Genomic DNA, 56,645 nt, shown 5'->3' on the forward strand with positions numbered 1-56,645 from the left:
TAACGGATCTGATGGACGATGCAGCGCTGGACTTCGGCCTTGGGATATACGGCGCTTATCGCATCTGCAAAGCCTGTCAGGCGTCGACGGAGATAATGAAAATATCTTCGGTGCCGCGATTACGGATCTCGTTAAGGACACCGACCCAGTACTTGGCGCTCTCATTTCCGCCGACCCACAGGCCAAGGACTTCACGATGCCCGTCCAGTCTTGTCCCAATAGCAACATAAACGGCTTTCTTGACGGTTCGGCCGTCCTGCCTCACATTGAAATGCACGGCGTCCATAAAGACGACTGCATACTTTTTGGCCAGCGGCCGGTTCTGCCATTCTTTGGCAATCGGCAGAATTCGATCCGTCATTCGCGAAATCATTTCAGCAGAGGCATCCACACCGTAGATAGACTGCAGGTGAGCCGAGATATCCCGGGTCGTCATGCCTTTTGCATACATGGACAGGACCTGATCCTCTATATTTGAGATATCGGTCTGGTTCTTTTTGACTGACTGCGGTTCGAAGTCACCCTTGCGGTCTCTGGGGACGTCGATCGGGATATCTCCGGCCGAAGAGGTGACTGTTTTAGGGCTGTAGCCGTTGCGGCTGTCATCTGTATGCTTGTTCTTGTAGTCATATTTGCTGTAACCGAGATGGTCATCCATCTCGGCTTCCAGCATCTGCTGGATCGTATCTCCGAGAAGATCCCTCAGCATAGCCTGTACGTCCTGGGCGTCTTCCGGTTTGTAGTGGGAAAGGAGACTCTGAATAAGCGCTTTTCTTTCCGGTGTCAGTTTTCTCTGTCTTGCCATAAAAATATCCTCCTGGATTGAATTTATCTTAACACCAATCCAGGAGGCTTGCTTTCTTCTCTATGGAGTTTACACAGAATTTGTTATACTCTCTCGCGTGCAGCTCCGCGCCACGGCTTGACGTTATACCCCGTACTTATTGCCGATCTTATCGAGAGACAGCCTCCAAGGCTTATAGGCGTCGGCCGCCTTCATCTCGCCCCAGGCGAGCTCGTTCATACCGCTAGGGGTGGCGTTGGCCGACATGAAGGCGTCTATATCATCCGTGCAGTCCATGCGCATGAGCTTGGAAAGGGCCTCGTTCATGAAACAGGTGTAATCCATGGCCGATCTGAAATCCATCCCCCTGCTCATACACCAGCGGACGATTTCTCCAACCAAGCCGTAATAGGGGACCATTACGCCGGTGACGGCCGCCAGCACCTCAAGATCTTTCTCCCTTTCCACCTTGACGATCGCGCCTACGAGGGAGAGCAGGCTCTCGCTCAATCCGTCGTCGCCGAAGAGGACGACGGGGCCGATCCTGCGGGCCGCAAACGAAAGAGGCACGGCCCTGACCATAGCCTGCGCCGGAGAGAACCATGGCGCCGCCTGGGCGAGCTTTACGGCGGCGGCCAAATGAATGATATGATGCCGTCGCTCGAACTTCAGTCTGGGTGCGACCTTTTCAAGCGCCGTCGGCACTATCGCTGGAACTATTACCTGCGCATTGTCTACGACCTCTTGGTCCGAAGAGACGACAACTATACGATCCGGGTAGTCCGCCTTCACCGCCTCGGTCTTCTCGGTGTGGTGGTCGTAGACATAGACCATGCCCTTGAAGCCGTCGGACGAACAAAGCCCACGCGTCAGCGCTGAAGCTATGCCGCCGCAGCCGATGAATCCCACATCTGCTTTTACACTGTCGTTCATAATTGCACCTCCGTTTTTCACGCTGTCAAGCGCTACAGCTGCTTGACGAAATTATAGTCTTTGTAGACGAACATATCGGTGGTGAGTATATCCTTCTCATACTTCTCAAGCATCCCCCTTATCCGATCCGAATGCTTCCTGTACATGGCGACCATAAGGGAATGTATAAGCGCCATCGCAGAGGCGCTGGCATCGGCGAGGATTATGTACTTCTGCGGCGTCAGCAGCGTATACTTTGCGAAGGGTACGATAGGAGACAATTTGCTGTCGGTCATCCCTATAACGGGGACTTTTTTCTCCGAGAGCATCTCCGTTATCGTCTGTACCTCCTGCGAATAGCGCGGATAGCTGAAGACTAGCGCGCATGATTTTTGCCCGGCGTTCCTCAGCAGAGAGAGAAATTCCATGTCCCTCTGGCTGACGACGCGAACGTTGTCGCGGAAACCGCACATGAAGTTGCCCGCGTAGAAGGCCAGAAAATTATGTATCGGGCCGCCCACGAGCATCACCTGATCTGCCTCAAAAAGCATCTCCGCGGATTTTTCAAAAATTTCCTGCTCCATGTTTTCCAAGGCCTCCCGCATGAGCTCCATCTCCAGATCAAAAACCTTTTGGTAGACGGAGTTATTTGAATCGAGATAAGGCTCCTGGCGGAATTTCATTTCTTGATTCCTCAGCGTTTCCTTGCGCAGCTCGGTGTGAAAATCGGCGAAGCTCTCAAACCCCAGCGTATGGACGAAGCGCGTGAGAGTGGCTTTGCTCACCCCGGCGCGGCCGGCTATCTGCGGCGCGTTCATCATCGCCGCCTCGAAGATATTGTCTACGATGAATTTACCCAACAAGTTTTGCTTCTTGCTGAGAGTTTCAGAGATGGAGAGGATTCTTTCGCTGATGCTCATCTTTTCCTGGCTCCTTTGGCTTTAAGTTGTCGCATTGCTGAACTTAAATTTTAAAGGCCGGAAACATCAAAGTCAACGAACTGCGCTGCCTCTTAATACGCGATCTTCAGCTGCACCCCGTTCAGCTTTTCGAGGGGGTATATTTTGTTTTCCATATCGCTGCGCGACGGCGGCGTCAATTCGGGAAAGGGGACCGGACGCCCTAAATTTTTGTAGGTTTCGATCCCCAGCCTGTGATACGGCAGGACCTCAACGACGGAAAGGTTTTTCAGCCCCGAGCAGAATTCCGCCATCGCTTCGTAATTCTCAACATTGTCGTTTACCGTTGGGACGAAAGGGACTCTCAACGTGATATTGGTCGTGCCGGCCGCGTCTATTTTCCTTATATTTTCGAGAATGATTTTATTCTCAGCGCCTGTATAGCGAAGATGCTTCTGCGCGTCCATCATCTTTAAGTCTATAAAGATATTCGGAAGATAATCAAGCAGCGGCCTTATCGTCCTCCACTCAGCGAAGGCGCAGGTTTCGATCGTCCTGTCTATTCCCAGGTCGGCCGAGCCCTTCAGCACGGCAAGCGCAAATTCCGGCTGCATCAGCACCTCGCCACCGCTCAGCGTGACTCCTCCGCCGTGGTGGAAAAAGATGTCGTCTCTGGCTATCTCTTCTACCAGTTCGTCGGAGGAGAAGTCCCTGCCGTAGAGCCGCACCGCGTCGTGCTGGCAGATCTGCACGCATCTGCGGCAGCCGCTGCACCCGCCGCCAGAGGAGATCGTTCCGCGCTCCGCGTCGCAGAGTATCTGCCCCTCGGGGCAGACACTCTCGCATTGTCGGCAGAATCTGCACAGAGAACGGACGAACCCCACCTCGAAATAGACGCTCTGTGACTCAGGCGTCGAACACCATTCGCAGGAGAGGGGGCAACCCTTGAAAAAGACGACAGTTCTCAAGCCATGGCCGTCTTTATTCGACGAGCGTTCAATGCGCAGTATCCTGCCCTTGACTGCCATATTTTTGTCCTTACTCCATTTCCGTGATCATCGTTCTTGAAATAATGTCGTCCTGGACATTCTTGTCAAGTTCCACGAAGAATGCTGTGTATCCGGCAACCCTTACAAGCAGCCCCTTGTAATTTTCAGGGTGCTCCTGCGCGTCAAGCAGCTTCTTTTGATCGACGACGTTGAACTGCACGTGGAAGACGCCCAGCGAGCAGAGCCCTTTGAGCAGGCTCATCATAGCCGCCATTCCTTCGCTGCTCTTGAGGAAATCCGGCATAATCTTCATATTGAGCAATGTGCCCTGCATGAACCTGTCGTGCGGAATGTTTGATATCGACTTTAAGATCGCCGTCGGTCCCTCCATATCAGTGCCGCACATCGGGCTCAGGCCGTCGCTGAGCGGCTTCCACGCCACGCGTCCCGACGGCAGCGCGCCGACTTCGAGGCCGAAAGGCGTATTGCCCGAGACTGGAAGTATGCCGGGGCTCATCGTCCCCATATGGCTTCTGTAGCTTTCGATCTCGTCCGCGATAAAGGTGAAGAGCTCGGCCCCCATTTTGTCGACCCATTTGATATCGTTGCCGTATTTTGGCGCATCAAGGCATAGCTTGCGGATTTCCGGCTCATTTTCAAAGTTGTCGGCGAGCGCGGTCAGCAGCTTCTCCATTGTTATCTTCTTCTGTTCGAAGACAAGAGTCTTCACTGCGGCCAGGCTGTTGATCAGGTCTGCGACTCCAATCATGTCGATCCCGTTGCCGACGTGATATTTTGCTCCGCCGTCCGTATAGTCGACCGCGTTTTCAACGCACTCGCGGTGCGTCAACGAAAGCGTTGGCACGGGGCGCTTCTTGCTGATAAAATCGCAGATATGGCTAGCTTTGACAAGACACTTGATGCCGTAGCAGATCTGCTTCTTGACCGCTGCTTCGAATTCCTCATACGAAGAGAAATCCGTGGGATCCCCCGTTTCAATCGAGATGAGCCTGCCGTATTTGCGGGAGACGCCGTTCAGCAACGTGAGCTCCACCATCTCGCCGAGGTTCAGGTCGGCGAAGGCCGTGAAGCCGCACATCTTACCCTCGAGGTTCGTCTCTACGCAGCCGCAGGGGTTCCAGTTATAGGCCTCGCGAAGCGGCACTCCCTTGTTCATCATCATCTGGGTGCCGACCTCGTCGCAGTGGAACGCTGGGAAGCCCGTACCGAGGCTTATGAGTTCTACGATCTTCTTTAAGAAACTGTTGGGATTCTTGGACATGCTGTAACGGACGGAGAGCGACGGTTGGTAGAGCTGGACGTCCATCGTTGCCTGCAGCAACATATAGGAGACTCCATTCACTGCGTCGCTTCCGGTATGATCTATGCCGCCCGCGCAGATATTCTGAAACATCGGGTATCCGGCTGAGAACTGAGCCGAGACGTAATCCTGGAAAAGGCAGGGCTCCGAGAGCTTGACCCAGAGGCAGTCAAGTAGCTCCTGCGCCTCGTCCTGGGTTATGCGTCCGGCCTCGAGATCCGCCTTATAGAAAGGATAGAGATACTGGTCCATCCTACCCATGTTATAGCTGGCCGCGTTTTGCTCCATGATTATCACGATGTGGTAAAGGTAGGCTGACTGCACGCCTTCATGGAAGGTCTCAGCTGGATGCTCGGGAACCTTGGCGCAGATCTTTGATATCTTCAGCAGCTCTTCCTTACGGCGCGGATCCTCTTCTATTACAGCAAGGCGAAGCGCTTCTTCCGAATAGCGCCTTGCAAGCGCCACCACGCCATTGGCCGAAGCCAGCAGCGCCTTGTAATAGATGATCTTCTCGTAATCTCCAGGTACCGCGATGTCGAGCTTCTCCATCTTTTTTAAGATACGTTCGCGCACTGCGGCTATCCCTTCGTTGATGACGTCGGTGTATCCTGCCGTCACCTCGCCCCAGCCTCTGACGAACTTTCTGTCGGTGAACACCGCCCCGCACTCCTTGAGCTTCTTCACATCCTCTGGGACCTGAGCCACCCAGTTTTCATAGATGGATTTGCCCTTCCAGAAAGGTTTTATCACTTCTCTGAACAGTTTCTTTTCCTCTTCCGAAATATAAAAGGGATCGTAGCGTCTGGTGCTGATCGTCTCCAATTCGTTATCTAAGACTGACCAGCAGCTGTCGGCGGAGACGATGCCGCCGCGTATCTTGCTGCCCGAACAGCCGACTATCAGCTCCTGCGGCCAGATGGTGACGCTCTTGTGCTCGCACTGATACTGGACGCCCTTTGCCTTTTGGAGGACAAGAGGCAGCCCCTCCGTCTCTTTGAAGCTCTCCGTAAGCAGCTTTGCGCACTCAAGGTCTACCTCCGGGCGGGTGTTCAACACTCTTTCCTTAAGGAAATCGATTCTTTTCATGTAATCTTTTTGCATATGGATTACCTCCCTGTGTTGTCAGATGTCTATCTGTTTACCAAATAAATGACATTTAATGAACCAATTATCCCAATATCAGCTTCGGAAGCCACAGTGCAAGGTCGGGGAAATATGTGACGGCTATCAGAGTAGGCAGCCAGCAGGTGACGAGCAGGATTATGTCGGTCTTGAGCATCCCCGAAAGCGGAGTCTTAGTCACTTGGATGCCGAAGTAAAGGGCCGGGGCCGTCGGCGGTGTCAGGAGCCCGATAGCTACGTTTACACCCATGATTGCAGCAAAGTGTATGGGGTCCACACCGAAACTCTGGACGACGGGAAGAAGGATCGGAGTGCCTAGGAGCAGGCAGCTCGTGTCGTCCATTATCATTCCCATTATCAGCACCACTATATTTACACCTAACAGAATTACATTCTTGTTGTTTGAGAAGCTTCTTAAGAAGTCCGCGATCAGACCGGGCATATCTTCCATGATGTAGATACGGCTGAGCATCATTACGCAGAAAATCATCACCATAATCACACCTGTGGTGGAGGCGGTCTCGACAAAGGTCTCGTACAGCTTTCTGAGCGTTAATTTTTTGTAGACGAAGAATCCTATGGGGATGGAGTAGATTATCGCGACAGCGGCTGCTTCGGTAGGCGTAAATGTGCCGCTGTAGATTCCTCCGAGGACGATGACGGGCATAAGGATCGCGGGAAGTGCCGAGAACGTGTCGTCTCTTGCCGCAGCCAGGAATTCTCTGGGCGGCATCTTCGCGCGTACCTTGATATTAGGGTCTTTTCTCAATACTATCAGGCTCACGACCGAGAGCAGGAGCACAAGCAGCAGCCCCGGACCGACTGTGGCGAGGAAACACGCAAGAAGCGGCTGTCTGCCGGCCCATGAATAAAGGATCATGTGGGCGCTCGGCGGTATGAGCAGCCCGAGAGGACAGGCGCATGTGATCAAGGTCGCGACGTAGTCCCTCGGATATCCGGCCTCCTCAAACCTCGGCATCATAATGCTGCTGATACACGAAAGCGTCGCCAGGCTGCTGCCGGCGATGGAGCCGAAGGCTGCGCAGGCCACGACCGCGACGACCGCAAGGCCGCCCTTTATACGGCCGACAAATATCCCGACAAAATTGACGAGTGACTTGCCAATGCCGCTCTTTTCCATAACAAGGCCGACGGCGATAAAAAGCGGGACGCAAAGCAGTACTAATGAGTTGCAGACGCTGTATCCGTACTTCATAAGAAAACTGCTTTCGTAGCCGCCGGCATGAATCATGAAAAGGGCGGAGAGGACAAAAACGTACGGCAGGTATATCCCGCTCAGAAGACCTAAAATAATTATTCCAACCGCGACTATAAGCATCAGCGTTCTCCTCCCACCATACCCAGGCCATCGTCGCCATTGTTTTCATAGATGTCCTCTAACAGCTGAACGACAACGTAAAAAGCCATAAGCACAAATCCAACGGTCACGGCGCACATGGACGTAATGAGAGGGATTCCCCAAGCGGATGTGGTAGGCCATATATTTATACCGTTGATGATATATGCAATCGAAAGCCTCATGGTCTCCAAAGCGACAAGCACTTGGACGACGTCGGCAAATATCCTCAGAATTCTTTGTCCGCGAAGCGGCAGCATCCTCTCAAGAAGGTCCACTTTGACGTGCTCGCGCTTTTCCATGGCATAAGAACTGCCGATAAAATACATCCAGAACGCGGATATCATTACGATTTCATCAAACCCGAAGAGGTCGACTCTGAGGATGTATCTGCAGACGACTACGAGTCCGAGAATAGTCACCATCGCGCATGTAGTTATAAAAAGTATATATTCCTGTATACGGAGCAGTAACTGCCAGGGGCTTGATCTCTTTAACTGCATCAGACGGTAAACAATCTCTTCGCTACTCATGATATTTCCTCCATAACCTTTTAATCCGCCTGGCCCATACTTCTGAAATGGCATAGGCCAGGCAAAAATCATCTCGCTTATTTTTTCCCCGATAGTACCTTCTTCTGGTTTGCAACTACGGCGTCTTCAAGAACCTTCAGTGTATCCTTGCCATAAGTGTCCGCGTATTTTGGCCAGACATTGGCGCGTATCTCGGCGCTACGTTTGATGGCTTCTTCGCTTGAGTACCTGATAACCTTTACGCCATGCTTCTCAAGTTCATCCTCGTACTTCTTTTCAGTTCCTCTAGCGACGGGCAGCCATTTTTTTATCTGGAAGGCGATGCAGTCCTGCACGATCTTCTGATTTTTGGGGCCGAACGATTCCCACAGCTTTTTGTTTATTATGAGCCAGCCGGGGGTTGACCCCATGTTGTTCGCATCAAAACATTTGATCATATCGCGGGCCTGCAGGTAGGCGTCCTCTGCAGGTATATTCGAAGCGCCGTCTATCTGTCCTGTCTGCAGCGCGCTGAAAACTTCAGAGTAATCCATCGTCACGGTGTTGTACCCCATTGCGGTCGCCATATCGCGGACAGAGGGCATTGCGGGGACTCTTAGAGAGATATTTTTTTTCAGATTGTCCTTGGGATTTTTGGGGACTTTGGAAAGGATGAATCCTATGCGAGGGTCAAGCCATCCGCCGAGGCTTACAAATCCAGCCTCATTTGAATATGTTTCGATGATTTTGCAGAAAGGCGACTTAGGGTCGAGAAACATAAGTTCGTACTCTGGAAAACCCGTGGTGCACAACCCCGGGAGGTTTCCGATATCGAGCTTCGGGTGATATCTTTTAGTGAGCCACGTGAAAGACGCGTCTATCGTTCCCGCACGGACTTCTTCAATTGAATCTTCATAAATGCAGAGCTGCCCCGAAGGGAATACTTTGAAATCGATTTCCCCATCCGTTTTTTCCTTTATCATCTTTACCAGGTCGACGAGCGCTTTGCTTGTATAGCTATCTGAGGGATATGGCGCGTAAAATTTCAGCTTCCTGGCGGCGTGGGCCGCGTTTTCACTTATGATTATCGCTAAAGCGGCTATCATCACTATGCTGCAGACACAAATAACCTTTTTGATATTATTGATGTTCATCGTACATAAAACCTCCGTCTTTATTTTTTAACCTGACAAAAACATGTAACCACAGCTACGGCGCTGGATAGCGACGACAGGACAACTCCCTCCTCTTCAATAATATATTTTTAGCCGTATTTCCTTGCACTCTTAGATTAACATAAAGAAACAATAATTTCAAGAGCATTTTGGTAATTTGATATTATTATTGATATTCATCATACATACGGACCTCCGTCCTTACTTTTTTAACCCCAGATAAATGAGCGTAACACAGCTGTAGTGCTGAATTCTTAAGGCAGGATACCTCTCCTCTTCGATATATTTTTAGTCATATTTCCTTCCCTTTTAGGGTAACATAAAGAAACAATAATTTCAAGTATATTTTGGAAAAAATATTTGGAGTCCCGCGGGGGGTTGAGCGGGGAAAAAATGCGCTCCGCGCGCCGTTCACGCAGAGTGTGTGTAATTACTGAAAATACCGGGGCGAGGCTGCGAAAGAAGCCGTATTGAAGACGGAACTTCATAGCTTTGCGGCGTGCGCAGGTTTTGCGAAAGATTTTGAACTCGGCTAGGGCGAACTGATAGCGACGATATGTCCGCTTTTCTAAAAATATTTTATCTGAGGATTTCGTACTCGGCTAACCCTCCGGCGCGACGGCAGACTCGGTAAGCGGCGCGGCAAATCAGAGCAGCGCCGAGCCTAACGGAGCGGAGAAGAATGTCAGCGCGTTTTTCTCCTGGCCTCGAAAAATTTCCGCAGCAGTTCCGCGCATTCAGCGGCGAGCACGCCGCCAGTCACTTCGCATCTGTGGCTCATGCGCGGGTCGTGCGGGATCTCGTAGAGCGACGCGCAGCCTCCGGCCTTCGGATCCTCCGCGCCGAAGACGATCCTTCCGACGCGGCACTGCACGAGGGCGCCTGAACACATCACGCACGGCTCGAGCGTGACGTAGATGTGGCAGTCGTCGAAGCGCCAAGAATTTATTTTTTTTGCCGCGTCGGAAAGCGCGTTGAGTTCGGCGTGCCCGAGCGGAGAATTGCCCAGCGAGCGAGTGTTGTGCCCGCGCCCGATTATCCTGTCGCCGCACGCGACGACCGCGCCGACGGGAATCTCGCCACAGCTAAGCGCGAGACGAGCCTCCGCAAGCGCTTCTCTCATATAGAAAGCGTCGTCCATCTGTGGCGCCCTCCTTTATCTTGTGCTATACTTTACCACGATTCAAGCGTGCCTGTAGCTCAGCTGGACAGAGTGCCGCCCTCCGGAGGCGAAGGTCAAGAGTTCGAATCTCTTCAGGCACGCCAGTTATACTAAAAGAATGTGGGGCCATTTAGTAAGCTTCTCGTTTTCGTTTCGCACAGATCGTGTGTGGCGGCAACCACGCAATGTCGGTATTTCGATGCTTCTTTGCTGTGTACTGCCATGTTTGCTTCATTTTCTTTTATTTTTAGCATGAAACAGACCGGTGCCTACGCAGAGCGACGACAGCGCGAGACCTGCGAAGAGCGGGTCGGAGGGAAGTCGCAGCGCAGCCCACAGCAACATCGCGGCCAGCCCGCCGGCGCTCGACGCGAGCGCCCACGACGGCGGAAGCGCGCCTGGCCTCAGTATCGCGACTATCAGAGGAAGGAATGTGCCAGAGCCGCGCAGTCCCATGCTCACAAAGCTCCATTCAAGAATCATGCTGCCGGCTCCGCCGATCGCACAGAACGCGGCTATAGATATCATCGCCGTGACGAGCAGCTGTTCGACGCGGCCGCCGCCTTCATATTTCCGCTTTACCGTTGCTGGAATGAAATTTTTCGAAATATTCGTCGCAACTCCGAGTATCAGCCCGGCAGCGCAGCCTATGACGGTGATGAGTATGCCACCCCATATCAGGCCGCCTACGAGCGGCGGGAAGTTGTTCGCGATGAACCATGAGAGCGCCTTATCGGGAGATACGTCGACGCCGGACGCGCGCATCGTTAGCCCTATCCAGCAGCCGAGAAGCCCCATCTGCGGCATCAGCAGCGCCGAAGTGAAGGCTCCTGCGCGCGCGCTGCGTATGTCTTTTGCCGCCGCTATTGATTGAAGGTATATCTGCGTTGTGAAGACGCCGACGATCATCGACGCCAGGCATCCGACCTCGGGGAAGAAACCGCGCCCGAATACGTTGAACCACGGCTGAAATGACAAATCGACGAACGGGGCCGCGCCGTTGCGGAAGGCGGCGGCAGCGGCGCATGTTACGAGCACGACGCAGAGTATGATTATTTTTGCCTCGCCTAGAGCTGCAAAGCTTTTTATGCCGCCGGACGCGATGAAGCCCCATATCGAAAGGGCCGCGACGAGTGCCGCGAGCCACGCGGGGATCGGAACGACGCCGCGTATCAGGGCGATGCACGATAAAAATTGTGCGCATACGGATATGAAGGTCCCGAGCGACGACGATACGGTGGCGGCGAGCGCTATCGCTTTGCCGCGATCGCCGTAGCTTTTTTCAAGGTAGTCGGCGACGGTCGTTATCTCCGACGCGCGCAGCTGCGACGCGAAGCGCAGTCCGAGCATAAGGCAGCCTATCCCGCCGCCGAGAGTGAACCACCACGCGGTCATCCCATAGCCGTAAGCCATCTGCACCGTTCCGACCGTCGACGCCCCTCCTACGAGCGCGCCGAGCAGTATGCCGGTCACGCCGGCCGCTCCGGCTTTTCTGCCGCCGAGGCTGTAGTCTTTTTTCCCGCCGCGCCCGCCGACGACGACGCCCGCTGCTATGAAGAGTGCGAGCAGCGCGAACGCGGAAAAATAAAATAAAAGCATCGAAGTCACTCCTCGTTGAATTTCCTGAATATATTACAACATTTTGCAGAAAATGGTGACTGTTTTGCGCACTTGTTTTTCTTACCGCTCTTTGTTATTCTTTACACAATATATTTGCGCAATGATACGCGGCAAAAAGTTTTCTGGGGGGCATGGAAAATGAATTTGCAGGAAATGGCGTCACTGCTTGACGCAAAGAATATTTCGACGGAATTTGACCTCGGCGGCATAGAGGTGAATCACGCTTACGCTTGCGACCTTATGAGCGACGTTCTCGCCTTCTGTACGCCGGGGACTCTTCTTCTGACAGGGCTGACTAATGTCCAGATCGTGCGCACGGCGCAGATGCTCGACATTCCCGCGGTGATTTTCGTGCGCGGCAAAGTCCCTCTTGAAGAGACGCTTCAGCTCGCAAAAGACAACGACATTCCCATTCTGGTCACTAAGCACACGATGTTCGAGGCGTGCGGCATTCTCTATGAAAATGGCATGAAGCCTATAGTGCGGGATCCGGAGATTTAACAGATGGGCGCCCCTGTCTGTCTCGAATACAGAATTGAGGGGAACGATTTTATGGTTGCGGGCGCGGCCTCCAATAATATTAAAAATACCCTCAAGATGTTGGGAATACCTTCCGATGTGTGCAGGCGCGTTGCCGTCATTACCTACGAGGCGGAGATCAACCTTGTCATTCACGGCGGAGGGGGAATTTTAAAAGCTGAGATCACCGAGGACCGCGTCGAAATTTTGGTCGAGGACGAGGGGCCCGGCATCGCGGATATCGAAAAGGCGATGACCGAGGGCTACAGCACGGCGACCGAACAGGCGCGGGAAATGGGTTTTGGAGCCGGAATGGGGCTTCCAAATATAAAAAGGAACAGCGACATCTTCAAAATAGAATCGGAAGTGGGAAGAGGAACGACGCTTAACTGCACGGTCTTTTTCAACAAAAAATAACATAAGCAGAAGGGAGTGAGCCCGATGCTCCACAGCGTAAGAATTTCAAGAGAGGCGTGCCAGGGGTGCGTAAACTGCATCAAGGTATGCCCGGTTGAAGCCATCAGAGTCGTCGACGGAGAAATAAGTATAATCAGCGAGCTTTGCATCGACTGCGGCGAGTGTCTGCGCTCGTGCCACAGGCAGGCTCTCGGCATAGAGGAGGACGACTGGAACAAAATAAAGGAATCTCCTCGCATTACCCTTATTCCCGACCCTGTCTTTTTTTCGCAGTTCAGCCACTATATGAATCCCTCCGCGCTTGAGGACGTGATGTCTTCCTTCGGCTACGACATGCTAATCGACGAAATGGAAGAAGCGTTTGACTTAAGCGCCTATGCCTGCGCGCAGATGATCTCGCACGCGTCGAAATCGTCGCTGCCGTTCATCTCGTGCTACTGTCCGTCCGTGCTGCGGTTGATTCAGTCGCGCTTTCCGGAGCTGCTCTCGCGCGTCGTGCACGTATGCTCGCCGCTTGAGCTCGGCGCCGACCTGTGGCGCATGAGGACCGACAGCAGCATTCCAGTGACGCTCCTTTCTCCCTGTCCCTCAAAGATCACGATGATAAAAGAGCCGCAGGGACGCGAGCGTTCGCCGATAGACAACGCGGTCACCGTGCGCCGCGTCGCGCGCAGCATAATGGCAAGCAACGCGGCTCCGTCGCCGGACGCGCAGCTTAAGGAACGCTCGAACCGCTGGCTGCAGTGGGCGAGGCGCGGCGGAGAGGTGCGGCACCTCCAGGCCTTCTCCGACAGGAAGCTGACTGTGCTCGCCGTCTCGGGGTTGCGTAATACGCTCGACGTCCTGCAGGAGCTTGAGCTCGGGCGCCTGCGCTCAGTCGATTTTATAGAATGCAGAATCTGCGACACGGGCTGTGTCGGAGGCATCGGCACGGCGGATTCGCGCTTCCTCGCGAATCTGAGGATCGGCAATATCAAAACCGACTGGAATGTCACAGAAAGCGACATACGCCGCGTCGAGGGTCTCTACGCGATGGACTTCTGGGCGACTACCAAGGAGTACCTGCCGCGTCCGCAGCTGCCGCTCTCTGACAACATAGCGGACGCGATGGTCAAGCTGCAGCAGATGAAAGAAGTTTATTCCTGCCTGCCGCACATCGACTGCGGCTCCTGCGGTCGCCCCTCGTGCCAGGCGATGGCCGAGGAGATCGTGCGAGGGCACGGCTCGGTCACCGATTGTATTTTCAAACTGCGCGAAGGCATAGCGACTCTTGCGAACAAGATAGTCGTGCTCTCTGAATCGCAGCCGCAGACTCTGAAGAGAAGGAGCGGATCGAATTGACGATAAAGGAAATTTGCACCCTCCTCGGCGGCGAAGTTCTGTGCGCCGGAGAGGGAAACCGAGAGATCGCCGGAGCTATAGCCGGAGACCTTCTGAGCTTCATAATGGGGACCGCGAAAGAGGGCTATTTGTGGATAACGATACAGGCGCATCTGAACGTCGCGGCAGTCGCAGTACTTAAAGATCTGCCTCTCATCATCTTGGCGTCGGGACGCAGGGCGCCTGACGATTTGATCGAGCGCTGCAACGCGGAAAAGATAACGCTGCTTAGCGTGCCTCAGAGCGTCTACGAAGTTTGCGCCGAGCTCGCGCTGCATGGGCTGAAGGGGCAATAATTTTGCTGAGGCCTTTCTGGGTCGACCTCCACGTCCACACGCTGCTGTCGCCGTGCGGCGAGCTGGAAATGGGGGCGCCCGAAATAGCCGAAAAGGCACGCGAGGCCGGGCTCGATATAATAGGCATAGCCGACCACAACAGCTGCGAGAATTTTCCCGGCGTCAGCGAGGCCGCGAAAGGAAACCCCGTCGTGCTGCCGTGCATCGAGACGCAGAGCGCGGAGGATATCCACATACTCTGCGTCTTTCCGAATTACGACACGGCGCTTGCCTATAAAGAATGGCTGTGGAAGAGGATCAGGCCGATCCCAAACGACGTCGATACCTTCGGCTACCAGATCGTAGTAGACGCTTGCAACAACATCGTTAAGGAAGAGGAGACTCTTTTGATACAGGGCGCGGGCTACGAAGTCGACCAGATCGTCGCGAAGGTGCACGAAGTCGGCGCGCTGGCTATACTTGCGCACGTGGACCGTCCGGCCTTTTCATATCCGGCCGCGCTTGGGCCCATGCCGGCGGATTATCCCGCCGACGCTTTCGAGCTTTCGCGCCGCCTAAACTACGAAGAGGCCCAGAAGTGGCGCGAGCGCTACCCGGCCCCGCGCGCCTTCATACGCTCGTCGGATTCTCATTCGCTCGACACGCTTTCACGCGCCAACTGCACGAAGATGACGCTCGCAGAACCTACCTTCGAGGAAATAAGAAAAGCGCTGCGCGGCGAGGAGGGCAGGCGTATATCATGGCCGTGGGGTTAGCGTGATGGCTAAAAAAGAAATCACCACATACAAATGCTCCGAATGCGGATATAGAAGTATGTCGCCGATCGGGCGCTGCCCCAAGTGCGGCGCGTGGGGCTCTATGGAAGAGGACGTTTCCGTACGGATCGCGAAGGAGGGCATCGTCGCTTCCGTAAAGACGGCCGTGCCGATCTCAGGGCTCGAGGCCGAGGAGCAGGAGAGAATCCCCTCCGGCATCGAAGAACTCGACCGCGTGCTCGGCGGCGGCTGGGTGCAGGGCGGCGTGACATTATTGGGCGGCGAGCCGGGCGTTGGAAAATCGACGCTGCTGCTTCAAGTCTGCGCCGAGATGGCGAAGCGCGGCAGCCGTGTGCTCTACATCTCCGGCGAAGAATCTTCTGGTCAGCTCGCGCTGCGCGGCCGGCGTCTCGGCCTGATGACGCAGGGGCTCGACCTTCTGTGCGAGAGCGACCTGCCGTCGTCGCTCGCCGCGGCGGAGAAGCATGGATACAAATTCGTCGTGATCGACAGCGTTCAGGCTTTCCGCGCCGACAGCGAGGGCGGCTGGGCCGGCTCGCCGAACCAGGTGAAGGGAGTGGCGTCGATGGCCGTCGAAACGGCGAAACGCTGCGGCATCCCCACCGTGCTCGTCGGGCATATCACGAAGCAGGGGCAGATAGCGGGCCCGAAGCTGCTCGAACATATGGTGGACGTCGTGCTGCTCTTCTCAGGAGAACAGAATTCGCCGAACCGCCTGCTGCGCGCGGAGAAGAATCGCTACGGCAGCACGGAGGAGCTGGGAATATTTGAAATGTCGGAGCGCGGCCTCACAGCCGTGAGCGACCCGAGCCGCCTCTACTGGAACGGCACGGACCTTGGCAGCTCGGGCGTCGCGATCGCCGCGGCGCTCGAAGGGTCGCGCGCTCTTGCGGCCGAGATACAGGCTCTAGCCTGCCCGACTCCCTTTCCATATCCCAGGCGCACGGCGCGCGGCATAGACATAAGCCGCCTGCAGTTGTTGCTTGCTGTGCTGGAACGCCGCTGCGGGATCTCGTCGCGTACGAGCGATATATATTTGAACGTCGCGGGAGGGCTGACTCTGAAAGATCCGGCGGCCGACCTCGGCATCTGCGCGTCGCTCGCGTCGGCGGCGACGGACTTAGAGCTGCCCTCCGACGTCTGCTTCATCGGCGAGGTCGGACTGGCGGGAGAGGTGCGTCCCGCCGGGCGCACGAATATGAGGATAAAGGAGGCGGAGCGCCTCGGCTTCAAGAGGGCCGTGATAAGCCGCCGCACGCCTAAGGAAGCATACCCGATAGAAACGCTGAAGATTTCCGCGCTGAAGGAGATAGTCGATCTTTTCCTCAAACGCTGAGTTTTGCGATGAGAGCGTAGTGGAGGCGCCGGCATAAAAGGGCGCGCGGATGCTGGCGCGCCTCTTGTGTGAAGGGTTTTATTTTTTCAAGCTCTCCATGAATTCCCTCATCCTCGTCATGCCGGCCTTGATGTTTTCCATCGAACAGGCGTAGGAGAGGCGAAGGAAGCCCGGCGCGAAGAACGCGCTTCCCGGGACGGCCGCGACATATTTTTTGTCGAGGAGCTCGGCGCAGAATTTCATATCGTCGGGAATCGGGCAGCCGCGTATGTCCGCGAAAACGTAGAAAGCTCCTTCCGGCTCCTTTACCTTCACGTAAGGCATGTCGCGCAGCATGTCGACTATCACGCGGCGGCGCTTTTCGAACTCGGCGCGCATCTTCTCGGCGTCGCCGTTTGCGTTCTTCAGCGCGCCGAGCGCGGCCCACTGCGCTATCGAGCACGCGTTCGACGTCAGGTGGGTCTGCAGCGCGTTCGTCTTTGAGATTATTTCCTTAGGGCCGATCGCGTAGCCTATCCTCCAGCCCGTCATCGCGTAGGTCTTGCTCGCGCTGTTTATCAGAATTACGCGCTCCTTAGCCTCGGGTGCGGCGTTCAGTATGTTCACGTGCTTTGCCGGCGCGTAGGCGAGGCGTTCGTATACTTCGTCGAAGATAATCCAGAGGTCCTTTTCGCGCGCTACGTCTGCGATCATCTTCAAAATTTCCGCGGGATAGATCGCGCCTGTCGGGTTCGACGGCGAGTTGACCACTATGCCGACCGTCTTTTCCCCGATTGCGGCGAGCAGGTTTCCCTTAGTCGGCAGGAAATTCGTCGATATCGTGTCGACGACCTTTTCTCTTCCTCCGGCCATATGTATCTGTTCGACGTAGCTGACCCACGCCGGGGCAAAGAGTATGACTTCGTCGCCGTCGTCGACGAGCGCCTGCATCGCCTCGTAGAGCACGGGTTTAGCTCCCGGCGCGACTATCACCTGATTCGGAGCGTAGTCGAGGTCGAAACGCTTCTTATAATAGCTGCAGACCTCGGCGCGCAGCTCGGCTATGCCGGCGGTCGGCGTGTAATGGGATTCTCCGCGCTTGATCGCTTCGATCGCAGCCTCGTTTGCCGCGTCAGGCGAGCCGAAGTCAGGCTCTCCGGCGCCGAAGGAGAGGACCGGTTTGCCCTCGGCCTTCATTGCCTTTGCCATATCCGAGATGCTCATAGTCGCGGACGGTTTGATGTTAAGTATTTTTTTTGAAAACTTCATCTCTATGCCTCCGTTCACATCGCTGCGGTTTTTCGCATAAATATAAAAATGTTGGGACATTATAATACAACGCCTTAAGTTTGTAAAATCCGAATTTAAGCGCCGTGGAGAATGAAAAATGGGTTTGGCTCCGGCGTGGCGATTTTGGCCGGCCCGCTTAGAAAGTTTCAGCTTTAAACGAACGTCGTTGACATTTAGATGAATAAGTGGAATATTGTCCTTACCACGCCGAAAACGGCCGCTGTGACTGGCAGGAGTTTCAGAGCGCGAAGGACGGAGCTCATGCGTGATTGAGTAAAGCAGCGTTCGTTGACTTTGAGCCGGCTCAAACTGTTAAAATGTTTTAAAGCTAGCGGCAGCGCGGTATATACAGTAGGTGCTGCGATGAAAATTTTATCGGGCGCAGTGCTTTTTTCAGCGGCTCTGCTATACGGCGCCGCTTTTGCGGCCCCGGCGAAGCGTACGAAGGAAGCGGGCGGACGCCGACGGACGCGGAGCTTTTTATAGGACCGCGAAACGACCTTTGGAGAGCGTTTCGGCTCTCGGCATTGGAGGGATATTTGAGGAATGACGATGCGAAAAATTTTCGCGGCGGCGTTGTTTCTTCTGGCGCTTGCCGCACAGGCGTACGCGGCCGGAGGGCTCGTACTGGTCAAGGAGGGCGCCTTCCGGATGGGCAGCCCTTCGTCGGAGGCGTGGCGCGAAAAGGATGAAGGCGCGCACGAGGTAATGGTGAGCGACTTTTACATCGGCAGGTACGAGGTGACGCAGCGCGAGTACTGCGAGCTGATGGGAGAAAAAGACTTCTCCTTCCGCGGCGACAACCTACCGGCCGAGAACGTCAGCTGGTACGACGCGGTGAATTACTGCAACGCGCTGAGCAGGAAGGATGGGCTGACGCCGGCCTACGCCGTGAACGGCAGAAGCGTCAGCTGGAATAAGGAAGCCGACGGCTACAGGCTGCCCACCGAGGCCGAGTGGGAATATGCGTGCCGCGCGGGGACGAATACGCCCTTTTGGACCGGCGCGAACATCACGCCTGAGGAAGCCGACTATTACGGAACGTACCCCTACGTTGACGGGCAGGGCGGCGAATACCGCGGCGAAACAGTCCCGGTAGACAGCTTCGCGCCGAATCGCTTCGGCCTTTACAACGTCCACGGCAACGTCGGCGAATGGTGCTGGGATATATACGGCGCGTACGATGGAGAGCGTAAAGATCCCTCGGGCGCGGAAAAGGGGCGCTGGCGCGTCGCGCGCGGCGGAGGCTGGAACGATTTCGGCAAACATCTGCGCTCGGCGTACAGAAGCGCGATGCCTCCCGATATGCGCGTTTACAATATCGGCTTCCGCGTCGCGCGTAACGTGAAGTAAGGAGTTGACTGCAATGAAAAAAATTGTCTCGGCCGTGCTCGCGGCGTTTCTCCTCTCCGCCGCGGCGGCGCACGCGGCGCCGGCGGGTCGGGGGGAAAACATACTCGTCGCCTACTTCTCCTATTCGGGCAACACCGCGAACATAGCGAAGGAGATTCATCGTAGGACCGGCGGCGACCTTTTTGAGATAACCATCGTCGATTCGTACCCGAGCGACTATCACGCCTGTCTCGCGCGCGCTAAGGACGAGCAGCAGAAGGACGCGCGTCCGAAGCTCCTCTCGAAGCTTGCGGACGTTAAGAAGTACGACACCGTGTATCTTGGCTATCCGAACTGGTGGGCCTCTATACCGATGCCGATAGCCTCCTTCCTTGAGGAGTACGATCTCTCGGGCAAGAAGATAATCCCCTTCTGCAGCCACGGAGGCGGACGCCTCGGGCGGAGCGTCTCCGCCATAGCGAAGCTGTGCCCCGACTCGGAGATATGCGAGGCGCTCTCCGTGCATTACGGCGGAGGCGGCACGCTCTCCCGCGACATCGATGCGTGGCTCGCCAGGCTCGCCGCAGAGAAATAGGCGCTTGGCTTGCAAAAAATTATTTAACGCGCGGGTGCCGGGAACGAAGAGCTTCCGGTACCCGCATTTTTTGCGCTCATCGATGAAGGTCGGCGCGGGCTCGGTCGGCACGCGGAAATATAAACCTCCACCGCGCGGCGGGCAGTTTCGTTCCTTTGAAGCTGCGGAGATGCGCGCTAAATCTGATTTCTTACGATATTTGTATATTTGAGCTAATTTGAATAACATGGTAGAATAACTTCAGTAAGTTAATATCGCACCAAGAATGGAGGAGTTGCTATGGAGGTACGTTTTCTTACGCGCAATGTCGAACTCCCCGGTGACATTAAGGAGTATATGGAGAAGAAGCTCTTCAAGATCGAAAAGTTTTTCGATCGAATTCTGGACACGCAGGTCGCGCTCAATTACAAGAGAGGCATGAACGTGGTAGAGATCACCTCGAACGTGAACGGCGTCGTGATGCGCGGAGAAGATTACGCTCCCGACCTTCGCAAGGCCTTCGACAAGGCTTTGAAGAATATCGAACGCCAGGTGAAGAGACATAAGAGCTATCTCACAGACAAAGTGCGCATGAAGGTGCAGGATATTTCCTTCGATATCGACCCGGAGCTTTTACCGCAGCAGGCCGAGAAAGAAGAACCGAAGCGCGAAATAGTAAAGATAAAAAAGTTTACGGTCGACGTCATGACGCCGCTTGAAGCGACGATGCAGATGGAGCTGCTGGGGCATTCGTTCTTTATCTTCAAGAACGACGAAAGCGGAGATATAAACGTCGTTTACCGCAGGGAAGAGGGCGGCTACGGGCTGCTCGAACCCAAATAGAGCGCACGCTTTTCAACGGCAGGTTTACAGCGCAGAATATCCCCTCCCCGTGAGGGGATTTTTTATGCCGTTTGGACGCGCGGGAAATTTATCGCTTGACCGGCGGCGCGACAGGCTGTAATTTTATCGTTATAACGCATCATGTTAAGGACGTGTGGCTATGGTTTGTAGAATGACTGGAGCGCTCAACCCGCGCCAGCGCGAGGCGGTAACGTACTGCGACGGAGCTCAGGTAGTGCTCGCCGGAGCCGGCAGCGGAAAAACGAAAGTGCTTACGACTAAAATCGCGTATCTCATAGAGGAGAAGGGCGTCAGGCCGTGGCGCATACTCGCGCTGACCTTTACGAACAAGGCCGCTCGCGAGATGAGGGAGAGGGCCGCCGCGATACTCGGCGGCGAGCTGCAGGGGCTTGAGATATCGACCTTCCACGCCTACGGGCTGCGCTTCCTCCGCAGGTATCACGAGGCGCTGTCGAAGGCCGGAGCGCCTTACCCTTTCGTCGTATTCGACAGGGGAGACGTTAAGAACGTCGTCAAGCGCGCGATGGCCGAGCTCAACATAAACCCCAAAAACCTCGAGGCGGCGAGCGCGCTCGATATGATCTCCGAGGCTAAGACGAAGGCGAACCCCGTGACGCGCGAGCCGAAAATATCCGAGCGCTGGCGCTCCCTATACGACGAATATCAGAAGCATCTGACAGCGCAGCGCGCGCTCGACTTTGACGATCTGATGGTGCTGCCGCTGCACATACTCGCGTCGAACCGCGATGTGCTCGAAGCGGAGCGTGCGCGTCTCGACTGGGTGCTCGTCGACGAATATCAGGATGTCAATCAGCCGCAGTATCTTCTTCTGCGCTGCCTGATCGAAGGCGGGCGTAAGATAATGGTCGTGGGGGACCCGGACCAGTCCATCTACGGCTGGCGGGGCGCCGATATGTCGATGATTTTGAATTTCCAGCGCGATTTCAAGGGAGCCAGGATGACGATTCTGGATCAGAACTATCGCTCCAGCGGAAACATCCTCGACGGCGCGAACGGCGTCATCAGAAACAACGACGACAGGCACCCGAAAGAGCTGTGGACCGCGGCGGAACGCGGTCGCCCGATATACCTCCGGCGCCATCTGACGGACGAAAAGGAATCCGAGTGGATTGCGGAAAAGATCGAGTCGCTCCACGACGACGGCTACGCCTACAAAGAAATGGCGGTCCTTTACCGTGTGAACGCACTGAGCCGCGGGCTCGAACAGGCGCTGCTCGAACGCTCGCTGCCCTACCGCGTGATACGGGGCGTCGCGTTCTACGAGCGCGCCGAGGTCAAAGACGTCCTCTCGATGCTGCGGCTTGCGGTCGATCCGCGCGACGCGCTTTCGCTGGCGCGCGTCGCGAACATCCCCGCACGCGGCCTCGGCAAAAAGAGCGCGGAGAAGCTCGGCGAAGCGATAGCCCGGATGAAGGAGGAAGAGGCCGCCGAGCTGTGGAAGCGCGTGCGCGAGGAGGGCGGCGGGCTGAAGGGGAAACAGGGGCTCGGCGCTAAGGCCCTCGCGTCGGAGATGCTCGCGATACTTGAAAGCTCCGACGATATATCGGACGCTGTGCGCACGATACTCGACGCGAACGGCTACAGGGGGTATCTGGCCGGGGCATATCCCGACGATTGGGAAGAGTGCGAGGGCAACGTTCTTGAAATACTGTCGGTCGTGCCGGAAGAGTGCGACGTGGCTCAGGCCTTGGCGGAGATTCCCCTCGTGACGGACCAAGATGCCGCGCAGGAGGATGATGACGCGGTCAATCTGCTGACGCTCCACGCCGCGAAGGGGCTCGAATTTCCGATAGTATTCATGACGGGGCTCGAAGAGGGCATTTTCCCCAACGCACGCTGCGTAGAGGAGGAGAACGGCATATCCGAAGAGCGACGCCTCTGCTATGTCGGAATGACTCGCGCCAGGGAGCGGCTCTTTATGAGCTGCGCATCGAGCCGCCTGCTCTTCGGAGGGATTCAGCGGAATCCGATGTCGCGCTTCATCGGCGAGGTTCCGCGCGATGTGAGGGTGTTAGAAGACGATGCGCAGGGGGGAGCCTATCATGCCGATAGTAGGGGTAACGGGAGACGTTGGCGCTGGTAAAAGCGCGCTCTGCGGCGAACTGGCGAAGTGCGGGGCGCACGTGATAGACGCCGACAGCGTCGCGCGCGCGCTGTGGGACGACCCGGAGATCAGGCGCAAAGCCGAAGAGCGCTGGGGGAAAGGCTTTTTCGACGCGCCGCGCAAAGAGATGTACGCGAAGATAGCGGCGAAGATATTCGGCGACGACGCTGAGTACGACTTCGCGTCGAAACTGCTCCACAAGAAAACTATGGAGAATATCCTCTCCCAGGCGAGGAGCGCCGGCGGCGTCGTGGTCGCGGAGATTCCACTGCTCTACGAAGGCGGCTACGAAAAGCTCGTCGATTTCGTCGTTTACGCCGCGTGCGGATTTGAAAAGCGCGTCGGGAGGAACGCGAAGCGCAGCTGGAGCGCGGGCGAGATAGAGCGCCGCGAGGCTCATCTGCTGCCGCGCGAGGAGAAGATCGCGCGCGCCGACTGCCTGCTGGTGAACGACGGGAGCGAAGAGGAGTGGCGCGAGAAGGCGCGCTCTCTTTGGAGGAAAATCTCGGAAGGCGAGCTTGACAAATCGGAAGCGTCCTGTTAAAACATTTCCAACATCGGGGGAGTCGAAAGACTGAGAAATCGACGCGAGTCATGACCCTTTGAACCTGACGCGGGCAATGCCGCCGCAGGGAAGATGCAGGAAATCCAAACGATCCCTTTCATCTCCGGTGTAATTTTTATCTGGGGGAATCACCGATGAAAATTCCTACAAAGGTCCTTGTGGAGGGAGCGCTCTCTATTGCGCTGTCGATAGCGCTTTCCTATTTCAAGCTTTTCACGATGCCGCAGGGCGGTTCGGTCAGCCTCAAGCTGCTGCCTCTTATCGTCTTCGCTTTCAGGCACGGGCCGCGCTACGGAGTCCTCGTCTGCGTCACGGCGGGAGCTCTGCGCCTTCTGCTGGGAGGCTACGTGGTGCACCCGCTGCAGGCTCTGCTCGATTATCCGGTGGCGAGCGGGCTCATCGGCATAGCGGGATTTTTCCCGCACAAAAAATGGCTCGGCGTTATATGCGCCTGCTTCGCCTCTTTCTGCGCCGCCGTCCTCTCGGGTGTCGTCTTTTTCGCCTCCTACGCGCCGGAAGGCGCGAGCGTGTGGCTCTACTCGATAGGCTACAACGCGAGCTACGCTCTGCCTGAGATATTGATTTTGGTCGCCGCGGTGTATATCATTATGCCGAGGCTCGAAAAATTCAAATAGGAGAGGGCGTCCGCTTTGCAGAAGACAGGCATTCCGCATGTCGCGATAGAATGCGAAGGAGAAAAAGCGCAGCGCTCTGCGCTTTTTGTTTTGGGAGGAAGAGAGCCCGACGCCGCGTGGTTTGCCGCCGCGGCGAAGGGGCGCGAGGTGTGGGCCGCTGACCGCGGCGTCGAGATATGCCGCAAAGCCGGCGTGATCCCCGACATGCTGATCGGCGACTGCGACAGCGCCGCGCGCGAAAGCTGGGAGTGGGCCGGGGCGCTTGGGGTGCCGTGTGAAAAATTCCCAAGCGACAAAGAGCTGACGGATTTTCAACTGGCCGTTAAAATATTCTGCGAAAGAAATAAAAACGCCGCGAAAAAAATATTTTTGACCGGCGCGTGGGGCGGCAGATTCGACCATTTATGGAGCGTCGTCATCTCATTTTTGAACTTCCCCGCGCCGCACGTTCCATTCTGCGTCGCCGACGAACGCGAGGGGCTCGCGCTGCTTGCCGGCGCGGAGGAAATGAAATTTACTTTTGACGGAAAGCCGAAAGCTCTTTCGCTGATATCCTTTTCGGAAAGGTGCGAAGGCGTCTCTATCCGCGGCGCGCGCTGGCCGCTCGAAAGCGTGGAGCTCTGCTACGCGTTTCCCTATGCGCTCAGCAACAGGCTCGTGGACGGAGTGGACGCGCTCGTGTCGTGCGGAAGCGGACGCCTCGGCTTCTATTGGCTGTGGGATGAATGATTCGCTGTAGGGCAAAAGCCTCTATCGTGTTAAAATATCCCTCGTGAACTCTATGAGAACAGGGATGTGTTTCGATGCTGACTAATATATTTTCGCAGGCCGGCCTGGCGAATCTTCTTTTGAGCCTCCCGGCCGTGCTGTGGGCCATAACATTTCACGAATACTGCCACGGCTATGCGGCAAGGCTGCTCGGCGACCCGACGGCCGAGCGCGAGGGAAGGCTTTCGCTGAACCCTCTCGCGCATCTCGACCCGGTCGGCGCGATATGCCTTCTGCTCTTCCGCATCGGCTGGGCGAAGCCTGTGCCGATCGATACGAGATACTTCAAACATCCGAGGCGCGACATCGTGATCGTCAGCCTTGCCGGGGCCGCCGGAAATTTTCTGACGGCGTTCGTATGCGCGCAGCTCGTGAACTTCCTTCCGGCGCTTTTCGGGAGTTGGGGGGCTCAGCAGTTCATACTTCTGATGATAATCATCAACCTCGGGCTCGCTTCCTTCAACCTCGTGCCGATACCGCCGCTCGACGGCTCGCGCATACTCTATGTGCTGCTGCCGCCCTCCTGCCTGAAATATTACTTCTGGCTCGAACGCTACGGGATGATCATCATCTTAGCCCTCATCGTGCTGAACGTCTTCCCCTACCTAATGCAGCCGATAATGTCCCTGCTTCTCAGGCTTTTGCTCGTGTAGGAGCGCCGCGATGAAAAAAATACTCATCACCAACGACGACGGGATATTCGCCGAGGGCATATGCACGCTCGCGAAGACCTTCAGCGCGGCGGGCTACGAGGTGCTCGCCGTCGCTCCGGACCGCGAGCGCAGCGCCTCGGGGCATTCTATGACGATGGACAGGCCCCTGCAGATAAATAAAGTCGACGGCGCGGCGCTCGGCGGCGATTTTGCCGCCTATTCGTGCGACGGCACGCCTACGGACTGCGTGATAATGGGAGTCGAAGTGCTGAACTTCGTTCCGGATCTGCTTCTGTCCGGAATAAACTGTGGCCCGAACCTCGGCGACGACTTCACCTATTCCGGTACGGTATGCGCTGCGCTCGAAGGGCTTATATACGGCTATCCTTCTATCGCGCTCTCTCTGCTCTGCGGCTCGCGTTCGGAGGAAAAACATTTCGCGACCGCCGCCGACGCCGGACTTAAAATAGCCGAGTGGCTGAAAAAGCATCCTATGGAGCCGGACGTGATGTACAACGTCAACGTGCCGAACCTGCCCGCTAAGGAGATCGCCGGCGTCCGCGTGACGAAGAAGGGCACGCGCCGCTACCATGACAAGATCACAGTCGTCAAGACCCCCTTTGGCGGCGAAGCGTACTGGGTCGGAGGGAGCATCCACGACGAGCTGAGGAGGGAGACCGACGTCTGGGCCGTCGCGCACGGCTACATTTCGATAACGCCAGCCCATCTTGAGGTGACGGCGTTCGATGCGTACGAAGCGGCGAAGCGAACGCCGATGGAGTCCGAAATTTTCGGCGCCCTGACGAAGAAAAAATGAACTATTTTGTGTATGAAGTTAAATTATTTTTTTTGTTTCGTAACAGGTTGACAAATACAATTCAAATGGTAAAATACCACACAAGTTTTTTAGACCGCAGCGAAGGAGGGGTGTTATTGTGAGCTTTGCAGCCGCCGAGAATGTAAGACGTATACGACGAATCGACTTCCGTAGGCAGATGTTAGTGTGCGATGACGGGATTATAAATTCGATCGCTCGGCGACAGAGATAGAGCGCCACAGGCTGAAAGCGCTTTTCGCAAAGAGAATCACAATTTCGCGCCCCGGAGCATGATCGATCAAGTGGACATGTTTCAGCGTCAACCAGGGTGGCACCGCGGGTAAATTCGCCCGTCCCTGTTCCTAATCGGACAGGGACGGGCTTTTTTTTAATTTTAAGGAATATCCAGGAGGAATGCAAAATGGCGGCGGAGAGAAAAGGAAAGGTAGTATTGGCGTACAGCGGCGGACTTGACACATCAGTGGCCATTCCGTGGCTTCACGAACAGGGATACGACGTCGTAACGCTTACGATGCACGTCGGACAGCAGGCCGACAACCTTGAAGAGATAAAGGCCAAGGCTTATGCGGCCGGCGCCGTAAAGGCCTACGTAGTAGACCTCCGCGAGGCGTTCATCGACGCGTTCGTATGGCCGTCGCTCAAGGCGAACGCGGTCTATCAGGGGGTCTATCCGCTCAACTCGGCCCTTTCGCGCCCGATGATCGCTCAGGCCCTTATCTGGTGCGCCGAAAAGGAGGGCGCCGTAGCGGTGGCCCACGGCTGCACCGGCAAGGGGCAGGATCAGGTACGCATCGAGGTCGCGTGCAACGCGCTCAACCCCGACGTCGAAGTCCTCGCTCCGGTACGGGACTGGGGCTTCTCGCGCGAAGAGGAAATGGACTACGCGGCTGCTCATAAGGTCCCGGTGCCTACTACGAGAAAGAGCCCCTACAGCATCGACGACAACCTCTGGGGGCGTTCGATAGAATGCGGCATCCTCGAAGACCCGTGGAACAAGCCGCCGGAGGACGCCTACAAGCTCACCGTTGATCCGAAGGACGCGCCGGACGAAGAGGTCTACGTCGAAGTCAGATTCGAAAACGGCGTCCCCGTAGCGGTGGACGGCAAAAAAATGAGCTCCATCGAACTCATCGACTTCATGAACAAGACGGCGGGCAGGGCCGGCTTCGGGCGCATAGACATGGTGGAGGACCGCCTCGTCGGCTTCAAGAGCCGCGAGGTCTACGAGTGCCCGGCCGCGCTCTCGCTCATCAACGCCCATAGGAAGCTCGAGACTCTGACGCTCGCAAAGGACACGCTGAAGACGAAGAAGGAGTTGGAGGTCCGCTTTGCTGAGATGACCTACGAGGGCTACTGGTTCTCGCCGCTGATGGAAGCGGTGCAGGCCTTCATGGATTCGACGCAGAAGAACGTCAACGGCACTGTGCGCATGAAATTCTATAAGGGCAACTGCATCGTCGACGGAATGAAATCGGACAGCTCCGTCTACAGCAAAGCGCTCGCAACCTACTCGACCGGCGACATATTCGACCAGTCCGCGTCGGTCGGCTTCATCAAAATATGGGGAATGCCGATAAAGACGTGGCGCCAGACGCACAAAGAGAAGAATATCAACCCGATCGACACGCTCGTCATGCAGAAAGGCAGGGACGCGACGAAATAAAATTCTGAACGCCCGAGCGGTGCGCAAGAGAGGCGGCTACTTCCGTTGTTGCGGGAGCGGCCGCCCTTTTTTGCACGGCGCGCATTGCGAAGAAGTTTCCAGCATGGCTCGGCATTTATGAAAATATTCTTTTATTGACTTAATCGCATTTTTGTGAGATAAAGTATAAATGATATTTATCTGATTCGGATAGCTCCTTTATCCGCGAGAGGGGGAGAAGATGATGAAGGCTCTTGCCGTTTGTGCGGATAGGAAGCGCTTCGGCGTCCTTTTTGCGCTCATTCTGATGTTAGCCGCTTCCTTCATGCCGTTATTGCATTCGCGCCCGCTCCTCTATGAGTTCGGCGGCGATGCTTCGGCTTACCGCTCTTTCGATAATTCCTTCGGCACGCTCTCCGCACTGGCCGCTTCTCTGCCCTCCGAGGCTTGCATGAGCCTGCACGAAAGGCAGGAGGGGCAGGCCGACGTTCATGGTTCTCCCGCGCTCTCGGAAGGCGCCGGGGCGTACTTTGCCGGAATATTTTTGCCGGCGGCGCTTCCGTTTTCTCTTTTCGGCGGCGTCGGCGCCGTAAAATTCATCCGCAAGCGGGAGTAAAGACACCCGAAAAACACTCAAAAAACGAAAAAATTTTATATAGGCAGCACAGGATATTTATCTTTTATCAGCGAACGCAACGGGTACGTCCGGAGCATCCTGTCCGCTTTCTCAAAAGTCTTGCGGCGGCGCGGTTTTTTACGTATCTCGGCAGGCCCGCGCGCCGGCGCTTGAGCGTACGGCGTGAGCTTTCGCGCCCGCGCTTCCAAGGCGCCGGCGGTCGCGGCGAGAGTTCCGCGTCCGGTTAAAATGATCGGCAAATATTTATCGTATAGAATATAATTGGCGAGGTGATCAAATGCACGAAAAGGGGATAGAGACATTTCTTGCCGTAGCGATGTCGAGAACGCTCGGCAAAGCCGCGGAGCTGCTCAACGTTACACAGTCGACGATAAGCTATAACCTGAGCGAGCTTGAGAGCGAAATGGGAATGATACTCGTCGACCGCCAGAAGGGAATGAAATCGATACACCTCACGCCAGCCGGGGAGAGCTTCCTTCCTCTCGCGCTGAGATGGCAGGAGGTCAGCAGGGAGATCGGAAACGCGCGAAACCCGGGCTCGGCGTATTCACTGACTGTAGGAGGCTCTGAGGGGGTCAACTGCCGCCTGCTTCCCGAGGTGTACAGCGCGCTGCTCGAGCACGACCCGCCCGTTTACCTGCGCATAGAGACGGATCCTTCGGACAAGCTGTACGAGGCGGTGGAGAACCGTATGCTGGATGTCGCTATCACTCTGCACGAGGAGAATACGCGCTACGTTCAGGTTGAACCGTTTTATAAAGAGGGTTTCGTCGTCGCGCGCATACCCTTCGACGGCGAGGATACCGCGGAGTTCATCAAGCTCTCTGAGCTGCGGCAGGACGGCGAGCTGTACATAGAATGGAGCAGCGGCTACAGGCTGTGGCACGACCATATCTGGAACCCGATCAAGTCCTTCCGCGTGAAGGTGGATTCCGTCGGACTTCTCACCTCTCTGATGAAGCATCCCGGGCAGTGGTGCGTCGTCCCGGCCTCCGCGGAGGTGCAGTTCAGGAGGGAGCTGCCGTGCGCAGTCTTCCAAAGGCTCTACGACTCGCCGCCCGACCTCGTCTATTATAAGCTGACGCACCGCTATCCGAAGTCGAGCGCTGTGCCGGGGCTTACGATATTCGGCGAGATGCTTAAAGCGAAATTTTCCGAACGGAAAATGGAGGGAAAAAGACAGTAAAGATGAGATTAGCGCGGTATATCGACCATACGAATCTGAAGCCGGAGGCTTCGGCGGAGGATATCAAAAAACTTTGCGACGAAGCGCGGCGCTGCGGTTTTGCGTCGGTGTGTGTCAATTCGTCGCGCGCGGCGCTTGCGTCGGAGTGCCTTAAGGGAAGCGGCGTCGCGGTCTGCGCGGTCGTCGGCTTTCCCCTCGGCGCGGCCTGCGGCGAGGCGAAGGCCTTTGAGGCCGCGGCGGCGGCGCACAGCGGGGCCTCCGAGATCGACATGGTGATAAACGTCGGGCTGATAAAGGACGGCGACGACGCCGCCGCCGAAGAGGAGATAAGGGCTGTCGTCGAAGCCGTCCCGTCGTGCGTCGTGAAGGTCATCATCGAGTGCTGCCTGCTCAGCGACGGCGAGAAGCGGCGCGCCTGCCGCGCGGCGATGCGGGGCGGCGCTCATTTCGTGAAGACCTCGACTGGGTTTTCGTCGGGGGGCGCGACCGTCGCCGACGTGAAGCTGATGCGGCAGGCGGTTGGGGATAAAATGAGGATAAAGGCCGCGGGAGGCATACGCAGCGCGAAGTTCGCGCGCGAGCTCATAGCGGCCGGAGCCGACAGGATAGGCGCTTCGAAGTCGATCGATATCTGCGCGGAGGAAAGGGCCGAATGATTCGCCGAAGGCGGTAAACGTAAGCGGAATTGACGAAAAAAGGCAGGCCGTGCGGCCTGCCTTTCGATTCCTCCGCGCCTGCGCGGCGCGAGATTTTTAGAACGCCGGCACGACGCCCTTCGCCGACAGCTTTTCCGTGATGAATTTTTTTACCTCGGGCGAGTTCAGCGCCTTGGCGAGGGCCTTGATCTTCGCGCTCTCCCTCTCCTTGCTGCGGCATGCGAGGACGACCGCGTAGGGGGATTCCTTCGACTCGAGCGCTAAGGCCTCTTTCGTCGGGTCAAGGCCGGCGTCCACCGCGAAGTTCATGTTGATCACGGAGATGGCGGTGTCGGGAAGCGTGCGCGGGAGCTGCGGCGCTTCGAGCTCTATGAGCTTGAGCTTTTTCGGATTCTCCACGATGTCGGCGGCGGTCAGCTTGTTGCCTGGCTTCATCTTCAGCAGCCCTTCGCGCTCGAGCAGCTTGTACGCGCGGAAGCCGTTCGTCGGGTCGTTGGGCACGGCGACGACGGATCTGTCTTTTACCTCCTTAAGCGACTTTACTTTCTGCGAATAGATCCCTATCGGCAACAGATGTACCTTGACGAGGGGGACGATGTCGAGATTTTTCTCGCTCTTCATGTTCTCAAGGTAGGGTATGTGCTGGAAAAAATTCGCGTCGAGGCTCTTGTCCTGAAGCGCTAGGTTCGGCTGGACGAAATCCGTGAATTCTTTGACCACAAGCTCGTAGCCCTCCTTTGCGACGACGGCCTTCGCGACGTCCGCTATCTCTTTCGCCGGGAAGGGGGTTACGCCGAGTATTATCTTTTCAGCCGCCGAAGCGGGAGCCGCGAGCGCCGCGAGCGCGAGCAACGCAAATATTATCTTCTTCATAGTAAGACCTCCGATTTATTTTTTTGAACTTTACGTTTTGCCCTTTGAGTTCTGCCGCCTCCTTCCATTCAAAAGGCAATAAAAAAGAGCCGGACCGCCATGCGGCGTGCCCGGCTCCCTGTGGACGACGCGAGTTAAGCGCCGCTCCGTTGGGGAGAGGAGCCGCCGCAGCTGCGCATCATCATGCACATTATCGAAGCGTTGCCGTGTATCGATTTCATCGCGATCGCTCTCCTCCTCAGCGCCTGTGCGCTTGAACGTTGCGGAGATTTTATAACGGCGCCGCGGTAAATGTCAAGCCCGTCTTTGATTATCCTCCGCGAGGTTTGGGAAAAGTCCATCTTGAGAGCGCAACTTGCGCGCGATCGCGTTATTTTGTGTTGCTAAGTCTTTCGCTAAAAGTTTATAATTAATCGATATTGCGAAAAGAGGAATGATCGATGGACGGGTACGAGAGCCTCAAGGAGCGGGCGAAGGAGCTTCGCGAAGAGCTGGCGCGTCACGCGAAGCTCTATTATGTCGACGACGCGCCCGAGATATCCGACTTCCAGTACGACGCGCTTATGCGCGAGCTACAGGTTATAGAAAAGAATCATCCGGAACTCGTAACGGCGGACTCTCCGACGCGCCGCGTCGGCGGAGCGCCGCGCGAAGGCTTCGTCAAGGTCGTCCACGCGATGCCGATGATGAGCCTGGAAAACGCGCTGAACCGCGCCGAGCTGGCCTCCTTCTACGCGCGCCTTCAGGAGACGCTGCGCGACGACGCGGCGGAGGTCCTCTGCGAGCCGAAGATAGACGGGCTCGCTGTCTCCCTCGTTTACGAGGACGGCCTCTTTGCAAGCGGCTCGACGCGCGGCGACGGCCAGGTCGGCGAGGATGTGACGCCCAATCTGCGCACGATAAAGACTCTCCCTCTGCGCCTGGCTCAGGAGCTGCCGGGACGCTTCGAAGTGCGTGGAGAGGTGTGCATAGACAAAAAGGGCTTCGCGGCTCTGAACGCCGCGCGCGAAGAGAAGGGAGAGCCGCCATTCGCTAACCCGCGCAACGCCGCCGCCGGCAGCCTCCGCACGCTCGACCCGCGCGAAACGGCCAGGCGCAGCCTGAAAATCTACCTTTACCATATAATAGGCGCAGAGAGCTTCGGCGTTTCCACTCAGAAGGAGATGTTGGAAAAAATCGCGACGCTCGGCCTGCCGATGCAGGGAGCCGAACGCCTCTGCACGAACATCTCGGAGATAAATTCGTATCTCGACGAGTGGGAGACGAAGCGCTTCGAGCACCCTATAGACACCGACGGTGTAGTCGTCAAGCTGAACAGGCTCGCGCTCAGGGAGGCGCTCGGCGTCACGGCCAAGGCGCCCAAATGGGCCATCGCCTTCAAATTTCCGCCGGAAGAGAAGCTGACGCAGCTGCGGAATATCGAAGTCACCGTCGGACGTACGGGCGCGCTCACGCCCACCGCGGTATTCGACCCGGTACATCTCGCCGGCACGGTGGTAAGGCGTGCCGGGCTGCATAATCAGGACGAGATAGACAGGATGGATGTCAGAATAGGAGATTTCATCTGGGTGCATAAGGCGGGGGAGATAATACCGGAGGTCGGCAGGGTCGAGCTCTCCAAGAGGCCGCAGGATGCGCGCCCCTTCAGGCTGCCCGCGGAGTGCCCCGTCTGCGGCTCGGCGGCCGTGCGGCTGCCCGGCGAAGCGGCGGTCAAATGTACGAACAGCGCCTGCCCCGCGCAGCTCAAGGAGCGAATAATCTACTTCGCGTCGCGCCAGGCGATGGACATCTCGGGGCTCGGCGAAAAGATCATAGACCAGCTCGTGGAAAAGCGCCTGATACGCGATTACGCGGACATTTACGCCCTGAAAGAGGAGGCGATCGCGGGGCTCGACCGCCTTGCCGAAAAATCCGCCCGCAACCTGATCTCGGCTATAGAAAAATCGAAAAGCCGGCCGCTCGGCGCTGTGATAAACGCGCTTGGGATATCGAACGTCGGCGAAAAGACGGCGAACGACCTTGCTGAGCGCTACCGCTCCCTGCGCGCGCTGGAAAAGATTTCGCGGGAGAGCGAACGGGAGCTCGAACTCGCGGACGGCGTAGGGCCGGTGCTCGCGCAGTCGCTCCACGCTTGGTTCAGCGAGCCTCACAACGAGGGGCTGCTCGCGCGCCTGGAAGCGGCCGGCGTGAACTTCGTCTCGAACGAGCCGAAGGCGGAGAGGGGCTCTATGCCGTGGAACGGCCTGAAATTCGTGCTGACCGGGGAGCTGTCGTCGATGACGCGCGCCCAGGCCGGAGAGAGGATACGCGCGCTGGGGGGGGAGACGTTGGAGAGCGTGAGCAAAAAGACGAGCTTCGTGGTCGTAGGTGAAGCGCCGGGCGGCAAGTACGCCAAGGCCCGGAAGCTCGGCGTGCCGACTCTGAACGAAGAAGAATTTTTAAAGAAGCTGAACGATGCGAAAGAAAATAATTCCCCGGCTACGGAGGTAATGAAATGATAGAAAAAATGGAGATGGACAGGGAGCGCCTGCGCGAAGTGCTGACCATGTCGCGGATAGGCCTGCCGGAAGAGGACTATCAGGAGGTCTTGGACCGTGTGAACGATATTTTGCGCCTCTGCGACAAGATGCGTGAGATAGCGCACGAGGAGGTCAAGCCGTTCGAGTGGGAGGTCAAAAAAGCCCCGGCCCGCCGCGCCGACGAGCCGAAGCGCTGGAGCGGGCGCGACGAATTCTTAGCGAAGGCGCCGGTGCGCGACGGCGATTTCTTCCGCGTGCCGCGCATCATAGCGCTGGAAGAGGAAGAGGAGGAGGCGTAGCGATGGAGCTTTTAGGATTATCGGCGCGCGAAATAGCCGCCGGCGTAAAGGCGAAAAAATTCACCGCCGAGGAGGCCGTGCGCGCCTCGATAGAGCGCATAAAGAGATACGATAAAAAATACAACGCTATAGTGGCGCTCTGCGAAGAGGAGGCCGTAGCGTCCGCGAAAAGGGTGGACGAAGCCGTCGCGCGCGGGGAAGAGCCGGGCGCGCTCTGCGGCGTCCCCTACGTCGTGAAAGACAATTTCTGTACGAAAGGCATAGTGACGACCTGCTGCAGCAAAATGCTCAAAGGCTGGGTTCCGAACTACGACGCGACGGCCGTCGAAAAGATGAAAGAGGCCGGCGCGGTGCTGATCGGAAAGGCGAACATGGACGAGTTTGCGATGGGCAGCACGACGGAGAGCTCGATATTCGGGGCTACGCTGAACCCGCGCGACAGGACGCGCGTCCCCGGTGGAAGCTCCGGCGGCAGCGCCGCGGCGGTGGCCGCGGGCTATGTGCCGGTCGCCCTCGGGAGCGACACCGGCGGCTCCGTGCGCCAGCCGGCCGCTTTCTGCGGCGTGCAGGGGATGAAGCCCTCCTACGGGCAGATAAGCCGCTACGGGATAGTGGCCTACGCGTCGTCGCTCGACCAGGTCGGGCCGCTCGCCGCGAACGTGGGGGACCTGGCGCTTCTGATGGACGTCCTTGCGAAGGGAGACCCGAACGACACGACCTGCGACGCCTACGAGCGCCCGTCGTTTACAGGCGCCGCGGCGAAAGCGTCGCTTGCCGGCAAGAGGGTCGCGCTGCTGACGGGCTACGACCGCGGCAGCCTCGACGCGCCTTTATCTGCGGCGATCGACCGCGCGGTCGAGATTTGCCGCGCAGAAGGCGCGTCTATAATTGATGTAAAACTGCCCATAACGATGGAGCACAGCGTCGCCTGCTACTATATGGTCGCGCTCGGCGACGCCAGCTCCAAGCTCGCCTGCTACGACGGCATGCGCTACGGACACCACGCGGACGGCAGAAACCTTTCCGAGATGTACAAGAAGAGCCGCATGGAGGGCTTCGGCGAGGAGGTGCGCAAGCGCATACTCGTCGGCACCTGCATCCTCACGCGAGGCTACTACGAAAATTATTTTGTGCCGGCTATGAAGGTGCGCCAGCTCATCTCCGACGAATTCAAAAATCTCTTCGAAGAGGCCGACATGCTGATCTGTCCCATCTCCCCGGCCCTTGCCTACAAGCGCGGGCTCGGCGAAAAGGATCCCGTCAGGATGTACTTGGGCGACGTCTTTACGACGATCGCGAACCTGGCCGGTCTGCCGAGCGTGAGCCTCAACCTCGGCTTCACGGCGGAAGGGCTGCCGACGAACGTGCAGCTTCTCGCGCCGCGCTTCGGGGACGACGGGCTGCTCTGCTGCGCCGCCGCGATAGAAAGAGCCGCCGGCGCGCCGCATATCGCCGAACTGACGGAGGATGATTGAAATGAAAAGAGAGGTAGTAATAGGGCTTGAAATACATCTCCAGCTCAAAACCAGGACGAAGCTCTTCTGCAGCTGCTCGACGGATTACATCGGGGCCACGCCCAACACGAACGTATGCCCGGTCTGCCTCGCGGTGCCCGGCACGCTGCCGGTGATAAACGACCTCGCGGTCGACCTCGCCGTCAAGATGGGGCTCGGCCTGCACTGCGATATACAGGACGGCACGCGCTTCCACAGGAAGCATTATTTTTACGCGGACCTGCCCAAAGCCTACCAGATAACGCAGTACGAACACGCGATAGCGCAGGGCGGATATCTCGACATAATAGCGGAGGGAAAGAAAAAGCGCGTCCATTTAGACCACCTTCACCTCGAAGAGGACGCCGGGAAGCTCGTCCACCCGACGGCCGACGGACGCCTTTCCGGCGCGGCCTACTCTCTAGTCGACTACAACAGGGGAGGGATGCCTCTTTCCGAAATAGTCTCGCGGCCCGAGATGAATTCGCCGGCGGAGGCTCTGGCCTACATAGCGCAGATTCGCCAGCTCGCGCGCTATCTCGACGTCTCGGACGGCGAAATGGAATCCGGCTCCCTGCGCGTCGACGTGAACGTCTCGCTCTCAAACCCCGACGGTTCCCTGGGCACGCGCGTCGAACTGAAGAACATAAACTCCCTTAGATCGATCGGACGCGCGCTCGAATATGAGATAGCGCGCCAGAACCGCGTTTTGGACGAAGGCGGAGAGCTTGAGCAGGAGACGCGCCTCTGGGACGACGCCGCCGGCGTTACGCGTTCGATGCGCAGCAAGGAGGGCGCGCGCGACTACCGCTACTACGTGGAGATGGACCTTGCGCCTATCGACGCGAAGCCGGATTACGTCCGGCGCATACGCGAGAGCCTGCCGGAAATGCCCTGGGACAAGCGCGACAGATTCGTGTCCGAGTACGGCCTTTCTCTCGAAGAGAGCCAGCAGATTACCGAGCAGCGCGAAGTCGCCGACTACTACGAGGAGATTGTAAAGGCCGGCGCTCCCGCCGCAAAGGCCGCGAACTGGATGCGTACGGAGGTCCAGCGCATACTGCGCGACGACGCCCTCGACATAACAGAATTCCCCATATCGGCCCGTCGCCTTGGGGAGCTCATATCGAAGGTGGAGAAGAAAGAGCTCTCCAACACGCAGGCTAAGGACGTCCTGGCCGCGATGTACGGCGAAAAGCTCTCTCTCGAGGAAGCGATGAAAAAGTGCGGCGCTTCCGGCGAAAAGATGACCGGCGGCGCGCTGGAAGCCGTCGTCGAAAAAGTTTTCGCGTCGCAGCCGGAGGCCGTCGACGCGATCAAAAAAGGCGCGGACAAGAAGGGCGCTAAAGTTAAATTCCTTCAGGGGCTCGTGATGCGCGAGACGCGCGGAAGCGCCGACCCGGCCGAGGTCGCGCGCACGGTCGCGGAGCTGCTGAAATAAAGGAATAAAGGCGCCTCGGCTGAGCCAGATAGAAGTTCGGCGCGGCGGCGCAGGTCGCGCCGAACTTTTTTGCCGCGCCCGCTGCCTGCGGCGCTGCGCTGTGCGATATTTCGTCAAAAATATTGTATAATCATTCAGCCGGCGCGGTATCCGGCCTTTAGCGAATGGGAATGATGGCGATGTTCGAGTACAAACTTATAGCCGAATGCCGGCAGACTGGCGCGAGGGCGGGGGTGTTGACGACGCCTCACGGAACGGTGGAAACGCCCGTATTCATGCCGGTGGGCACTCAGGCGACCGTCAAGGCGATGACGCCGGAGGAGCTCGAAGAGCTCGGAGCTCAGATCATCCTCTGCAACACCTACCACCTGCACATGCGCACGGGCGAAGATATCGTCGAGGAAGCCGGCGGAGCGCACCGCTTCATGAACTGGAAGCATCCGATACTCACCGACAGCGGCGGCTTTCAGGTCTTTTCGCTAGCGAAGCTGAACAAGATAACGGACGAAGGGGTAGAATTCCGCTCCCATATCGACGGCGGCAAGCGCTTCATGCGTCCCGAGGATTCTATGGAGATACAGCAGAAGCTCGGCGGCGATATCGCGATGGCCTTCGACGAATGCGTCAGCCTTCCGACGACGCCGGAATACTCACGCGCCGCGATGGAGCGCACGATAGCGTGGGGCAAGCGCTGCCGCGATCATCACAGCCGCAAAGACCAGGCCCTCTTCGGGATAGTGCAGGGCGCCCTCTACGAGAGCCAGCGCATAGAGTGCGTCGAGCGCCTTGAGGAGATCGGCTTCCCAGGCTACGGCATCGGCGGGCTCTCCGTCGGCGAAAGCCACGCCGAGATGTACGGTGTGCTCGACGCGCTCTGTCCGAAGATGCCGAAGGAGAAGCCGCGCTATCTGATGGGCGTCGGCTTCCCGACGAATTTGATAGAGGGCGTTGCGCGCGGCGTCGACATGTTCGACTGCGTGCTGCCGACGCGCAACGGCCGTAACGGGCAGCTCTTTACGCGCTTCGGCAAGATGAATATAAAAAACCTCTCCTACGCGCGCGACTTTACGCCGCCGGACCCGAGCTGCGGCTGCTACGTGTGCCGGAACTTCACGAGGGCTTACCTGCGCCACCTTTACACGGCCGGAGAGATTCTCGCCGCGCGCCTCTGCAGCTGGCATAACCTTTATTTCCTCGTGAATCTGCTGCGCGACGCGCGCAGCGCGATCGTCGAAGGGCGCTTCCCGGCCTTCCGGCGCGATTTTATGGAAAATTTCATGGAGGGGGCCTACCTTGACGAGTGATTCCCGATCCGCGATAGAAGCGCGCGTCTCTGCCAAAATAGCCTCCCTCTCGGCCGAACAGCTGAAGCTGGTCGAAAAAGGCGCGCGGATAATAAGGCGCGGCGGGCTCGTCGCCTTCCCGACGGAGACCGTTTACGGCCTCGGCGCGGACGCGTTGAACACGGACGCGGTGGCTGCGATATACGAGGCGAAGGGGCGCCCGTCGGACAACCCGCTGATACTTCACGTTTCCTCGATCGCGATGGCCGAAGGAGTAGTCGAGATAAACGCGCGCGCGCGCATACTTATGGAAAAATTCTGGCCGGGGCCTCTTTCGCTGGTCCTTACCGCGAAAGACGTCGTGCCGTCGCGCACGCGCGGAGGGCTTTCTACCGCCGCCGTGCGCATGCCCGACGCCGCTATAGCGCTTGCTCTGATAGAAAAGTCGGGGCTGCCGATAGCGGCTCCGAGCGCCAACGTCAGCGGACGCCCGAGCCCTACGGACGCCGAAACGGTGCGCTCCGACATAGGTGCGAAAATTCCCCTTGTGATAGACGGCGGCGACACGCGCTTCGGCGTCGAATCGACAGTTATAGACATGACCGCGGGGAGCGCAGTGCTTCTGCGTCCGGGCGGCCTCTCGAAGGAAGCGATAGAGGGGGCGCTCGGCGAAGAAGTCCTGCTGCCGCAGGATCAGAACATAATAAGGCGCTCCCCCGGCACGAGATACCGCCACTACGCGCCGTCTCTGCCGCTCGTGCTCTGCTGCGCTCAGGACGTGCCTAAAGGGGCGCGCAGATGGGCGTGGATGGGCATAAGCGAGCCGCAGGGCGAGCCCTGCGCTCAGATGATATTCAAGGACAAAGCCGAATACGCGAAAGAGCTTTTCCGCGCGCTGCGAGCGCTCGAAAAGAGCGGAGCGGAGATAATATACGCCGAAACGCCCGACGAGACGGGTATAGGAAGGGCTCTGAAGGACAGGCTGCTGCGCGCCTCGGGAAAATAAAAGGGCCGCCCTTAAGGGAGGCCCTTCTCTACGTCGCGTTCCCTTCTTACAGCCTCTTTCCCAGCTCCGAGAGGCCGCGCCCCAGCATGATGAGGCTCAGCCCGCCGAATATCAGGTCGAAGCCGAGAATGATGCCGATGACGACCGCGCCCTCAAAAAAGTTACGCCACATCATGAACGCGAGGATTATGCTCAGTATTCCGGAGAGCAGGACCCAGAGCGAGCCGCCGACCGCGCGCATGCGGAAATATTCGACTACCCTCAGCACGCCGTCGGCAAGGAAATACGCCGCGAGCAGAATCGACAGAGTCATCACGCCGGCGAGCGGATGCGTGAGGAAGAGCACCCCGGCGACGATCGATATCGCGGCCATAAAGGCCTGCTGCCACGGGCTTACGCCCTCGCGGAAAGCGCCGTAGGCCCCCAACGCGTTTGAAAAACCTACCGCAAGCAGGAAAAAGCCGACCAGCGTCTCTATAGCGAAAGAGGCGAGCAGAGGCATCGCAAGCGACAGGACGCCTATTAGCAGCAACAGCCCCCCTACGATGTAAAACCTTCTCTTGCTCTTTGCGCAATCTTCTTTGGAAAAATCTTCGCTGAACAGCATGACGTCAACCTCCGTAAAAAGCCGCGCCCAGCGGCGCACAAGCCCGTTTGAAAATCGTTTAGAGTATATCATAACAATTAGCGAAACGCCCTCTTTTTGTGCTATTCTTTTAAGGTAAAAGAAGGAGGATGCCGCGAAATATCATCCCCGCGTTATCGTCATAAAGCGCGCGGCTGCTCGCGTCATAAGGAATAAAAAACTTCGAGGAGGAGACGACATGAGAGACGCTCCGATGACGATAGCGAGAAAAAAAGAATTTGAGCTCGATCATAAAAGGTGGAGCGGCGGCATAACGACGCAGCTTGCGATATGGCCGGAGGAGGCCGACTACGCGTCGAGGCGCTTCGACTGGCGCATCAGCTCCGCGGCCGTCGAGGATGAGAGATCGACCTTCACGCCGCTGCCTGGCGTTCACCGCCACATCATGACGCTCGGCGGCGAGATGACGCTGACGCACGAGGGGATAAGGACGCGCGTGCTGAAGCCTCTGAGCGACGTCGAAGAATTCGAGGGAGAGTGGAGGACTACCTCGGTCGGCCGCTGCACCGATTTCAACCTGATGCTGCACGCAGGCTTCCGCGGGCGCATCGCGCCGCTGCACGCTGCGGACGTGACAACGCTGCCGTCTGCCCCTTCCGAGGTGGTTTGGTACGGCATATATTTCGCGGCCGACGCGAAAGCAGCGATCAGATATGACGGCTATCGCGTAGAGCTTTCGCAGGAGAGGGGAGACTTCGTTCTCATCAGCTACAGGCCCCGGCTATGCGTGGACGTGATGCTTTCGTTCTCTTCCTCCTCTTTTGTTCCAGCTGTTTCGGCGGCGGTGTGGCGCGGGATATGATGATAGGGGCGCTTCGCGGCGCGGCCGTATCGAAGTTGCAGTTCGCCCCGGGCTCGCGCTGGGAGGAGGCTCTGATCGTCGAAAAGAATCTGCCGCCGGCCGAGCTGCGCGCATGGCTTGGCTGTTTCAAAGATTCCCATATCGGCGCAGAGGCCTTCTTCGAAATCAAAGGGACTCAGGCCTTTATCGGCGCGCGCTTGGCGTTTTCGCCGGCCGTCGCAGACGAAGCCGCGCGCGTCGCGGAAAAATTCATTTCGAGCACGGGCTTAGCCGTCCACGATTTTATAAAATCCGCAGAAAAAATTTCCGACGCTCTGCTTTTCCTCGGCGAACCGGGCTTCATGGAGCTGGGGCTCGTCAACATGTGGCAATCCTTCGGCCCATTGCCCTTCTGGAAAAAGGAGGGCGGCTCTCCATTTGCGCGTCTGAACGCCGCCCTTTTGCGCGACGGGCGCTTTGCCTCGGAGCTGCCTGCGCCGCCGGCAGTGGAAATAGCTTGGGACTCTCCGCTGCCGCACTGGATGGGCGTTTGCCTGTCGAGAGGCGCCGGCGGAAAATATTTTCTCGATATGGCGGCGGCTGAAAAATTTTTGACGAAAGACACGGCTTTCTGACAGGGCGCGTCGAGGCGCGCTAAATTTATTTTATCCGGCCGATGAATTCAATGCTATAATCAGTCGAAATTATAAGAGATTTCCCGGCGCGTAGACGCGCCCCGCGTGACGCGACGGAACTTAAAATCGATAGGGAGATGACTTATTATGAAAGAAGTGAAAATGTTTATGTTCGAAGGCTGCCCACACTGCAAAAAAGCGCTTGAAATAAAGGCGGCGCTGCTGGAGGCCCGCCCCGAATATAAAAAGGTGCCCTTCGTCATGATAGACGAGAAAAAAGAGCCGGAAACAGCGGATAAATACGATTATTACTACGTGCCGACATTCTACGTCGGAGACGATAAAATCGCCGAAGGCGTGCCGAGCGAAGAGGGTGTCGCGAAGGTCTTCGAACTTGCATACGAAGAATAGCGTTCTGACATGAAAAACGTATCGGACCTCGAAATAATGGAGCTCGTTGGCGGCACGCCTCTCTACAGGCTGAAAAAGGATACCGGCGGCGCCGAGGTGTGGGTCAAGCTCGAAGGCTCGAACCCAGGCGGCTCCATCAAAGACCGCGCTGCGTGGGGGATGCTGAAGGACGCGCAGGAGCGCGGGCGGCTCTCCGACAGCTCCGTGATAGTCGAGCCGACGAGCGGCAACACCGGTATAGGGCTCGCGATGCTCGGGCGCGCTCTCGGGCTTTCCGTCATACTCACTATGCCCGAGTCGATGTCCGCCGAGCGCCGCGCGGTGCTTTCCACTTTCGGGGCGGAACTTATACTGACGCCAGCCTCCGATGGGATGGCAGGCTCCGTCGCGGCCGCGGAGAAAATATTAAAAGAAAATCCCAAAGCCGTCATGCTCGACCAGTTTTCCAATCCTGGCAACCCGAAGGCCCACGAGGAGACGACCGGACCGGAAATACTGGCGCAGCTGCCGGACGGCAAAAAGCTCGCCGCCTTCGTCGCCGCCTTCGGCACCGGAGGCACGCTGACCGGAGTGGCTCGCGCGCTCAGAAAAGAGCTCCCGGACGTCAAAGTCGTGGCGGTCGAGCCGGCTTCCAGCCCTCTTATGACGAAGGGACACGCTGGGCCGCACAAGATACAGGGAATCGGAGCGAACTTCGTTCCCAAAAACCTCGCGGTGAAAGAAATCGACGAATTCATGACCGTTACTGACGACGACGCGATCGATACGGCGCGCGCACTTGCTGCCGAAGAGGGGCTCTTCAGCGGAATATCGACCGGGGCTAACGTGTACGCGGCGATAGAAATTGCTAAAAAACTGCCCAGAGACAATATCGTGGTAACGGTGCAGCCCGACAGAGGAGACAAATACCTCAGTGTTTTCACCGCGTAGCCGCTATCACACTACTATGGCGCAGTCGGCAGACTTCATAAAGGAAAAGATGCTCTTCGCGATGAAGTTCGCCGCGGCGCCGCGCACCGTGGGCAGCGTTACGCCGAGCTCGCCGTACCTTGTCTCGTCGATGTTTCTAAACGTCGACTGGCAGAGCGTCGGCGTGGTAGCCGAGCTCGGCGCCGGCACAGGCGTGATGACGAAAGAGATATTGAAACGCAAGTCCCCGGGTAGCCGCTTCTTCGCCTTTGAGATAGAGAGAGGGCTTCGTCTGAGGCTGAGTCGCGAGCTGAAAATAAAAATTTACGACGACGCCGCGAAGCTGCCGCAGGTCCTTGACAGAGCGCGCGTCGGCAAAGCGGACTTGATAGTCTCGGGGCTGCCTTTCGCGGTGCTGCCGCGCTGTGTTACCGCGGCGGTCATGGACGCGGTGCAGCGAACCCTTTCAGACGAGGGGATATTTGTCGCCTTCCAGTATTCGCACCATATGAAAAGTTCATTTGAAAGCATATTCGAACAGCTCTCCACGAGGCTTGTCGTGATGAACATCCCCCCCGCGGTCGTCTACGAATGCAGGGGAGTAAAGCGCGGCGCCGGCTGCTGTGATTAAAAGTCCCCGCCGCCGGGCGCTAAACGCCGTGTATGATGTTTGACAGGGCGCAGATGGCTTTGCCGTAGATTTGGAAAGCGGCTGTGTCGTTTTCCTCCGCGGGAATGTTCAGGGTTTTTCCGTCTTCGGCAATCAGCTCCACGCTTCCGTCGGGAATTAAATGAATCTTCTTGAATGCAAATTTATTATGGTATCGTATAAGGGCGACGTCCATGCTCTCCGCTCTTTCGGCAGGGTTTACCACCACGCGCGAGCCTCTCACGATGCCCCAGCCCGCGCAGGAGACTTCGGCTATGACGGCGAACGGCGGCTGACTGTCGTCGATTCTACTCTTTAAAATATGTTTTTCCAGAAAGATGAGCTCGTCCTCTTGAGTCATCTTATACAGCTCTTTCATTAAGAGCCCGTTATAAAGCCGTTCCATATCTTCAAAGCTTCTCACTACTATAGGGACGAAGGAGTCTTTGCTCCCCGCCGTTTTGTGAACGCCGTCGTCTGTATGAGGCTTTGCAAAACCGTCTTCTTCTCCAAGAAGATAATTCACGCTGGCTCCCAGCGCCGAAGATATTTTAGGAAGATATGTCGCAAGCGGGATCCGTTTGCCGCTTTCCCAGTTGATTATCGTCCATTTTGAGACGCCGACGATCTCTCCGAATTTTTCCTGAGTGATTTTCTTCTCTATTCTTTTTTTGTGGATCCGTGTTCCTAAAATATTTTCCATTTGTCAATTATCAAATTGAAAAAATTGTTTTTCAAGATGATTTATGTCAATCATAATTGTTGACGAATGTCATATTTCAAGTATAATCTCAATGGTTATTGCACAATTATCAACATAACAAAAGAGAGGATGCTTGAGCGATGAAATGTGTGATACTTGCCGGAGGCCTGGGTACGCGTCTTTCGGAAGAGACCGTCCTGAAGCCTAAGCCTATGGTCGAAATAGGCGGCCATCCCATACTCTGGCATATAATGAAAATCTATTCGCATTACGGAATAAACGATTTTATTATCTGCGCCGGTTATAAAGGCTACCTTATAAAAGAATTTTTCGCAAACTACCGCCTGCATATGTCGGACGCGACCTTCGACATGGAAAGCGGACAGGCGCAGATACACAACAATTACGCGGAAGCTTGGCGCGTCACCTGCGTCGACACGGGCGACGCGACGATGACTGGCGGCCGCATCAAACGCATAAAAGAATACGTCGGCGGCGAGACCTTTTGCATGACCTACGGCGACGGCGTCTCCGACGTGAATATAACGGAAGAGATAAAATTCCACAAAGAAAACAAAAACCGCGCGACGCTCCTCGCCGTCCAGCCGCCGGGACGCTGGGGGCATATGAAGCTTGAAGGCGATAAGATAGAGAAATTCGAAGAGAAGACCCAGGGGGACGGCGGCTGGATAAACGGCGGCTTCTTCGTGCTGGAGCCGGACGTCTTCGAGCTTATCGAGGGCGACGCCACCGTATGGGAGCGCGAGCCGCTCGAGGCCCTGGCCAAAAACGGCGAGCTGTCGGCATGGTTCCACCGCGGCTTCTGGCGCCCTATGGATACATTGCGCGACAAGATGGCGCTGGAAAAAATGTGGCAGGAAGGCTCTGCCCCGTGGAAAGTATGGTGACCGGCGAATTCTGGCGGGGCAGGCGCGTATTCCTCACGGGGCACACCGGCTTTAAGGGCTCGTGGATGAGCCGCGTGCTGTTGAATATGGGCGCCGAACTCACCGGATACAGCCTGCCCGCGCCGACGCAGCCGAACCTTTTTTCAATGGCGGGGCTTGAGGGAAATATAAAAAGTATCATCGGCGATATCCGTGATTTTGAAAAATTAAACGACGCCGTGAAAAAAAGCTCCCCGGAAATCATCATCCATATGGCCGCTCAGCCGATAGTGCGCGAGAGCTATAAGGACCCGCGTTACACCTATGAGGCCAACGTTATGGGCACGGTGAATATATTAGAATGCGTCAGGCTCTGCGAAAGCGTCAAGAGCTTCGTCAACGTCACAACAGATAAAGTCTACCACAACAGAGAGTGGTGCTGGGGGTACAGGGAAGAAGACTCCTTAAACGGCTACGACCCGTACTCCAACAGTAAAAGCTGCTCCGAACTCGTCACGAGCAGTTATAAAAACAGCTTCTTCGGCGATGGAAAGACTGCCGTGTCGACCGCAAGGGCCGGCAACGTCATCGGCGGCGGGGATTTCGCCCCCGACCGCATCATCCCGGACTGCATCCGCGCCGTCATGAAAAAAGAGCCCATCGTCGTCAGGAACCCGCACTCCACGCGCCCGTATCAGCACGTTTTGGAGCCCGTATTCGCCTACCTGATGATCGCCGAAAAGCAGTACGAGGAGCCGGGAAAATATGCCGGCTCATATAACGTGGGCCCGGACGACTGCGACTGCCTGACGACGGGAGAGCTGGCGGACGTCTTCTGCTCCGCGTGGGGCGGCGGCGCGAAATGGGAAAACAAATGGCGCGGAGGGCCGCACGAGGCGAACTTCCTGAAACTCGACTGCTCAAAGATCAAGAAAAGCTTCGGCTGGCGGCCGCGGTGGCATATAGCGAAAGCCGTGGCGAAGACCTGCGAATGGAGCAAAGCCTGGCTTGCCGGCAAAGACGCCGCGGCGGCAATGGACTGCCAGATAAAAGAATATATGCGCGGAGAGTGAAAATAAAATGAAAAACGAATCAGAAAAGGGAAGGGCGCTGCGCTCCCGTATATACGAGCTTGTAAAGGAATATTACGAAGCGGAACATATAAAAGCTCCGTATAAAGAGGGAGACCCCATCCCATATGGCGGAAGGATATACGACGAGAAGGAGCTGATCGGCCTCGTCGGAGCGTCGTTGGACTTTTGGCTCACGGCAGGGCAAGAAACCGATAAATTTGAAAAAGACTTCGCCTCCTTTCTCGGCGTGAAACACTGCTCTCTTGTGAACTCCGGCTCGTCGGCGAACCTGCTCGCCTTCATGGCCCTCACCTCCCCGAAACTTGATGAAAAAAGGATACTGCCCGGCGACGAGGTGATCACTGTGGCTGCCGGCTTTCCCACCACAGTGACGCCCGTCATACAATACGGCGCCGTGCCCGTCTTCGCCGACGTTTCCATACCTACGTACAACATAGATACGGGCCTCCTTGAAAAAGCGCTCAGCGGCAGGACGAAGGCCGTTATGCTCGCCCACACTCTGGGAAATCCGTTCAACGTAAAAAAAGTGAAGGAGTTCTGCGCGGAACATGGGTTGTGGCTCGTCGAGGACAACTGCGACGCCCTGGGCTCGCGTTACTGTCTGGAAGGGAAATGGGCGTACACCGGCACATTCGGAGACATCGCCACGTCGAGCTTCTACCCGCCGCACCATATGACGATGGGAGAGGGCGGCGCGGTCTATACCGACAACGCGGAACTCCACAGGATAGTAGCTTCGCTGCGCGACTGGGGACGCGACTGCTTCTGTCCGTCAGGGCGCGACAACAGCTGCGGGAGGCGCTTCACGCAGAAGTTCGGCGAGCTTCCCCTTGGCTACGATCATAAATACGTCTATTCGCACTTCGGCTACAACCTGAAAGCCACAGACTTGCAGGCGGCCGTTGGCTGCGCACAGCTTGAAAAACTTCCGCGCTTCATCGAAGCCCGCGCTAAAAATTGGAATTTCCTTAAAGAAGAGCTTAAAAAACATGATGCCGACAAATTCCTTGTCCTGCCTGAAAAAGAGCAGGACTCCGAGCCCAGCTGGTTCGGCTTCATGTTGACCGTAAAAGAAAGCGCGCCGTTCACGCGGGACGATTTAGTCACAAGTCTTGAAAACAACAAAATTCAGACGCGTATGCTCTTTGCAGGCAACCTTATCAAGCATCCCTGCTTCGACGAAATGCGCAAAAGCGGCAAAGGCTTCAGAGTTGCAGGCTCGCTTGCAAATACCGACAGGATAATGAACCGCAGCTTCTGGGTAGGCGTATATCCGGGCATGTGCGAAGAGAAACTTGCGAAGATAGTCGCCGTTATCAAAGACTATGTAAAAAGGTAGAAATTATGACAGTAAGCGAATTTATAGCGGAATACCTCTATTCGCAGGGGGTCGACTGCATATTTGAAATGATCGGCGGCATGACCGTCAGGCTGCTGGACGCCATATACAGACACGGCGGCATCAAAATAATTTCCATGCACCACGAGCAGGCCGCCGCGTTCGCCGCCTGCGGCTGGGCTCAGGTAAAGGGCGTGCCCGGCGTGGCGCTCGCGACCAGCGGCCCGGGCGCGACAAACCTTGTAACGGGCATCGGCACGGCCTATTTCGACTCCATCCCCGCCGTATTCATCACCGGCCAGGTCAATCAAAACGAGCTCAGCACCGGCACGAAATGCCGCCAGATAGGCTTTCAGGAGACGGACATCGTTTCCATAGCCGGGCCTATAACGAAAATGTCCGTGCAGCTGCAAAAAGCTCAGGATATAACGACTCTGCTGCCGGACGCTTTCAAAACCGCACTGGGCGGGCGCCCCGGGCCTGTGTTGCTCGACGTTCCGATGAACCTTCAGAAAGAGGAGATCGATTGCTCCTGCTTCGATTTCAGCCCGGTCGAGGTAAATAATCCGCTTCCGCCGGCGGAAGCGCTTGACGGCTTTATCGACAAGCTGAACGCCGAATTAAGCGAGGCGCGCCGCCCTCTTATGCTGCTTGGCACCGGCGTCATCCGTTCGCATACGGAAAAAGAGGCGCGGCGTTTCGCAGAAGAAAAACAAATCCCCGCCGTATATTCGTGGCACGGCAAGGGAATAATAAGCAGCGAATGCAAATGGTCTGTCGGCCTTACTGGGACCAATGGGAACAGGTGGGCTAACAGGGCTCTGGCACACTGCGACTTGCTGATAATTCTTGGCAGCAGGACTGACGTGCGTCAGATAGGCGCAAACACTGATGTTTTTTCGCAGAATAAGACCATATTCCACATAGACATAGATGAGGCAGAACTTAATAACAGGCTGAAAAATACCAACACGTTGTGCGCAGATTTAAAAAATATTTTGCCGCTGCTGATTGAACGTACAAACAAGTCGAGCGCTTCTGCCGAGTGGCTGGCAGGTATAATTAAAGACAAGGAAGAAAACCCCGACACTAAAGAGCTTTCTCATATATCCGGCATAAACCCGAACGCGTTCGTATATAAAATCAGCAGCTCAGAAAACAACGGAGCGTCAGGCTACGTCTCCGGAGTTGGGACAAACAGGACGTGGGTCTCTCAATCCCTATGGCTCAAAGAAGGCCAATATTACATAACGACCCCATGCATGGGCTCAATGGGCTTTGCGCTGCCTGCGGCGGTAGGCGCGTCCATTGCGGACGCCGGAGCTGAAATTATCGTCGTAGCGGGAGACGGCGGTATGCAGTGCAATATACAGGAGCTTGAGGTAATAAACAGGCTTGCTTTGCCTCTGAAGATAGTGGTTATGAAGAACAACGCCCTTGCGACCGTGAGGCAATTCCAAAAAGAAATATGCGGAGGGCGCCTGCCAGGCTCTGATTGGACCTTCGGCGCGCCGGATTTCGTAAAAGTCGGCAAAGCATACGGGCTAAGGTCTGATCGTTTGGAACGCCCCGAGGAAATGGATGAAAAAATAAAAGAATTCCTTGCCGGCGGCGGACCTGCGCTGTTGGAAGTAGCCGTCGACAAAGAGGCCGGGGCTTATCCCAAAATGCAGTTCGGCCATAACCTTGACGACATGTTCCCGTTTAAATAGCGTGCGTCTTATGATCATTGCGGAAGATTGTGATTTCATAGCGGCAAACGCCCCCTGCGGCTGGCAGAAATTAAAGGACGCGAAAATATTTATCACGGGCGGGACCGGTTTCTTTGGCAAATGGTTTCTGCACAGCTTTTGCCATTTAAACGAGAGGCTGCGTCTCAACGCAAGAATGGAGATTCTGACGCGCGATCCGGAGAAGTTTCTGCGCAGCTGCCCGCAGTTCGCGCAAGAAGCTTCCCTTTCATTCCTCAAAGGCGACGTCAGGGATTTTCATCTGCAAGACGGCTGTGATTTTCTGATACACGCCGCGACGCCGTCCGACGGCAGGCTTGACGAGTCACGGCCGGACGAGCTCTTTTCCGTAATTGCCGACGGCACGCGAAATGTCGTGAAAAACGCCGAGAGCGCGGGTGTGAAAAAAATGCTGTATGTAAGCTCGGGCGGCGTTTACGGCACGCAGCCGCCAGAGCTTTCACATATGCCGGAAACATACGAGCCTCATCCTTCTAACGCGTACGGCAAAGGAAAACTGGAAGCGGAAAAGTTGTGCTTTGCAGGCCCTGTCCCTTCGTCGTCGGCGCGCTGTTTCGCGCTTGTCGGCCCTTATCAAAATTTGGACAGCAGACGCTTTGCGATCACTTCTTTTATCAATGACGCGATAAACGGCAGGCCCATATCCGTCAGGGACGGCCGCCCGTACCGTTCGTATCTTTATGCCGCCGATCTTATGATATGGCTGTGGACGATCCTTATCGAAGGAAGGGATAAGGAAACTTATAACGTCGGCTCCGAAGAGGCGGTCTCGATAATGGAACTTGCGCGGGCCGTGGCAGAGTGCGTCGTTCCCTCCGCGGCTGTAAGCGCGTCAAACGCGGCCTACGGCGCAAAGACGCCTCCTTCAAGATATGTCCCTGACACTCGAAAAGCTGCTGAAACATTGAATTTGAAGCAGCTCGTCCCCTTCGCCGAGGGAATAAGGAAGACTGTGGAATGGAACAGGCGGAATTGCTTGAACGTGCATTGAATTTGTTTCATATCCTACTGAATGATCAGCGTATACGCTTCCTTATCGTCGGCGGCATAAATACAGTAGTCGGCTATGGAACATTCGCCGCGCTGGTATTCTGCGGCCTCCACTACATAGCGGCGCACGTGGCGGCTACCGTTGTGGGAACGGCGTGCAGCTACATACTTAATAAATACTTTACTTTCAAGCAGTACAAAAAATCCTTCGCGGAAGCCTGCCGCTTCGTACTGGTCTACGTGGCGAGCTTCTTTTCCGGCATTGTGATCCTATACGTGATGGTCTCGGTAATGTCGCTGAACGCTTACTTCGCGGGAATGCTGAATCTCGTGTTCACTACGCTGATAAGCTGGTTCGGCCATAAATATTTCAGCTTTCATGTGGATTGAAGAGAGGGCGGCCTGATGAAGACTATAAGCGTGCTGATACCGACATACAACGAAGAAGACAACGTCGTTCCTATGTGCGACGCGGTCAGAGAGGAATTCGCCAAAAACCTGCCGCATTATGACTACGAAATAATCTTCATAGACAACTGCTCGAAGGACAAGACCCGCGAGCGGCTGGAGCTCCTTTGCGCCGGAGACGAAAAAGTCAAGGCGATATTCAATGCGCGCAACTTCGGACAGAGCCGCTCCCCGTACTACGGATTGATGCAGACGGCGGGAGACTGCGCCGTCCGCCTCTGCGCCGATTTCCAGGAGCCTGTCGAAATGATCCATCGCTTTGTCGAAGAGTGGGAGAAGGGCTATAAAATCGTAGTTGGCATAAAAACGTCGAGCAAAGAAAGCAAAGTCATGTATGCCCTGCGATCTATTTACTACAAATTAGTGAAAAAATTTTCAGATGTCGAACAGATAGAGCACTTCACGGGCTTCGGCCTCTACGACAGGGCTTTTATCGACGTGCTGAGAAAACTTGACGATCCCGCCCCCTTTCTGCGCGGCATCGTGGCCGAGCTGGGCTGGAAGCGCAAAGACATCGAATACGTCCAGCAGCTGAGAAAGAGCGGAAAGTCAAAAAATAACCTTTACACCTTGTACGACTACGCCATGCTCAGCGTGACGAGCTATACGAAGATAGGCATCCGCCTCGCGGTGTTCCTGGGCGCGATAGCCGGCTTTTTCAGCGTAGTCATCGGCGTGCTTTATCTCATCCTCAAACTGCTTTACTGGGACAAGTTCCCAGCCGGAACAGCGCCGATGCTGATAGGCATGATGTTCCTCGGCGCCGTGCAGCTCTTCTTCATCGGCATGATCGGCGAATATATTCTCACGATCAACGCAAGGCTGATGAAGCGACCGCTCGTCATTGAGGAAAAAAGGATAAATTTCTGATTTACTTGGATAAACGCTGGAGGGGATAAGATGTACAGGATCATCGAAAAATATTTTGGAGAGGCCGATGAATTTAACATGAAGAGGGCTTTCTCTGTCTATAGCTTATTGTTTTTGCTTCTGATGTCGTTTACTTACTTATTGTTCTATAGCGCCGGCAAAGGTCCTTTTCAATTTGAGGTCGACGGCCTTACATATTTCAGCAGGATTGCGTACATAGGCAGGTACGTGCGGTCTGTTTTACAAAACATTTTCTTAAACAAATCGTTATCTTTTCCCGTTTACGATTTTCGCATAGGCCTTGGCGACGACGTTTTCATTTATATGTGGGTAGGGTTGCTAAACCCCATTATACTCTTTACGGCGCCATTTTTCTCCATTGAGCATACGGAAAAGCTTTATTGGCTAATATGCTTTTTACACATGTATCTGTCTGGCGTGTCATTTTTGTTTTTTTGCTCATATAAAAAGATGGATGTACTTGCTTCTGCCTGTGGCGCAATTGCATATGTATTCTCTGGTTTCGCTCTTTTTTACTTTCTTAAGCATTTCCTTTTTATAGTACCGATGATATTGTTGCCGCTGATGTTCTTAGCGCTTGAGAAGGTGTTGCATGGAGAAAAGCCCGTCCTATTTATAGCAATGGTGGTTCTGGCATTCCTCATCAATTTTGTTTTTGCGTGTATGATGATAATAATGACGTTTATATGTGGGGTATTTCGTTTTTTTGATATATATAAAGAGAAGCGATTCAAACATTTTTGCTCTATTCTTTTTAAATGCTCTGTCGGCTTTCTTACCGCTGTAATGCTTGTCGCCCCATTTCTCTTCCCTGTAGTGTTTAAATTTTTGGAAAGTCCGAGAAATTTAGATATTGTACCCAGTGGAGGCCTTTTGTTATTTAATAAATACTTTGTTTTTGACTGTATCACTTATCTTTTTGCTCCTGGTGGAATGTGGGGGCGTACATCAATGATTCCGGTTTGTATTTTTGCATTAGTTTGTTTATTTAAGAAAAAAGGGGATAGGGGATTAAAGCTATTTATATTATTCTCCTTCTTGGGACTTGTTTCTCCGATGGTTGGTTACTTTTTTAATGCAGGGAAATATGTAACGGATCGGTGGATGTTTATTTTACCTTTCGTACTGGCGTATGCGTTTACTCTCATGTTCCACAGAATAGCAAAATGGCGCGATGAAGATAAAAAACTTTGCATTATAGCTACAGGGGCATATGCTCTATTTGTATTGATATCGTATGTGTTTGTAATAAAAAGAGTTAATATGTATGCTTTTTATGCCAGCATTGCGATGCTGTCTATGGTACTGTTATTTTCTCTATTAAAAAGATACAACTTAACGTATAGAAGGGTTCTCCTTTTCTGTATGACTGGTTTTTTCGCTTTGATGAATATCTACTTCTTGTATTCAACTGATTATGTTAATTATTTAAAGACATTTGGCCCTAAGGACAGAGCTTATATTGTTTTCAATGAACTATCCATCAATATGTTAGATGAAATAGAAATTCCATACTCTTATAGCTTTTTTCGGAGTGATGCAACTAACGTATATCCTCTCTTCTCTTATAATCTCGTTAAACAATATGGGCTCACCGGATACACAAGCCTTTTGCCTCCTGTATACGCCGATTCACAATTTGCCTTGGAAAATATCGGCGCGTGGCATTTTTATCGGATTCAAGGATTTAATGAAAGAGCGGCCTTAGATACGCTTGCAAGCGTAAAATACTTTATCGCTCCCAGAGGCAAAGAAGCGCTTGTCCCATACGGTTTTATAAGAATAGCAGAAGACGAAAACAATTTTCTCTCGTATTCTGTCTTTGAAAATAATTATTTCCTGCCGATCGGATATACATACTCAAACTATATAACACAAGAAGATTATAAACGTCTTTCTGCGCTTGATAAGCAGGAGACACTGCTTCAAACTGTGGTTTTAGAGATATCGCCACACGGATTTGGCAAAAGCAGGAATCTTAAGTTCTCAGAAGTAAGCGTACCATGTAATATAACAAATATGGATGGAGTGGAGTGGGATGACGGTGTTCTCAGGATTAATAAAAAAAATGCCGTTATAACGCTATCTTTCCCTGTCATAGCAAATGCGGAAATGTATTTACGGATACAGGGGTTAAATGTAAATCACGAAAGAGTCTCGCCAAACTTTTTTAATGTTATTGTTGAATACTCAAAAATCAAAAAAACCTTTTTCATTGCGCAAAATACTTTTTCGCAATATCACGGACGTGAAAATTTCCTCGTAAAACTTTGCACGTCAACAAAATCATCGGAGGAGACATGTTCAATAACCTGGCCAGTAAAAGGCACCTTTAAACTCGATGACATCCAAGTCTACGCCCAGCCAATGGACAACTACCCAGCGCAAATAAACAAGTTGCGCGAGGATGTGCTGGAAAATATTTACGTGGGCAACGATAAGGTCTCCGGCACTATAAGCCTGAAGAAAAACAAAATCCTCTGCCTCTCGATTCCCTACAGCAAAGGCTGGCACGCTAAGGTGGATGGCAAGAAAACAGAGCTCTTAAAGGCAAACTCCCTCTTCATGGCGCTGCCTCTAGAGGCGGGCGACCATAAAATAGAGCTGGAGTACCACGTTCCGGGCTTCCGTCTCGGGCTCTGCTTCTTCGCATTGGGCGCAGTTATATTGTCCGGAATGATCATTCACGACAAGAAAAAGAAAAAACCGATGAAAGAAAATGGCGCTTTGCCTCCTGTACAGGAATAGAGGTGAGAAAGCCGCCGCGCCGGGCTTTTTATGACAATTTTTAGGGAAATATGGCTGTAAAAACAAAAGGCTGGGGTTTGTCTAGTATGCTTCCGCGGGCGCGGCCGGTACTCCCGGCGGATCGATTATGTCTATCGTAGCGGACGAACATTACCAGCAGCGCCTGAAAAAAGTATGTGAGCGGGCGCTGTCCTGCAGCTGCAGACCGAGCTGCAAAAGTGTCAAAATCTTCTCACTGTCATGAGTAAGGAGCCAGATGCGCAGCTGTCGTATGAAACAGAAGAACAGGCCGCGCGGCATCACCGGAGGTGCCAGATAAGATGACGCTGCCGTGAAAGACGTACTCTTCGATGATGTTTCGGCATGCTGCTCAATATCGCATACAACAACAGCACTATAAGAACGAAGCAATAAAGAATATTGCTTATTTCTTTGTATTTGGTAGAGAAAATTTTGAGTTGGCCGAATAAAATATATACTTTATGTAATTTGTCAAAAAAGATCAAAAACAGGATTGACAAATATAAAATATTTGTTATAATGATCATGTAAGGCAAACCCTCTAAAAAAAGAGGTTAGTAATAAATATAATGAAAAAAGAATTTATACCCGGTAAAGATTATAACCGGAATGAAATCATCGAATTTATTATCCAACAGGGGTGGATAATAGAATCTAAAGGCAAAACAGGACATTTGGTTTGTCGAAAAGAGGGGGAGCGTCCATTTGATTTACCGACGAACCCCAAAAAAGGAACCAAAAATAAAATATATAAGCTAATAGGTTTGAAATAGGTATGAGGCGGCCTCCGCCGCCTCTAAAGAAAAAAGAGAAGGAATGTGAAGATGAATAAAAAAGACATGTATGCGTTCCCGGCAGTCTTGACCATCGACCACGAGGACAACGACGCTGTGCTCGTGTCTTTCCCAGACCTTGATAATTGCTTTGCGGACGGTAATGATTTTGCCGATGCGTTGGAAGAGGCGCGCGAGGCGTTAGGTAATGTGTTGTATTGGATGGAGAAGGACGGGCAGCCCATACCCGAGCCGTCCGACATTAGAACAATAGAAGTGCACAACGACTCTATAAAAACTTTAGTAGCTGTAGATATGATAGAGTTCCGTAGGGCATGGGATACACGCAGCGTAAATCGCACAGTAACTCTTCCCGCATGGCTTGACGAGATGGCGAAAAAGGAACAGGTCAATTTTTCACAGGCGCTTCAGCAGGCGTTGAAGAATAAGCTTGGTATAGATCAGTCGCATACGCCCCAAATGGTATAGACTGGCACAAATAAGCACAGCCGCCCTTCGGGGCGGCTTTTTAGTCCGTTTAGGCAAAGCCGCCACAGTGATAATAGTTTTCGTTTTAGGAAAGATTGGACGTGATGCCCTCCAAAAAATCTTTTTTGGCGCCTCCAGGTGCCGCTTAGAAAAGTGTAAAACTGCCCAGCGCTGTTTTGCCGATAGATTTTTTAGTATGCTTCCGCGGGCGCGGCCGGGAGATTTTCAAGTTTTTTGCGGCTGTCGCGGACTTTCTGCGCTTCTTTCGCCGCGTAGGCCTCCAGCTTTGTTGTCAATTCGTCGTCGGAGGCTGCGACGATGCGCGCGGCCAGCAGGCAGGCGTTTTTCATCGCGTTGAGCCCTACCGACGCGGCCGGCACTCCCGGCGGCATCTGCGCTATCGAAAGCAGCGCGTCCATGCCGTCTATCGCGCCGCCCTTTACCGGCACTCCTATCACCGGCAGCGTGGTCGCCGCCGCTACGACGCCGGGGAGCGCCGCCGAGAGTCCGGCGACTGCGACGAGCGCCTTTATGCCGCGGGCGCTGGCGCCCTTTGCGTAGTTTTCTACGTCTTTCGGCGTGCGGTGCGCCGAGGCGATTGCGACTTCAAATTCTATTCCCAGCTCTTCGAGCGTCGGCGTTCCCTTTTCAACGACGGGGATGTCGGACGCGGAGCCCATTATGATGCCGATTTTGGTGGACATTTTCTTTCCTTTCTTCTGATTCGTGGTAGTGCCGCCCTGGGCGTCTGACGTCCCGGCCGGGACGTCAGACTGAGCGGCCTTGATATACCGGGCGGTTTATGTATAGATTATTATTTCTTTTTTAGCGTTTTATCTCCAATGTCGTTTCTGTAGTGGCACTTGTCGAAGTGAATTTTTTTCACTCTCGCGTAGGCGCGCTCTCTCGCCGTCCGCAGATCGTCCGCGATGCCGACTACCGTCAGCACGCGCCCGCCGTTCGTCACTAGCTTTCCTGCGGCGTTCGTCTTTGTCCCGGCGTGATAGACGAAGCTGTTTTCCAGCTCTTCGTCCGCGCCCGTTATCTCAAAGCCTTTCTCGAAGGCGCCGGGGTAGCCGCCGGAAGCCATCACGACGCCCAAGGCCACTCGCGCGGCGCCGGGCCATTCGGCTTTCGCTAACTGCCCCTTTGCGCATGACGCGACGACTTCGCCGAAATCTCCGCCGAACGCCGGAAGCACGACCTGAGCCTCGGGGTCGCC

Annotated in this window: 55 protein-coding genes, 1 tRNA gene, 1 pseudogene and 1 riboswitch (1 of these 58 running past the window's edge); of the genes and pseudogenes, 41 read left to right on the top strand and 16 right to left on the bottom strand. The window is 55.4% G+C overall.

From position 1 onward, the window contains the following. The 9 genes and pseudogenes from EH55_RS07980 to tadA all read right to left on the bottom strand — a co-directional run. A pseudogene (locus EH55_RS07980) lies at window positions 1–805 on the bottom strand (IS256 family transposase); the annotation flags it as partial. Between the two features lie 123 nt (window positions 806–928). Then, complete coding sequence (locus tag EH55_RS07985; RefSeq protein WP_037976564.1) at window positions 929–1,717, bottom strand: NAD(P)-binding domain-containing protein; 789 nt, start codon at window positions 1,715–1,717, stop codon at window positions 929–931. Between the two features lie 32 nt (window positions 1,718–1,749). Further along, a complete protein-coding gene (locus EH55_RS07990) occupies window positions 1,750–2,616 on the bottom strand; it encodes a MurR/RpiR family transcriptional regulator (RefSeq protein ID WP_037976566.1) in 867 nt (288 codons plus the stop codon). Between the two features lie 92 nt (window positions 2,617–2,708). Continuing rightward, window positions 2,709–3,623, bottom strand: a complete 915-nt coding sequence (locus tag EH55_RS07995) for a glycyl-radical enzyme activating protein (RefSeq protein WP_037976569.1) — start codon at window positions 3,621–3,623, stop codon at window positions 2,709–2,711. Window positions 3,624–3,633: 10 nt separating this feature from the next. Next, window positions 3,634–6,009, bottom strand: coding sequence for a glycyl radical protein (locus tag EH55_RS08000; protein WP_037976571.1), 2,376 nt, complete (start codon window positions 6,007–6,009; stop codon window positions 3,634–3,636). A 67-nt stretch (window positions 6,010–6,076) separates the two neighbouring features. After that, the gene (locus tag EH55_RS08005) at window positions 6,077–7,369 is read right to left on the bottom strand and encodes a TRAP transporter large permease (protein ID WP_037976574.1); all 1,293 of its coding nucleotides are present in this window, start codon (window positions 7,367–7,369) and stop codon (window positions 6,077–6,079) included. Beyond that, window positions 7,369–7,920, bottom strand: a complete 552-nt coding sequence (locus EH55_RS08010) for a TRAP transporter small permease (protein ID WP_037976577.1) — start codon at window positions 7,918–7,920, stop codon at window positions 7,369–7,371. The genes EH55_RS08005 and EH55_RS08010 overlap by 1 nt, the downstream gene beginning before the upstream one ends. A 77-nt stretch (window positions 7,921–7,997) precedes the next feature. Next, complete coding sequence (gene dctP / locus EH55_RS08015; RefSeq protein ID WP_037976579.1) at window positions 7,998–9,053, bottom strand: TRAP transporter substrate-binding protein DctP; 1,056 nt, start codon at window positions 9,051–9,053, stop codon at window positions 7,998–8,000. 706 nt (window positions 9,054–9,759) lie between these two features. Further along, window positions 9,760–10,215: a tRNA adenosine(34) deaminase TadA gene (gene tadA, locus EH55_RS08020; RefSeq protein ID WP_037976583.1), complete on the bottom strand. Its 456-nt coding sequence runs from the start codon at window positions 10,213–10,215 to the stop codon at window positions 9,760–9,762. Window positions 10,216–10,263: 48 nt separating this feature from the next. On the opposite strand from tadA, the gene EH55_RS08025 reads away from it, so the two are divergent. Next, a tRNA-Arg gene (locus EH55_RS08025) sits at window positions 10,264–10,340 on the top strand. A gap of 127 nt (window positions 10,341–10,467) precedes the next feature. Here EH55_RS08025 and EH55_RS08030 read toward each other — a convergent pair. After that, complete coding sequence (locus EH55_RS08030) at window positions 10,468–11,835, bottom strand: sodium:solute symporter family protein (protein ID WP_037976584.1); 1,368 nt, start codon at window positions 11,833–11,835, stop codon at window positions 10,468–10,470. Window positions 11,836–11,994: 159 nt separating this feature from the next. Between EH55_RS08030 and EH55_RS08035 the strand changes: the two genes are divergently transcribed. From EH55_RS08035 to radA, 6 genes are read left to right on the top strand one after another with little or no spacing between them, the layout of a single operon-like run. Then, window positions 11,995–12,357, top strand: a complete 363-nt coding sequence (locus EH55_RS08035) for a transcriptional regulator (RefSeq protein WP_037976587.1) — start codon at window positions 11,995–11,997, stop codon at window positions 12,355–12,357. A gap of 3 nt (window positions 12,358–12,360) precedes the next feature. Next, the gene (locus EH55_RS08040) at window positions 12,361–12,792 is read left to right on the top strand and encodes an ATP-binding protein (RefSeq protein WP_037976589.1); all 432 of its coding nucleotides are present in this window, start codon (window positions 12,361–12,363) and stop codon (window positions 12,790–12,792) included. A gap of 24 nt (window positions 12,793–12,816) precedes the next feature. After that, window positions 12,817–14,133, top strand: a complete 1,317-nt coding sequence (locus tag EH55_RS08045; protein ID WP_037976591.1) for a [Fe-Fe] hydrogenase large subunit C-terminal domain-containing protein — start codon at window positions 12,817–12,819, stop codon at window positions 14,131–14,133. Beyond that, window positions 14,130–14,468, top strand: coding sequence for a DRTGG domain-containing protein (locus EH55_RS08050; RefSeq protein ID WP_037976594.1), 339 nt, complete (start codon window positions 14,130–14,132; stop codon window positions 14,466–14,468). Before EH55_RS08045 ends, EH55_RS08050 begins: the two co-directional genes overlap by 4 nt. A gap of 2 nt (window positions 14,469–14,470) precedes the next feature. Then, a complete protein-coding gene (locus tag EH55_RS08055; RefSeq protein ID WP_051682757.1) occupies window positions 14,471–15,223 on the top strand; it encodes a PHP domain-containing protein in 753 nt (250 codons plus the stop codon). Between the two features lie 4 nt (window positions 15,224–15,227). After that, a complete protein-coding gene (gene radA, locus EH55_RS08060) occupies window positions 15,228–16,580 on the top strand; it encodes a DNA repair protein RadA (RefSeq protein WP_037976596.1) in 1,353 nt (450 codons plus the stop codon). 78 nt (window positions 16,581–16,658) lie between these two features. Here radA and EH55_RS08065 read toward each other — a convergent pair whose 3' ends face one another. Continuing rightward, window positions 16,659–17,828: a pyridoxal phosphate-dependent aminotransferase gene (locus tag EH55_RS08065; protein WP_037976862.1), complete on the bottom strand. Its 1,170-nt coding sequence runs from the start codon at window positions 17,826–17,828 to the stop codon at window positions 16,659–16,661. A gap of 567 nt (window positions 17,829–18,395) precedes the next feature. Between EH55_RS08065 and EH55_RS14205 the strand changes: the two genes are divergently transcribed. From EH55_RS14205 to deoC, 13 genes are all read left to right on the top strand, one after another. Next, a complete protein-coding gene (locus EH55_RS14205; protein WP_051682758.1) occupies window positions 18,396–19,202 on the top strand; it encodes a formylglycine-generating enzyme family protein in 807 nt (268 codons plus the stop codon). Between the two features lie 13 nt (window positions 19,203–19,215). After that, the gene (locus EH55_RS14210) at window positions 19,216–19,776 is read left to right on the top strand and encodes a flavodoxin (protein WP_037976599.1); all 561 of its coding nucleotides are present in this window, start codon (window positions 19,216–19,218) and stop codon (window positions 19,774–19,776) included. Window positions 19,777–20,055: 279 nt separating this feature from the next. Further along, the gene (gene hpf, locus EH55_RS08080; protein ID WP_037976601.1) at window positions 20,056–20,598 is read left to right on the top strand and encodes a ribosome hibernation-promoting factor, HPF/YfiA family; all 543 of its coding nucleotides are present in this window, start codon (window positions 20,056–20,058) and stop codon (window positions 20,596–20,598) included. Between the two features lie 160 nt (window positions 20,599–20,758). After that, window positions 20,759–22,723: an ATP-dependent helicase gene (locus EH55_RS08085; protein WP_037976604.1), complete on the top strand. Its 1,965-nt coding sequence runs from the start codon at window positions 20,759–20,761 to the stop codon at window positions 22,721–22,723. Continuing rightward, on the top strand, window positions 22,683–23,288 hold the full coding sequence (locus EH55_RS08090) for a dephospho-CoA kinase (protein ID WP_037976606.1): 606 nt from the start codon (window positions 22,683–22,685) through the stop codon (window positions 23,286–23,288). The genes EH55_RS08085 and EH55_RS08090 overlap by 41 nt, the downstream gene beginning before the upstream one ends. A 5-nt stretch (window positions 23,289–23,293) precedes the next feature. Further along, window positions 23,294–23,397, top strand: a riboswitch (TPP riboswitch). A gap of 46 nt (window positions 23,398–23,443) precedes the next feature. Further along, complete coding sequence (gene thiT / locus EH55_RS08095; RefSeq protein ID WP_037976608.1) at window positions 23,444–23,944, top strand: energy-coupled thiamine transporter ThiT; 501 nt, start codon at window positions 23,444–23,446, stop codon at window positions 23,942–23,944. 15 nt (window positions 23,945–23,959) lie between these two features. After that, window positions 23,960–24,673 (top strand): thiamine diphosphokinase, encoded by a 714-nt coding sequence (locus EH55_RS08100; RefSeq protein ID WP_051682759.1) that lies wholly within the window; start codon window positions 23,960–23,962, stop codon window positions 24,671–24,673. Between the two features lie 74 nt (window positions 24,674–24,747). After that, entirely contained in the window at window positions 24,748–25,365 is a 618-nt protein-coding gene (locus EH55_RS08105; protein ID WP_037976611.1) for a site-2 protease family protein, read from the top strand. 10 nt (window positions 25,366–25,375) lie between these two features. Beyond that, window positions 25,376–26,182 carry a 5'/3'-nucleotidase SurE gene (gene surE, locus EH55_RS08110; protein WP_037976613.1) on the top strand — a complete coding sequence of 269 codons (807 nt, stop codon included), beginning with the start codon at window positions 25,376–25,378 and terminating at the stop codon, window positions 26,180–26,182. 421 nt (window positions 26,183–26,603) lie between these two features. Further along, window positions 26,604–27,866 (top strand): argininosuccinate synthase, encoded by a 1,263-nt coding sequence (locus EH55_RS08115; protein ID WP_037976615.1) that lies wholly within the window; start codon window positions 26,604–26,606, stop codon window positions 27,864–27,866. 220 nt (window positions 27,867–28,086) lie between these two features. Next, the gene (locus tag EH55_RS08120) at window positions 28,087–28,461 is read left to right on the top strand and encodes a hypothetical protein (protein WP_070110121.1); all 375 of its coding nucleotides are present in this window, start codon (window positions 28,087–28,089) and stop codon (window positions 28,459–28,461) included. Between the two features lie 298 nt (window positions 28,462–28,759). Beyond that, window positions 28,760–29,668, top strand: coding sequence for a LysR family transcriptional regulator (locus EH55_RS08130; protein ID WP_037976620.1), 909 nt, complete (start codon window positions 28,760–28,762; stop codon window positions 29,666–29,668). A gap of 2 nt (window positions 29,669–29,670) precedes the next feature. Next, window positions 29,671–30,324, top strand: coding sequence for a deoxyribose-phosphate aldolase (gene deoC / locus EH55_RS08135; protein WP_037976622.1), 654 nt, complete (start codon window positions 29,671–29,673; stop codon window positions 30,322–30,324). Window positions 30,325–30,420: 96 nt separating this feature from the next. On the opposite strand, the gene EH55_RS08140 is transcribed toward deoC, so the two are convergent. Then, window positions 30,421–31,197, bottom strand: coding sequence for a MetQ/NlpA family ABC transporter substrate-binding protein (locus EH55_RS08140; protein WP_037976623.1), 777 nt, complete (start codon window positions 31,195–31,197; stop codon window positions 30,421–30,423). A gap of 440 nt (window positions 31,198–31,637) precedes the next feature. Between EH55_RS08140 and ligA the strand changes: the two genes are divergently transcribed. The 6 genes from ligA to EH55_RS08175 all read left to right on the top strand — a co-directional run bounded on the left by ligA (window position 31,638) and on the right by EH55_RS08175 (window position 39,238). Next, a complete protein-coding gene (gene ligA, locus EH55_RS08150; protein WP_037976627.1) occupies window positions 31,638–33,695 on the top strand; it encodes an NAD-dependent DNA ligase LigA in 2,058 nt (685 codons plus the stop codon). Continuing rightward, the gene (gene gatC / locus EH55_RS08155; protein WP_037976629.1) at window positions 33,692–34,015 is read left to right on the top strand and encodes an Asp-tRNA(Asn)/Glu-tRNA(Gln) amidotransferase subunit GatC; all 324 of its coding nucleotides are present in this window, start codon (window positions 33,692–33,694) and stop codon (window positions 34,013–34,015) included. Before ligA ends, gatC begins: the two co-directional genes overlap by 4 nt. A gap of 2 nt (window positions 34,016–34,017) precedes the next feature. Beyond that, window positions 34,018–35,490, top strand: a complete 1,473-nt coding sequence (gene gatA / locus EH55_RS08160; RefSeq protein WP_037976632.1) for an Asp-tRNA(Asn)/Glu-tRNA(Gln) amidotransferase subunit GatA — start codon at window positions 34,018–34,020, stop codon at window positions 35,488–35,490. A gap of 1 nt (window position 35,491) precedes the next feature. Further along, on the top strand, window positions 35,492–36,949 hold the full coding sequence (gatB, locus tag EH55_RS08165) for an Asp-tRNA(Asn)/Glu-tRNA(Gln) amidotransferase subunit GatB (protein WP_037976634.1): 1,458 nt from the start codon (window positions 35,492–35,494) through the stop codon (window positions 36,947–36,949). Window positions 36,950–37,128: 179 nt separating this feature from the next. Further along, window positions 37,129–38,253, top strand: coding sequence for a tRNA guanosine(34) transglycosylase Tgt (tgt, locus tag EH55_RS08170; RefSeq protein WP_037976870.1), 1,125 nt, complete (start codon window positions 37,129–37,131; stop codon window positions 38,251–38,253). Continuing rightward, window positions 38,243–39,238 (top strand): L-threonylcarbamoyladenylate synthase, encoded by a 996-nt coding sequence (locus EH55_RS08175; protein ID WP_236617101.1) that lies wholly within the window; start codon window positions 38,243–38,245, stop codon window positions 39,236–39,238. The genes tgt and EH55_RS08175 overlap by 11 nt, the downstream gene beginning before the upstream one ends. Window positions 39,239–39,284: 46 nt before the next feature. Here EH55_RS08175 and EH55_RS08180 read toward each other — a convergent pair whose 3' ends face one another. Further along, window positions 39,285–39,845 carry an HdeD family acid-resistance protein gene (locus EH55_RS08180; RefSeq protein ID WP_081839519.1) on the bottom strand — a complete coding sequence of 187 codons (561 nt, stop codon included), beginning with the start codon at window positions 39,843–39,845 and terminating at the stop codon, window positions 39,285–39,287. Window positions 39,846–40,062: 217 nt separating this feature from the next. Between EH55_RS08180 and EH55_RS13500 the strand changes: the two genes are divergently transcribed. The 5 genes from EH55_RS13500 (at window position 40,063) to EH55_RS08205 (ending at window position 43,251) form a co-directional block, all read left to right on the top strand. Further along, the gene (locus EH55_RS13500; RefSeq protein ID WP_051682760.1) at window positions 40,063–40,686 is read left to right on the top strand and encodes a HutD/Ves family protein; all 624 of its coding nucleotides are present in this window, start codon (window positions 40,063–40,065) and stop codon (window positions 40,684–40,686) included. Then, a complete protein-coding gene (locus EH55_RS08190) occupies window positions 40,683–41,300 on the top strand; it encodes a hypothetical protein (protein ID WP_037976639.1) in 618 nt (205 codons plus the stop codon). The genes EH55_RS13500 and EH55_RS08190 overlap by 4 nt, the downstream gene beginning before the upstream one ends. Before the next feature lie 147 nt (window positions 41,301–41,447). Then, window positions 41,448–41,711, top strand: coding sequence for a glutaredoxin family protein (locus tag EH55_RS08195; RefSeq protein ID WP_037976641.1), 264 nt, complete (start codon window positions 41,448–41,450; stop codon window positions 41,709–41,711). A 9-nt stretch (window positions 41,712–41,720) separates the two neighbouring features. Beyond that, window positions 41,721–42,641: a cysteine synthase A gene (cysK, locus tag EH55_RS08200; RefSeq protein ID WP_037976643.1), complete on the top strand. Its 921-nt coding sequence runs from the start codon at window positions 41,721–41,723 to the stop codon at window positions 42,639–42,641. Then, window positions 42,625–43,251, top strand: coding sequence for a class I SAM-dependent methyltransferase (locus EH55_RS08205; protein WP_051682761.1), 627 nt, complete (start codon window positions 42,625–42,627; stop codon window positions 43,249–43,251). Before cysK ends, EH55_RS08205 begins: the two co-directional genes overlap by 17 nt. Window positions 43,252–43,270: 19 nt before the next feature. On the opposite strand, the gene EH55_RS13505 is transcribed toward EH55_RS08205, so the two are convergent. Continuing rightward, a complete protein-coding gene (locus tag EH55_RS13505) occupies window positions 43,271–43,972 on the bottom strand; it encodes a helix-turn-helix domain-containing protein (protein WP_051682762.1) in 702 nt (233 codons plus the stop codon). 140 nt (window positions 43,973–44,112) lie between these two features. Here EH55_RS13505 and rfbF point away from each other — a divergent pair, with 140 nt between their 5' ends. From rfbF to EH55_RS08265, 10 genes are all read left to right on the top strand, one after another. Next, a complete protein-coding gene (gene rfbF / locus EH55_RS08215; RefSeq protein WP_037976646.1) occupies window positions 44,113–44,880 on the top strand; it encodes a glucose-1-phosphate cytidylyltransferase in 768 nt (255 codons plus the stop codon). Beyond that, on the top strand, window positions 44,874–45,932 hold the full coding sequence (gene rfbG / locus EH55_RS08220) for a CDP-glucose 4,6-dehydratase (RefSeq protein WP_037976648.1): 1,059 nt from the start codon (window positions 44,874–44,876) through the stop codon (window positions 45,930–45,932). The genes rfbF and rfbG overlap by 7 nt, the downstream gene beginning before the upstream one ends. 7 nt (window positions 45,933–45,939) lie before the next feature. After that, the gene (rfbH, locus tag EH55_RS08225; RefSeq protein ID WP_051682763.1) at window positions 45,940–47,292 is read left to right on the top strand and encodes a lipopolysaccharide biosynthesis protein RfbH; all 1,353 of its coding nucleotides are present in this window, start codon (window positions 45,940–45,942) and stop codon (window positions 47,290–47,292) included. 5 nt (window positions 47,293–47,297) lie between these two features. Next, on the top strand, window positions 47,298–49,004 hold the full coding sequence (locus EH55_RS08230; protein ID WP_037976650.1) for a thiamine pyrophosphate-binding protein: 1,707 nt from the start codon (window positions 47,298–47,300) through the stop codon (window positions 49,002–49,004). Between the two features lie 10 nt (window positions 49,005–49,014). Next, on the top strand, window positions 49,015–50,034 hold the full coding sequence (locus tag EH55_RS08235; RefSeq protein ID WP_037976651.1) for an NAD-dependent epimerase/dehydratase family protein: 1,020 nt from the start codon (window positions 49,015–49,017) through the stop codon (window positions 50,032–50,034). Beyond that, window positions 50,001–50,423 (top strand): GtrA family protein, encoded by a 423-nt coding sequence (locus tag EH55_RS08240; protein ID WP_081839508.1) that lies wholly within the window; start codon window positions 50,001–50,003, stop codon window positions 50,421–50,423. The genes EH55_RS08235 and EH55_RS08240 overlap by 34 nt, the downstream gene beginning before the upstream one ends. 15 nt (window positions 50,424–50,438) lie before the next feature. Then, window positions 50,439–51,371, top strand: a complete 933-nt coding sequence (locus tag EH55_RS08245) for a glycosyltransferase family 2 protein (protein WP_037976653.1) — start codon at window positions 50,439–50,441, stop codon at window positions 51,369–51,371. Between the two features lie 30 nt (window positions 51,372–51,401). Further along, window positions 51,402–54,140 carry a YfhO family protein gene (locus tag EH55_RS08250; RefSeq protein WP_037976654.1) on the top strand — a complete coding sequence of 913 codons (2,739 nt, stop codon included), beginning with the start codon at window positions 51,402–51,404 and terminating at the stop codon, window positions 54,138–54,140. A 590-nt stretch (window positions 54,141–54,730) separates the two neighbouring features. Next, window positions 54,731–54,934, top strand: coding sequence for a hypothetical protein (locus EH55_RS08260; RefSeq protein ID WP_037976657.1), 204 nt, complete (start codon window positions 54,731–54,733; stop codon window positions 54,932–54,934). 51 nt (window positions 54,935–54,985) lie between these two features. After that, the gene (locus EH55_RS08265) at window positions 54,986–55,423 is read left to right on the top strand and encodes a type II toxin-antitoxin system HicB family antitoxin (protein WP_037976659.1); all 438 of its coding nucleotides are present in this window, start codon (window positions 54,986–54,988) and stop codon (window positions 55,421–55,423) included. A 191-nt stretch (window positions 55,424–55,614) separates the two neighbouring features. Here EH55_RS08265 and purE read toward each other — a convergent pair whose 3' ends face one another. Continuing rightward, a complete protein-coding gene (gene purE / locus EH55_RS08270; protein ID WP_037976661.1) occupies window positions 55,615–56,127 on the bottom strand; it encodes a 5-(carboxyamino)imidazole ribonucleotide mutase in 513 nt (170 codons plus the stop codon). A 110-nt stretch (window positions 56,128–56,237) separates the two neighbouring features. Continuing rightward, a protein-coding gene (gene purD, locus EH55_RS08275; protein WP_037976663.1) for a phosphoribosylamine--glycine ligase crosses the window boundary here: on the bottom strand, window positions 56,238–56,645 show its 3' portion. 867 nt of this gene lie beyond the right edge of the window; only the last 408 of its 1,275 coding nucleotides appear in the window; its start codon lies off the right edge, out of view; the stop codon is at window positions 56,238–56,240.

Origin of the sequence: Synergistes jonesii (genome assembly GCF_000712295.1) — a bacterium.
GTDB classification, from domain to species: domain Bacteria; phylum Synergistota; class Synergistia; order Synergistales; family Synergistaceae; genus Synergistes; species Synergistes jonesii.

What these genes read in the sequence shown, in the direction of transcription:
- EH55_RS07985 (WP_037976564.1), bottom strand. Translation starts at nt 1,717, where the DNA reads ATGAACGACAGTGTAAAAGCAGATGTGGGATTCATCGGCTGCGGCGGC.
- EH55_RS07990 (WP_037976566.1), bottom strand. Translation starts at nt 2,616, where the DNA reads ATGAGCATCAGCGAAAGAATCCTCTCCATCTCTGAAACTCTCAGCAAG.
- EH55_RS07995 (WP_037976569.1), bottom strand. Translation starts at nt 3,623, where the DNA reads ATGGCAGTCAAGGGCAGGATACTGCGCATTGAACGCTCGTCGAATAAA.
- EH55_RS08000 (WP_037976571.1), bottom strand. Translation starts at nt 6,009, where the DNA reads ATGCAAAAAGATTACATGAAAAGAATCGATTTCCTTAAGGAAAGAGTG.
- EH55_RS08005 (WP_037976574.1), bottom strand. Translation starts at nt 7,369, where the DNA reads ATGCTTATAGTCGCGGTTGGAATAATTATTTTAGGTCTTCTGAGCGGG.
- EH55_RS08010 (WP_037976577.1), bottom strand. Translation starts at nt 7,920, where the DNA reads ATGAGTAGCGAAGAGATTGTTTACCGTCTGATGCAGTTAAAGAGATCA.
- dctP (WP_037976579.1), bottom strand. Translation starts at nt 9,053, where the DNA reads ATGAACATCAATAATATCAAAAAGGTTATTTGTGTCTGCAGCATAGTG.
- tadA (WP_037976583.1), bottom strand. Translation starts at nt 10,215, where the DNA reads ATGGACGACGCTTTCTATATGAGAGAAGCGCTTGCGGAGGCTCGTCTC.
- EH55_RS08030 (WP_037976584.1), bottom strand. Translation starts at nt 11,835, where the DNA reads ATGCTTTTATTTTATTTTTCCGCGTTCGCGCTGCTCGCACTCTTCATA.
- EH55_RS08035 (WP_037976587.1), top strand. Translation starts at nt 11,995, where the DNA reads ATGAATTTGCAGGAAATGGCGTCACTGCTTGACGCAAAGAATATTTCG.
- EH55_RS08040 (WP_037976589.1), top strand. Translation starts at nt 12,361, where the DNA reads ATGGGCGCCCCTGTCTGTCTCGAATACAGAATTGAGGGGAACGATTTT.
- EH55_RS08045 (WP_037976591.1), top strand. Translation starts at nt 12,817, where the DNA reads ATGCTCCACAGCGTAAGAATTTCAAGAGAGGCGTGCCAGGGGTGCGTA.
- radA (WP_037976596.1), top strand. Translation starts at nt 15,228, where the DNA reads ATGGCTAAAAAAGAAATCACCACATACAAATGCTCCGAATGCGGATAT.
- EH55_RS08065 (WP_037976862.1), bottom strand. Translation starts at nt 17,828, where the DNA reads ATGAAGTTTTCAAAAAAAATACTTAACATCAAACCGTCCGCGACTATG.
- EH55_RS14205 (WP_051682758.1), top strand. Translation starts at nt 18,396, where the DNA reads ATGACGATGCGAAAAATTTTCGCGGCGGCGTTGTTTCTTCTGGCGCTT.
- EH55_RS14210 (WP_037976599.1), top strand. Translation starts at nt 19,216, where the DNA reads ATGAAAAAAATTGTCTCGGCCGTGCTCGCGGCGTTTCTCCTCTCCGCC.
- hpf (WP_037976601.1), top strand. Translation starts at nt 20,056, where the DNA reads ATGGAGGTACGTTTTCTTACGCGCAATGTCGAACTCCCCGGTGACATT.
- EH55_RS08085 (WP_037976604.1), top strand. Translation starts at nt 20,759, where the DNA reads ATGGTTTGTAGAATGACTGGAGCGCTCAACCCGCGCCAGCGCGAGGCG.
- EH55_RS08090 (WP_037976606.1), top strand. Translation starts at nt 22,683, where the DNA reads ATGCCGATAGTAGGGGTAACGGGAGACGTTGGCGCTGGTAAAAGCGCG.
- thiT (WP_037976608.1), top strand. Translation starts at nt 23,444, where the DNA reads ATGAAAATTCCTACAAAGGTCCTTGTGGAGGGAGCGCTCTCTATTGCG.
- EH55_RS08105 (WP_037976611.1), top strand. Translation starts at nt 24,748, where the DNA reads ATGCTGACTAATATATTTTCGCAGGCCGGCCTGGCGAATCTTCTTTTG.
- surE (WP_037976613.1), top strand. Translation starts at nt 25,376, where the DNA reads ATGAAAAAAATACTCATCACCAACGACGACGGGATATTCGCCGAGGGC.
- EH55_RS08115 (WP_037976615.1), top strand. Translation starts at nt 26,604, where the DNA reads ATGGCGGCGGAGAGAAAAGGAAAGGTAGTATTGGCGTACAGCGGCGGA.
- EH55_RS08120 (WP_070110121.1), top strand. Translation starts at nt 28,087, where the DNA reads ATGATGAAGGCTCTTGCCGTTTGTGCGGATAGGAAGCGCTTCGGCGTC.
- EH55_RS08130 (WP_037976620.1), top strand. Translation starts at nt 28,760, where the DNA reads ATGCACGAAAAGGGGATAGAGACATTTCTTGCCGTAGCGATGTCGAGA.
- deoC (WP_037976622.1), top strand. Translation starts at nt 29,671, where the DNA reads ATGAGATTAGCGCGGTATATCGACCATACGAATCTGAAGCCGGAGGCT.
- EH55_RS08140 (WP_037976623.1), bottom strand. Translation starts at nt 31,197, where the DNA reads ATGAAGAAGATAATATTTGCGTTGCTCGCGCTCGCGGCGCTCGCGGCT.
- ligA (WP_037976627.1), top strand. Translation starts at nt 31,638, where the DNA reads ATGGACGGGTACGAGAGCCTCAAGGAGCGGGCGAAGGAGCTTCGCGAA.
- gatC (WP_037976629.1), top strand. Translation starts at nt 33,692, where the DNA reads ATGATAGAAAAAATGGAGATGGACAGGGAGCGCCTGCGCGAAGTGCTG.
- gatA (WP_037976632.1), top strand. Translation starts at nt 34,018, where the DNA reads ATGGAGCTTTTAGGATTATCGGCGCGCGAAATAGCCGCCGGCGTAAAG.
- gatB (WP_037976634.1), top strand. Translation starts at nt 35,492, where the DNA reads ATGAAAAGAGAGGTAGTAATAGGGCTTGAAATACATCTCCAGCTCAAA.
- tgt (WP_037976870.1), top strand. Translation starts at nt 37,129, where the DNA reads ATGTTCGAGTACAAACTTATAGCCGAATGCCGGCAGACTGGCGCGAGG.
- EH55_RS08180 (WP_081839519.1), bottom strand. Translation starts at nt 39,845, where the DNA reads ATGCTGTTCAGCGAAGATTTTTCCAAAGAAGATTGCGCAAAGAGCAAG.
- EH55_RS13500 (WP_051682760.1), top strand. Translation starts at nt 40,063, where the DNA reads ATGAGAGACGCTCCGATGACGATAGCGAGAAAAAAAGAATTTGAGCTC.
- EH55_RS08190 (WP_037976639.1), top strand. Translation starts at nt 40,683, where the DNA reads ATGATGATAGGGGCGCTTCGCGGCGCGGCCGTATCGAAGTTGCAGTTC.
- EH55_RS08195 (WP_037976641.1), top strand. Translation starts at nt 41,448, where the DNA reads ATGAAAGAAGTGAAAATGTTTATGTTCGAAGGCTGCCCACACTGCAAA.
- cysK (WP_037976643.1), top strand. Translation starts at nt 41,721, where the DNA reads ATGAAAAACGTATCGGACCTCGAAATAATGGAGCTCGTTGGCGGCACG.
- EH55_RS13505 (WP_051682762.1), bottom strand. Translation starts at nt 43,972, where the DNA reads ATGGAAAATATTTTAGGAACACGGATCCACAAAAAAAGAATAGAGAAG.
- rfbF (WP_037976646.1), top strand. Translation starts at nt 44,113, where the DNA reads ATGAAATGTGTGATACTTGCCGGAGGCCTGGGTACGCGTCTTTCGGAA.
- rfbG (WP_037976648.1), top strand. Translation starts at nt 44,874, where the DNA reads ATGGTGACCGGCGAATTCTGGCGGGGCAGGCGCGTATTCCTCACGGGG.
- rfbH (WP_051682763.1), top strand. Translation starts at nt 45,940, where the DNA reads ATGAAAAACGAATCAGAAAAGGGAAGGGCGCTGCGCTCCCGTATATAC.
- EH55_RS08230 (WP_037976650.1), top strand. Translation starts at nt 47,298, where the DNA reads ATGACAGTAAGCGAATTTATAGCGGAATACCTCTATTCGCAGGGGGTC.
- EH55_RS08235 (WP_037976651.1), top strand. Translation starts at nt 49,015, where the DNA reads ATGATCATTGCGGAAGATTGTGATTTCATAGCGGCAAACGCCCCCTGC.
- EH55_RS08240 (WP_081839508.1), top strand. Translation starts at nt 50,001, where the DNA reads ATGGAACAGGCGGAATTGCTTGAACGTGCATTGAATTTGTTTCATATC.
- EH55_RS08245 (WP_037976653.1), top strand. Translation starts at nt 50,439, where the DNA reads ATGAAGACTATAAGCGTGCTGATACCGACATACAACGAAGAAGACAAC.
- EH55_RS08250 (WP_037976654.1), top strand. Translation starts at nt 51,402, where the DNA reads ATGTACAGGATCATCGAAAAATATTTTGGAGAGGCCGATGAATTTAAC.
- EH55_RS08260 (WP_037976657.1), top strand. Translation starts at nt 54,731, where the DNA reads ATGAAAAAAGAATTTATACCCGGTAAAGATTATAACCGGAATGAAATC.
- EH55_RS08265 (WP_037976659.1), top strand. Translation starts at nt 54,986, where the DNA reads ATGAATAAAAAAGACATGTATGCGTTCCCGGCAGTCTTGACCATCGAC.
- purE (WP_037976661.1), bottom strand. Translation starts at nt 56,127, where the DNA reads ATGTCCACCAAAATCGGCATCATAATGGGCTCCGCGTCCGACATCCCC.